At 65.9% G+C, this 56,480-nt stretch carries 48 protein-coding genes and 2 pseudogenes (1 of these 50 running past the window's edge); 28 read left to right on the forward strand and 22 right to left on the reverse strand.

The window, feature by feature from the left end:
* Positions 1-280: 280 nt before the first annotated feature.
* From ACFPU0_RS24110 to ACFPU0_RS24125, 4 genes are all read right to left on the reverse strand, one after another.
* Complete coding sequence (locus ACFPU0_RS24110) at positions 281-865, reverse strand: phosphoribosyltransferase family protein (protein WP_377695812.1); 585 nt, start codon at positions 863-865, stop codon at positions 281-283.
* On the reverse strand, positions 862-1,845 hold the full coding sequence (locus ACFPU0_RS24115) for a ribose-phosphate diphosphokinase (RefSeq protein WP_377695813.1): 984 nt from the start codon (positions 1,843-1,845) through the stop codon (positions 862-864). Before ACFPU0_RS24115 ends, ACFPU0_RS24110 begins: the two co-directional genes overlap by 4 nt.
* 82 nt (positions 1,846-1,927) lie before the next feature.
* Positions 1,928-2,470: an Hsp20/alpha crystallin family protein gene (locus tag ACFPU0_RS24120; RefSeq protein WP_377695814.1), complete on the reverse strand. Its 543-nt coding sequence runs from the start codon at positions 2,468-2,470 to the stop codon at positions 1,928-1,930.
* Positions 2,471-2,580: 110 nt separating this feature from the next.
* Positions 2,581-3,132 (reverse strand): GNAT family N-acetyltransferase, encoded by a 552-nt coding sequence (locus tag ACFPU0_RS24125; protein ID WP_377695815.1) that lies wholly within the window; start codon positions 3,130-3,132, stop codon positions 2,581-2,583.
* A 374-nt stretch (positions 3,133-3,506) separates the two neighbouring features.
* Here ACFPU0_RS24125 and ACFPU0_RS24130 point away from each other — a divergent pair, with 374 nt between their 5' ends.
* A complete protein-coding gene (locus ACFPU0_RS24130; RefSeq protein WP_377695816.1) occupies positions 3,507-4,406 on the forward strand; it encodes a universal stress protein in 900 nt (299 codons plus the stop codon).
* A gap of 19 nt (positions 4,407-4,425) precedes the next feature.
* Here the strand turns inward: ACFPU0_RS24130 and ACFPU0_RS24135 are convergent, their stop codons facing one another.
* The gene (locus tag ACFPU0_RS24135; protein ID WP_417715040.1) at positions 4,426-4,605 is read right to left on the reverse strand and encodes a helix-turn-helix domain-containing protein; all 180 of its coding nucleotides are present in this window, start codon (positions 4,603-4,605) and stop codon (positions 4,426-4,428) included.
* A 271-nt stretch (positions 4,606-4,876) separates the two neighbouring features.
* Between ACFPU0_RS24135 and ACFPU0_RS24140 the strand changes: the two genes are divergently transcribed.
* From ACFPU0_RS24140 to glsB, 11 genes and pseudogenes are all read left to right on the forward strand, one after another.
* Positions 4,877-5,365, forward strand: a complete 489-nt coding sequence (locus tag ACFPU0_RS24140; protein ID WP_377695818.1) for a hypothetical protein — start codon at positions 4,877-4,879, stop codon at positions 5,363-5,365.
* 190 nt (positions 5,366-5,555) lie between these two features.
* The gene (locus ACFPU0_RS24145) at positions 5,556-6,473 is read left to right on the forward strand and encodes a universal stress protein (protein ID WP_377695819.1); all 918 of its coding nucleotides are present in this window, start codon (positions 5,556-5,558) and stop codon (positions 6,471-6,473) included.
* 232 nt (positions 6,474-6,705) lie between these two features.
* Positions 6,706-6,942, forward strand: a pseudogene (locus ACFPU0_RS24150) (phosphoribosyltransferase); the annotation flags it as partial.
* Between the two features lie 10 nt (positions 6,943-6,952).
* Positions 6,953-7,624, forward strand: coding sequence for a dienelactone hydrolase family protein (locus tag ACFPU0_RS24155; RefSeq protein WP_377695820.1), 672 nt, complete (start codon positions 6,953-6,955; stop codon positions 7,622-7,624).
* A 289-nt stretch (positions 7,625-7,913) separates the two neighbouring features.
* Positions 7,914-8,003: a K(+)-transporting ATPase subunit F gene (kdpF, locus tag ACFPU0_RS24160; RefSeq protein ID WP_036996920.1), complete on the forward strand. Its 90-nt coding sequence runs from the start codon at positions 7,914-7,916 to the stop codon at positions 8,001-8,003.
* An 8-nt stretch (positions 8,004-8,011) separates the two neighbouring features.
* Positions 8,012-9,712 (forward strand): potassium-transporting ATPase subunit KdpA, encoded by a 1,701-nt coding sequence (kdpA, locus tag ACFPU0_RS24165; RefSeq protein ID WP_377695821.1) that lies wholly within the window; start codon positions 8,012-8,014, stop codon positions 9,710-9,712.
* A 12-nt stretch (positions 9,713-9,724) separates the two neighbouring features.
* Positions 9,725-11,776, forward strand: a complete 2,052-nt coding sequence (gene kdpB, locus ACFPU0_RS24170) for a potassium-transporting ATPase subunit KdpB (RefSeq protein WP_377695822.1) — start codon at positions 9,725-9,727, stop codon at positions 11,774-11,776.
* A 96-nt stretch (positions 11,777-11,872) separates the two neighbouring features.
* Positions 11,873-12,424, forward strand: coding sequence for a potassium-transporting ATPase subunit KdpC (gene kdpC / locus ACFPU0_RS24175; RefSeq protein WP_377695823.1), 552 nt, complete (start codon positions 11,873-11,875; stop codon positions 12,422-12,424).
* Positions 12,421-15,069, forward strand: coding sequence for an ATP-binding protein (locus ACFPU0_RS24180; protein WP_377695824.1), 2,649 nt, complete (start codon positions 12,421-12,423; stop codon positions 15,067-15,069). The genes kdpC and ACFPU0_RS24180 overlap by 4 nt, the downstream gene beginning before the upstream one ends.
* Before the next feature lie 162 nt (positions 15,070-15,231).
* Positions 15,232-15,924 (forward strand): response regulator, encoded by a 693-nt coding sequence (locus ACFPU0_RS24185; RefSeq protein WP_377695825.1) that lies wholly within the window; start codon positions 15,232-15,234, stop codon positions 15,922-15,924.
* A gap of 79 nt (positions 15,925-16,003) precedes the next feature.
* Entirely contained in the window at positions 16,004-16,912 is a 909-nt protein-coding gene (gene glsB / locus ACFPU0_RS24190) for a glutaminase B (RefSeq protein WP_377695826.1), read from the forward strand.
* Between the two features lie 146 nt (positions 16,913-17,058).
* Here the strand turns inward: glsB and ACFPU0_RS24195 are convergent, their stop codons facing one another.
* Positions 17,059-18,084: a patatin-like phospholipase family protein gene (locus tag ACFPU0_RS24195; protein WP_377695827.1), complete on the reverse strand. Its 1,026-nt coding sequence runs from the start codon at positions 18,082-18,084 to the stop codon at positions 17,059-17,061.
* A gap of 186 nt (positions 18,085-18,270) precedes the next feature.
* Here ACFPU0_RS24195 and ACFPU0_RS24200 point away from each other — a divergent pair, with 186 nt between their 5' ends.
* A complete protein-coding gene (locus ACFPU0_RS24200) occupies positions 18,271-18,549 on the forward strand; it encodes a hypothetical protein (protein WP_377695828.1) in 279 nt (92 codons plus the stop codon).
* A 20-nt stretch (positions 18,550-18,569) separates the two neighbouring features.
* Here ACFPU0_RS24200 and ACFPU0_RS24205 read toward each other — a convergent pair whose 3' ends face one another.
* Positions 18,570-19,598 carry an AraC family transcriptional regulator gene (locus tag ACFPU0_RS24205; protein ID WP_377695829.1) on the reverse strand — a complete coding sequence of 343 codons (1,029 nt, stop codon included), beginning with the start codon at positions 19,596-19,598 and terminating at the stop codon, positions 18,570-18,572.
* 138 nt (positions 19,599-19,736) lie between these two features.
* On the opposite strand from ACFPU0_RS24205, the gene ACFPU0_RS24210 reads away from it, so the two are divergent.
* The 5 genes and pseudogenes from ACFPU0_RS24210 (at position 19,737) to ACFPU0_RS24230 (ending at position 24,071) form a co-directional block, all read left to right on the forward strand.
* Positions 19,737-21,206 carry a flavin-containing monooxygenase gene (locus ACFPU0_RS24210; protein ID WP_377695830.1) on the forward strand — a complete coding sequence of 490 codons (1,470 nt, stop codon included), beginning with the start codon at positions 19,737-19,739 and terminating at the stop codon, positions 21,204-21,206.
* Positions 21,190-22,128: an alpha/beta hydrolase gene (locus ACFPU0_RS24215; protein ID WP_377695831.1), complete on the forward strand. Its 939-nt coding sequence runs from the start codon at positions 21,190-21,192 to the stop codon at positions 22,126-22,128. The genes ACFPU0_RS24210 and ACFPU0_RS24215 overlap by 17 nt, the downstream gene beginning before the upstream one ends.
* 24 nt (positions 22,129-22,152) lie before the next feature.
* Positions 22,153-22,416: pseudogene (locus ACFPU0_RS24220) on the forward strand (short-chain dehydrogenase); the annotation flags it as partial.
* Positions 22,417-22,850: 434 nt separating this feature from the next.
* Positions 22,851-23,192, forward strand: a complete 342-nt coding sequence (locus tag ACFPU0_RS24225) for a ribonuclease E inhibitor RraB (RefSeq protein ID WP_377695832.1) — start codon at positions 22,851-22,853, stop codon at positions 23,190-23,192.
* 171 nt (positions 23,193-23,363) lie between these two features.
* Entirely contained in the window at positions 23,364-24,071 is a 708-nt protein-coding gene (locus ACFPU0_RS24230; protein ID WP_377695833.1) for a type 1 glutamine amidotransferase, read from the forward strand.
* A gap of 123 nt (positions 24,072-24,194) precedes the next feature.
* Here the strand turns inward: ACFPU0_RS24230 and ACFPU0_RS24235 are convergent, their stop codons facing one another.
* The 11 genes from ACFPU0_RS24235 to ACFPU0_RS24285 form a co-directional block, all read right to left on the reverse strand.
* Positions 24,195-25,619 carry a gamma-aminobutyraldehyde dehydrogenase gene (locus ACFPU0_RS24235; RefSeq protein WP_377695834.1) on the reverse strand — a complete coding sequence of 475 codons (1,425 nt, stop codon included), beginning with the start codon at positions 25,617-25,619 and terminating at the stop codon, positions 24,195-24,197.
* Between the two features lie 62 nt (positions 25,620-25,681).
* Positions 25,682-26,488 carry an ABC transporter permease gene (locus ACFPU0_RS24240; protein ID WP_377695835.1) on the reverse strand — a complete coding sequence of 269 codons (807 nt, stop codon included), beginning with the start codon at positions 26,486-26,488 and terminating at the stop codon, positions 25,682-25,684.
* Positions 26,478-27,416 (reverse strand): ABC transporter permease, encoded by a 939-nt coding sequence (locus ACFPU0_RS24245; protein ID WP_377695836.1) that lies wholly within the window; start codon positions 27,414-27,416, stop codon positions 26,478-26,480. The genes ACFPU0_RS24240 and ACFPU0_RS24245 overlap by 11 nt, the downstream gene beginning before the upstream one ends.
* A gap of 3 nt (positions 27,417-27,419) precedes the next feature.
* Positions 27,420-28,430 (reverse strand): ABC transporter ATP-binding protein, encoded by a 1,011-nt coding sequence (locus ACFPU0_RS24250; RefSeq protein ID WP_377695837.1) that lies wholly within the window; start codon positions 28,428-28,430, stop codon positions 27,420-27,422.
* A 159-nt stretch (positions 28,431-28,589) separates the two neighbouring features.
* Positions 28,590-29,741, reverse strand: coding sequence for a putative ABC transporter substrate-binding protein YdcS (ydcS, locus tag ACFPU0_RS24255; protein WP_377695838.1), 1,152 nt, complete (start codon positions 29,739-29,741; stop codon positions 28,590-28,592).
* A gap of 195 nt (positions 29,742-29,936) precedes the next feature.
* On the reverse strand, positions 29,937-31,577 hold the full coding sequence (locus tag ACFPU0_RS24260) for a BatD family protein (protein WP_377695839.1): 1,641 nt from the start codon (positions 31,575-31,577) through the stop codon (positions 29,937-29,939).
* Positions 31,577-33,298 carry a VWA domain-containing protein gene (locus tag ACFPU0_RS24265; protein WP_377695840.1) on the reverse strand — a complete coding sequence of 574 codons (1,722 nt, stop codon included), beginning with the start codon at positions 33,296-33,298 and terminating at the stop codon, positions 31,577-31,579. Before ACFPU0_RS24265 ends, ACFPU0_RS24260 begins: the two co-directional genes overlap by 1 nt.
* Positions 33,295-34,314 (reverse strand): vWA domain-containing protein, encoded by a 1,020-nt coding sequence (locus ACFPU0_RS24270; protein WP_377695841.1) that lies wholly within the window; start codon positions 34,312-34,314, stop codon positions 33,295-33,297. The genes ACFPU0_RS24265 and ACFPU0_RS24270 overlap by 4 nt, the downstream gene beginning before the upstream one ends.
* Positions 34,307-34,798 carry a DUF4381 domain-containing protein gene (locus ACFPU0_RS24275; RefSeq protein ID WP_377695842.1) on the reverse strand — a complete coding sequence of 164 codons (492 nt, stop codon included), beginning with the start codon at positions 34,796-34,798 and terminating at the stop codon, positions 34,307-34,309. The genes ACFPU0_RS24270 and ACFPU0_RS24275 overlap by 8 nt, the downstream gene beginning before the upstream one ends.
* Positions 34,795-35,673, reverse strand: coding sequence for a DUF58 domain-containing protein (locus tag ACFPU0_RS24280; RefSeq protein WP_377695934.1), 879 nt, complete (start codon positions 35,671-35,673; stop codon positions 34,795-34,797). The genes ACFPU0_RS24275 and ACFPU0_RS24280 overlap by 4 nt, the downstream gene beginning before the upstream one ends.
* 122 nt (positions 35,674-35,795) lie before the next feature.
* Positions 35,796-36,755 carry an AAA family ATPase gene (locus ACFPU0_RS24285; protein WP_377695843.1) on the reverse strand — a complete coding sequence of 320 codons (960 nt, stop codon included), beginning with the start codon at positions 36,753-36,755 and terminating at the stop codon, positions 35,796-35,798.
* 598 nt (positions 36,756-37,353) lie between these two features.
* On the opposite strand from ACFPU0_RS24285, the gene ACFPU0_RS24290 reads away from it, so the two are divergent.
* A complete protein-coding gene (locus tag ACFPU0_RS24290) occupies positions 37,354-42,216 on the forward strand; it encodes an NAD-glutamate dehydrogenase (protein WP_377695844.1) in 4,863 nt (1,620 codons plus the stop codon).
* Positions 42,217-42,461: 245 nt separating this feature from the next.
* On the forward strand, positions 42,462-42,776 hold the full coding sequence (locus ACFPU0_RS24295) for a cupin domain-containing protein (protein ID WP_377695845.1): 315 nt from the start codon (positions 42,462-42,464) through the stop codon (positions 42,774-42,776).
* 196 nt (positions 42,777-42,972) lie between these two features.
* Here the strand turns inward: ACFPU0_RS24295 and ACFPU0_RS24300 are convergent, their stop codons facing one another.
* Both ACFPU0_RS24300 and ACFPU0_RS24305 read right to left on the reverse strand, forming a co-directional pair.
* Positions 42,973-43,230 carry a hypothetical protein gene (locus ACFPU0_RS24300; protein WP_377695846.1) on the reverse strand — a complete coding sequence of 86 codons (258 nt, stop codon included), beginning with the start codon at positions 43,228-43,230 and terminating at the stop codon, positions 42,973-42,975.
* A 373-nt stretch (positions 43,231-43,603) separates the two neighbouring features.
* Entirely contained in the window at positions 43,604-44,080 is a 477-nt protein-coding gene (locus ACFPU0_RS24305) for an Lrp/AsnC family transcriptional regulator (protein ID WP_377695847.1), read from the reverse strand.
* Between the two features lie 137 nt (positions 44,081-44,217).
* On the opposite strand from ACFPU0_RS24305, the gene kynB reads away from it, so the two are divergent.
* From kynB to ACFPU0_RS24325, 4 genes are all read left to right on the forward strand, one after another.
* The gene (gene kynB, locus ACFPU0_RS24310; protein WP_377695848.1) at positions 44,218-44,871 is read left to right on the forward strand and encodes an arylformamidase; all 654 of its coding nucleotides are present in this window, start codon (positions 44,218-44,220) and stop codon (positions 44,869-44,871) included.
* Positions 44,868-46,118: a kynureninase gene (gene kynU, locus ACFPU0_RS24315; RefSeq protein WP_377695849.1), complete on the forward strand. Its 1,251-nt coding sequence runs from the start codon at positions 44,868-44,870 to the stop codon at positions 46,116-46,118. The genes kynB and kynU overlap by 4 nt, the downstream gene beginning before the upstream one ends.
* An 82-nt stretch (positions 46,119-46,200) precedes the next feature.
* On the forward strand, positions 46,201-47,532 hold the full coding sequence (locus ACFPU0_RS24320) for an OprD family porin (protein ID WP_377695850.1): 1,332 nt from the start codon (positions 46,201-46,203) through the stop codon (positions 47,530-47,532).
* Positions 47,533-47,582: 50 nt separating this feature from the next.
* Positions 47,583-48,998, forward strand: coding sequence for an amino acid permease (locus tag ACFPU0_RS24325; RefSeq protein ID WP_377695851.1), 1,416 nt, complete (start codon positions 47,583-47,585; stop codon positions 48,996-48,998).
* A 68-nt stretch (positions 48,999-49,066) separates the two neighbouring features.
* On the opposite strand, the gene ACFPU0_RS24330 is transcribed toward ACFPU0_RS24325, so the two are convergent.
* Positions 49,067-49,936, reverse strand: a complete 870-nt coding sequence (locus ACFPU0_RS24330; protein WP_377695852.1) for a DUF6685 family protein — start codon at positions 49,934-49,936, stop codon at positions 49,067-49,069.
* Positions 49,937-50,083: 147 nt separating this feature from the next.
* On the opposite strand from ACFPU0_RS24330, the gene ACFPU0_RS24335 reads away from it, so the two are divergent.
* Both ACFPU0_RS24335 and ACFPU0_RS24340 read left to right on the forward strand, forming a co-directional pair.
* On the forward strand, positions 50,084-50,305 hold the full coding sequence (locus tag ACFPU0_RS24335) for a DUF2835 family protein (protein WP_377695853.1): 222 nt from the start codon (positions 50,084-50,086) through the stop codon (positions 50,303-50,305).
* Positions 50,306-50,342: 37 nt separating this feature from the next.
* Positions 50,343-51,368 (forward strand): quinone-dependent dihydroorotate dehydrogenase, encoded by a 1,026-nt coding sequence (locus tag ACFPU0_RS24340; RefSeq protein WP_377695854.1) that lies wholly within the window; start codon positions 50,343-50,345, stop codon positions 51,366-51,368.
* A gap of 93 nt (positions 51,369-51,461) precedes the next feature.
* Here ACFPU0_RS24340 and rmf read toward each other — a convergent pair whose 3' ends face one another.
* Positions 51,462-51,677, reverse strand: a complete 216-nt coding sequence (rmf, locus tag ACFPU0_RS24345) for a ribosome modulation factor (RefSeq protein WP_151132935.1) — start codon at positions 51,675-51,677, stop codon at positions 51,462-51,464.
* Positions 51,678-52,108: 431 nt separating this feature from the next.
* Here rmf and rlmKL point away from each other — a divergent pair, with 431 nt between their 5' ends.
* On the forward strand, positions 52,109-54,283 hold the full coding sequence (gene rlmKL, locus ACFPU0_RS24350) for a bifunctional 23S rRNA (guanine(2069)-N(7))-methyltransferase RlmK/23S rRNA (guanine(2445)-N(2))-methyltransferase RlmL (RefSeq protein ID WP_377695855.1): 2,175 nt from the start codon (positions 52,109-52,111) through the stop codon (positions 54,281-54,283).
* A 229-nt stretch (positions 54,284-54,512) separates the two neighbouring features.
* Positions 54,513-56,480: the 5' portion of a diguanylate cyclase gene (locus tag ACFPU0_RS24355; RefSeq protein WP_377695856.1), read on the forward strand. 810 nt of this gene lie beyond the right edge of the window; only the first 1,968 of its 2,778 coding nucleotides appear in the window; its start codon is at positions 54,513-54,515; the stop codon falls past the right edge of the window.

A 56,480-nucleotide genomic window follows, 5' to 3' on the forward strand; every position in this document is an offset into this window, starting at 1 on the left:
TCCAGAACTGATCTGCGCGATGCGATCGAAGCAGATCCGGTTCACCTGAGCATAGCCGAACCCCCTCCGGTATTCGTTTCACCGCCAGCCGGGAAGGGCGCCCGAGAGCGCTCCTCCTGAACAACCCGGGCCTTGCACGGTTTGAGGTAAGAGCTTCGTTGGGGCATGGAGATCCTGACGTCAAGGGCGATCACGTCCGCTTATGCATCGATTGCTGGAGATGAGGTTTCCAAACCCGATACGAAGGAATCTCAGCAGTCCGCGACAAGGTGCGCCAAACCTATGTCGGTTTCCTGACTGGGCGATGTTGACCGTGGCGGATGATTTCAATGCGGAAGTCCGTTTCATACGGAGGGACATGGCACTCGACGATGTCGTCCGGAGCGACCTGCAATCGGATACCCACGATGTCCGCGTGGATCGGCTGGGTACGAACGCAACGGTCAACCAACACTGCGGCGTGTACCCTGCGCGCACCCAGTTGTGCCAGGTAGGCGCAGGAACGCAGGAGTGAATGCCCTTCGTAGAGGACATCATCCACCACCAGCAGCGGGGTTTCGGCAAGGTTGAGTGCCGCCAGTTCCGGACTTTCGGTAAGGGCTGTGCCGGGATGCAGCAGACTGAGGTCGTCGGCATAGCGCTTGACCTTGAGCGTGTAGAGTGGCGGAGGCATTTCGCCTGTTTGGCTGCAGTAGTGCTTCTGCAGCAGGCCCGCCAACGGCGCGCCGCGGCGGAGGATTCCGACCAGGGCGAAAGGCTGGCCGTACAGTAGCGAAGCCAGCTGACGAGCCATGGACGCCAGGACGGCCTCGAGTTCCTGCGCGTCGTACAGGCAGAAAGGTTCGACCATGCCCGCATCGTTCATTCAGCAGCGTCCCTTTGAATATCGCCAATGCCGTACTGGACGGCGAGGGCCGAAGCGATACTGGCGGCAGTGTCCAGTACATCGAAGTGACCCGCCTTCAGGACCGACTCCAGTTTGGGCGGCGGAATGCTGTCACTGACTACGACTCTCTTGAACAATGGGCTTTCCAGCAACTCGTTACTGCGAGTGAATAGCCCGTGTGTGGCCATCGCATAGATGTCGCGGGCGCCGCCTGCATGGCAGGCATCCGCCGCACGCAGCAGGGTGGATCCGGTGCTGATGAGATCATCGACCAGGATGACGGTACACCCTTCGACTTTCCCCACCAGCATGCCGCCGCTCAGAGACTCGTCGTGGCGGTATTTTTCCACACACGCACGACCTATCGAATGTCCAAGCCGCTCTTCCAGAATCTGACGGAAGCGTTCGGCTCGCTTGATTCCACCTAGATCTGGAGATGTGACTACGAGGGGTTCGCCTTCGTACGAGCGGATAAAGTGCTCGGCGAAGAGTTGGGCGCTTTCCAGATGCCGGGTTGGGATGCGGAACGCATTGTCGAAGGCCGCCTGGTCGTGCACATCCATGGTCATCAGGCTATCGATGCGGCTCGCTTCCATCAGCGTGGCGAGGTAACGAGTGATGACCGGGTCCTGCGCCTGGATGCGTCGCTCCTTGCGCGTGTAGCAGAGGTAGGGGGAAACGATCTGAAGATGCCGGGCGCCCGCATCCTTGATTGCGGAACAGAGGAACAGCAGGCGGCACAGTTTGTCATGCACGCTCAGCCCGGGCTCCGGATAGAGTCCGGAAAATACGACGACATTTCTCCCTGCAACAGGATCCAGAGGGTGGCACTTGTACTCGCCGTCTTCATACCCGTGTTCCCCGATGCTGCCCAAGGTTAAAGCGAGGTGCCGGGCGACGCGGGTAGCGAAGGACTGGCTTTCATGAAGTGCGAAAAGCAGGGGAGCTTCATTGACCATGCATCACCTCCGCGGGTTCGTGGCGCCATCGAGGCGCTGGAGGACGCAGGCCCTACCGGATGCAGGGCCTGCGCAACGGCGATCAACTCGACTTGACCGGGATGACTTTCTCCGGCTTGACCTCCTCGGGGCGCTTGGGCAATGAAATCGTCAGGACTCCTTTGCTGAAGCTCGCTTCGATCTGCTCCGCATCGACGCCCTTCGGCAGGCTGAAAATGCGCTGGAACGAGCCATAGTGCCTTTCCGAGAGATAGTAATCCTTGCGCGACTCTTCTTTTTCGTCCTTCTTTTCACCGCTGATGACCAGGTTGCCATTGGCCAGTCTGATCTGAATGTCCTTCTCCTCCATGCCCGGCAGCTCGACCGTTACTTCGAAGGATTTGTCCTTTTCCGTGATATCGACGGCCGGCACGCTGTGGCCAGGAATGCTGCGCCTCCAGAATGGCTCGACGTCGAATGCGCTGCGGCTGAACGGGAAATGCAGGGGGGATCGACCAAAGTCCTCGAATAGACGGTCTACCTGCCGGCGCAAAGTATCCAGCGGTCGCCACGAGTCGCTCAGGGCAGGGCTTCTGCTTACTTGGGTTTCGGACTCTTCAGGAAGTTTCTTTGCCGAATCAGCCATTTTCATTCCCTCCTGTTCGGGGGTGTTTGGAATGTGACTCTTTGATTCTGTGGCACCTGCCGGGGAACTCATGATCGAAATCAAGGAAGCGCCTGGCAGCCGGCAGATACTTACAACTGCAAGCTGTGAATCAGCTGTGCGGCATCCTCCGGGTCGTGTGCACTCCGGAAGCCCAGATCGCGGGCCAAGGCTTGCAAGCGGGTATTGTCCACTGCATCCACCGAGTACATCTGCTTGAAACCGTTCTGCCGGGCGGTCTCAATGAGATGCCGCATCAGCGCGGTGCCCAGGCCCCGATGCTGCCAGGCATCCGCTACGGTCACGGCACATTCGCACTGACCGTTTTCTTCGGAAGCGGCGTAACGGCTGACCCCTACCTCGATCAGTTTTCCGTCCTGGTGGGCAAGCGCGACGAACGCCATCTTGTGGCGGTAATCGACTTGCATGAGTTGCTCGAGGAGCGCGGGGCTGACTTCCTTGACTGCGCCAAGGAAGCGGAAATGGCGGGCTTCCGGCGACAGATTACGAATGAACTCAATCTCGCGTTCCCGATCCTCCTCCCTGAGCGGTCGAATGAGGACGTGGCTGCCGTCGTTCAAATGCTCGATCCAATGCTCTTCGGCTTCGGAGAGCGCCCGGTGAGTGGTGTAGGGCGAGGGCATGTTGCGTACTCCATTGAAGAGGAAGCCGCTTCAGATTTACGCCCATGCCCGGGCGGCGGATTGACAGAGATCAATTCCGAGACAGACAGCGATTGCCTTGTGTCCGCATATCTCGATATGCCGGATAGGACGGGGCTTCGCGCGCTGGTTCGCCGCCGTGGAGAACTGACAGCGGCCCTTTTTGCCGAGCCTTATGGGGCCGTGCTGAACTATCGAGGGCCCTGCGGAGTCGGCTGGCCCTTGTTGGTCGGCGGATGCAGGACGGTCGGCAGCGGTTGCCTTGATGCACATCAATCCGTTGCGGGGTGACCAGGCGCAGGCTGACCGCACCGGGCTCCGGAGCAGCCCTGATCGGCAACTTGCGAGAGGTCATCATGAACGCACGACAACGCCTGTTAGTGATCAGCGATCCGGACCAACTTCAATCCCCAGCTCTCGATAGGGCGGCTGCACTGGCGGAGGCCATCGGGGCCACCCTCGATATACTGGTCTGTGGTGGGCCTTCGGAAACGCTCTGGATACTGGACGAGAGCATTCTGGAGCAAGTAAGGAAAGGTTTTCTCGAGCGCCAGCATGCCTATCTTCAGAAGTTGGGAGAGGAATTGCGTGCCAAGGGAATCGAGGCGAGTGCTGAAGTTTTCTGGGCCGACAAACCCGAAATGGAAGTGCTCCGCTACCTGAAAACCAAACCGGCTGACTTGGTGATCAAGCCGGCCAGGCACGAGTTCCCGCTCAAGCGCATGTTCATCACGCCGCTGGATTGGCAACTGCTCAGAAATTGCCCCCTTCCGCTGCATCTGGTCAGCACCGCCGAGCATCCGCTTCCACGCAAGGTGGCCGCAGCCGTGGATCTTTCGCGCACCGATACGGAAGGCATGGCACTGAACGAGAAAATCCTGTCAGTGGCGGAAGAGTTCGCACGGCAATGTGGTGCAAAGTTGCATCTGGTGATGGCCTACGAACAGTCACGATCTTTCTTTGCCTATGCGGCGGGACCTGTGGCTTGGACTGAGGAGCTTCAGCAGCAACTCAGTGGAAATCTGCACAGCGCTTTCAATCTGTTCGCCGAACGCCGCGGAGTTCCTCCACATCATCGGCATTTCCTTTCTGGCACGCCTGCGAAGACCATCGCCGAGTTCGCGGTTCACGAGCAGATGGATGTGGTGGTGATGGGAACCCTGACACACAAAGGGTTGGACAAGGTACTTGGTAGTACGGCGGAACAGATCCTCTACAGGGTGCCGGCAATTATCGCGGTACGCCCGGATGATTGAGCTTCAGGTCATTCAAGTATCAAAGGTTCCCTTCGTCTGAAGGGCGGCCCTGCTCGCACAGCGCCTGGATATTCAGAAGGTGTGAGTCTTGGCCAGAGCTGTCTACGAGGTTCATGTCACGAAAGCGGGCGAACAGGCGGCTTACCGTCTCCATCGACATGCCCAGGTAATTGCCGATGTCTCGACGGTTCATTGGCAAGATGAAGTGCGATGCCGAGAGCCCGCGCGGATCAGGAAGTCGTGCTTACGTAGCGGCCGGTTGCGCTTTGCAAAAGCAGGTCATTGTAAATAATCGATTTCTTAATGCTGGAAGCCTTTCTCAAGCTCGCTTGCGAGGGATCGTCAGGGCACTTCCGGGCAAACAGTTGATGCACATCAATTCGCTCTCCCTTTCCTTGCTTGAGGCTGTACTCCGGGCCAGCGTTTGAGATGGCAGTCCTGGTCTTTCACAAGCTGCGAGGATCTGAACCATGAAAGCTTCAAGACTCGCCGCCATCGCTTTGGCGGCTGCGCTTTTTCCCGCGCTGACCATTGCGCAGCAGGACTCCAGAGCCGCCAACCTGGCTCAACAGCAGCCGATGAGCATTGAGAAATTTGATCAAGAGATGGCTAAGGCTCAGGAAAACCTGCAAAGAATGCAGGAGCAAATGAGCCTGATTCAAAAAGCTGCCGATCCTGCGCAGCGCCAGAAACTGATGCAAGAGCACCAAGCCATGATGAAGCAAGGAATGCGGATGATGAATGGCATGTGGGGCGGAGGAGTGATGGGGTGCTGCGCGGGCGGCATGATGGGCGGCCGTATGATGGGTTGGGGCCAGATGGGCAGCCACTATTCCCAAATGACGCCCGAGCAGGTGAGGCAGCATCAGTACATGATGGACAGGTACATGGGCATGCAACAGATGATGATGGACCAGATGATGCAGCATCAGCAGCACATGGGCCCGCCGCTCCGCTAAGACTCACGGAGAAGCGCCTTGCTAACCAGGAAAAGTACCTGCGCAGGGGTGATGCTGCGTTGAAATCGACCTCAGACAGTTCATTTGCAGCCCGTAGACTGCACTTCTTCGGCCGACTTCATCTTGCCTGACCTTCGCTCGATGACTTTTCGTACAGCTCCTGCGCGACATCGTTCGACGGAGGTGGGCAATGAGCCAAAACCATAGAATTCTGTTGGTAGGTCATGCGGAACAGCGTCGGTCCGCGGCGTTCGAGAGAGCGGCAGCACTCGCGATGGCCAGCAGCGCTCCGCTCCATATCACGGTTCTGGTCGAACCTTTTATGACCTTTCCACTACTGGCGGCTGAACTCAGGGAGCAGATTCGCAAAAGCCTGCTCAACGAGCAGCAGAAAGGGTGGAGCAAGGAAGTCGAGAGGCTGAAAGAGAAGGGCATCGACGCCACGTTCTCTGTGGTGTGGACCGACGACCCGCACGAGGAGATCATTCGTCACGTGCAGGAGATGCAGCCAGATTTACTGGTAAAGGACATTCAGCGCGAGCCGGTCCTCAAACGTGCTTTTGTCACACCGCTGGACTGGTGTCTGTTGCGTGAATGCCCTGTGCCGCTTCACCTGGTGAACGATGCCCGTCATCCAAGGCCGCAGGTGGTCGTGGCAGCGGTCGACCCGACCGATCCCGAAGCACAGTACTCGGGCCTCAACGATCAGATCATCACGGCCGGCGCCGGTTTGGCCACGCAATGCAGCGCCGAGTTTCAATTGCTGTATGTCTACAGCAACATCCCGGCCTACATGACGAGCGCCGGCGACACGGTTGCCGGCTGGGCGGATGTTGTCGAGGAGTTGCGCAGCGCACTGCATCAGTCCTTCGTCGACTTGGCCGAACAGCACGGCGTCCCGCCAGAGCGACGTCACTTCATGGTTGGCCATCCAGTCACGGGAATCACCGAGTTCGCGGAAGAACAACAGGCTGATGTCGTGGTCATGGGGCGCGTTCACCGAAAGGTCCTGGACAACTTGATCGGCAGCACGACCGAAACGGTACTTTACCGGCTCTCTGGAAGTGTCCTGGCAATTCAACCCAAGGAGAGGTACGCAGGTCCGTGATTTGGGTTGCCTGCGCTATTTCCATCACTCGGTAACGCGCGGTAAGCGACCCGGCCGCAGTGCTGCAGGGAGAAGCGGTCGCGGCTGGAAACTGGTTAGGGACTGGAAGGTAGAGCCGGTTTCGAGGACGGGCATTTTTAGAGCAGGCAGGCTGCGGATGAGCTGCCGCGCTTGCTACATCCCAGGGCTGGTTTCGTGGGTGGCAGGATGACGCATTACGGTTCAATCCAAGCAAGCCGTGCGTGCCCAAGGGGCGGCGCGAGTGATAGTCGCTGTACCTGTGGCGCCGGATGACACCCTGGAGAAACTGCGAGAGGAAGTGGACGAGGTGGTCTGTCCCTTCGTACCTGAATGGTTCACGGCTATCGGCCGCTGGTACATGGATTTCTCGCAAGTCGCGGATCGCGAGGTGGTTGATCTGCTGCAACATGCCTGGCACCGCGGATTGTATGGGCAAGCTGAGCCTTAGGAGGTGACCAATGCTTCAACCTCGGCAAAGCATTGAGCTGCCGGATGCGCGTTTAGCCGGTGACCTGTTGATGCCGGACGGGGCACGGGGCCTTGTGGTGTTCGTGCACGGCAGCGGCAGCAGCCGCTCGAGCCCCCGCAATCAACATGTAGCGCGTTACCTTTGCGAGCGCGGCTTGGCAACCCTGCTGTTTGACCTCCTCACCGAAGCAGAGGATCGCGTCGACCGGGTCACCTGTGAAATGCGCTTCGACATTTCAATGCTGACGCATCGGCTTGTCGGGGTCCTCGACTGGCTTGCCGCCAAGTCCGAGCTGAAGCACCTGCCGATCGGGCTGTTCGGCGCCAGCACTGGCGCAGCCGCAGCGATCCTGGCTGCCATCCAGAGGCCGGATCGGGTCGATGCAATCGTCAGCCGCGGAGGCCGGACCGACCTGGCCGGCAGCGAACTATGCCGGTTGAGTGCACCGATCCTGCAAATCGTCGGCGCTCGCGACCGGGTCACGCTCGGGCTGAACCGGAAGGCCAGTCGCGCACTGGTGTGCGAGCAAGGCCTGGAGGTGATTCCTGGCGCGACGCACCTGTTCGAAGAGCCGGGCGCGCTGGAGGAAGTCGCGAGACTGGCCGGCCAATGGTTCGAGACGCACTTGGGCGACCCCGTGCAAGGGCCCACCAGGTTCTGACCAACGCTGGTGGCTGCATCGCGCTGGGCGACAAGGGCACGCGGATGAAGATTCAAGCGCTGTAACCGGCGGAGGCCTTGCCCAGCCTCCAATGGAGCGACCCGGACAAGGGCATGGCCACCCTGGGGGTGGCCATCGTCTGCGTCATCCTGAATCTGGCGCGGCATTCCCCATCACTCTTCTTTACGCATTCTTGATGCCCCACCACCTCCCCGGGACTCGTTCCTTTACGCCCCTCGTTCCGACAATGGCTCCACGGCGGCAAAGACCGCATCAAGGAGCAAACGCAATGAGCATTCTCGACGGGGTGTCCCTGGTCCTGGCCATGGGGCTTTTCATCTATCTGCTGGTGGCGCTGCTGCGCGCCGAGCGCGGCTAGGAGGCTCCATGCAACTTCAGGACATCGGCCTGATCCTGGCCTTTTTCGTACTGGTGCTGGTGCCGGCACCTTTCCTGGGGCGCTTCTACTACCGGGTGATGGAGGGGCAACGCACTTTCCTGACCCCGGTGTTCGCGCCGGTGGAGGGCTTCTGCTACCGCATCTCCGGCGTCGACATCGAGCATGAGCAGGACTGGAAGGGCTATTGCGCGGCCCTGCTGGCCTTCAACCTGGCGGGCCTGGTGCTGCTGTTCGCCATCCTCATGCTGCAGGGCGCGTTGCCGCTGAATCCGCAGAAGCTGCCAGGCCTGGAATGGAGCCTGGCGTTCAACACCGCGGTCAGCTTCGTCACCAACACCAACTGGCAGGCGTATAGCGGAGAAGCCACCCTGAGCTACTTCAGCCAGATGGTGGGCCTGGGCGTGCAGAACTTCGTCAGCGCCGCCGTCGGCCTCTGCGTGCTGGTGGCCTTGGCCCGTGGCATCAGCCGCCGCAGCACCGACCGCCTGGGCAATTTCTGGGTCGACCTGACTCGCGGCACCCTCTACGGCCTGCTGCCGCTGTGCCTGCTGCTGGCGCTGTTCCTGGTCTGGCAGGGTGTGCCGCAGACACTGACGGACTACGCCCACGCGGTGACCCTGCAGGGTGCCGAGCAGAGCATCCCGCTCGGCCCGGCGGCCAGCCAGATCGCCATCAAGCAGCTGGGCACCAACGGCGGCGGCTTCTTCGGTGTCAACTCGGCGCATCCCTTCGAGAACCCCACGGCCTGGAGCAACCTGCTGGAGATGGCCTCCATCATCCTGGTCCCGGCGGCCCTGGTGTTCACTTTCGGACACTACGTCAAGGACCTGCGCCAGAGCCGTGCGCTGCTGGCCTGCATGCTGGTGCTGTTCATCATCGGCCTGGGCGTGACCCTGTACAGCGAATACCAGCCGAACCCGGCCCTGGCCGCGTTGCCCATCGAGCAGAGCGGTTCCCTGGAGGGCAAGGAAAGCCGTTTCGGCATCGCCGCCTCGGCACTCTGGGCGGTGACCACCACCGCCGCCTCCAACGGCTCGGTCAACGCCATGCACGACAGCTTCAGCGCCATCGGCGGGATGATCCCGATGTTCAACATGATGCTCGGCGAGGTCATCTTCGGCGGCGTCGGCGCCGGTCTCTACGGCATGCTGTTGTTCGTGCTGATCGCCGTGTTCCTCGCCGGCCTGATGATCGGCCGCACCCCGGAATACCTCGGCAAGAAGCTGGAGGCCCGCGAAGTGCGCCTGCTGGTGGCGACCCTGCTGGTGATGCCGGTGGGCGTGCTGGTGTTCTGCGGCCTGGCTATCAGCCTCGAAGGCCCTGCGGCGTCCATCACCAACCCGGGCGCCCACGGCTTCAGCCAGGCCCTCTACGCCTACACCTCGGGCACCGCCAACAATGGTTCGGCCTTTGCTGGCCTCCAAGCCAACACGCCGTTCCACAACGTGCTGATCGGTCTCGCCATGCTCCTCGGCCGCTTCGGCTACATCCTCCCGGTGCTGGCCATCGCCGGCAGCCTGGCGATGAAGAAGCGCGCGCCGCTGGGCGCCAACAGCTTCCCCACCCACGGCCCGCTGTTCGTCACCCTGTTGACCCTGACCATCCTGCTGGTGGGCGGCCTGACCTTCCTCCCGGCGCTGGCCCTCGGGCCCATCGCCGAACACCTGGCGCTGGCCCAGGGCTTCTGACGGAGAACTTTAATGAATGCCCCGATAAAGGCGCTCAAGGGCGCCAAGCAGCAACCCGGGACCTCCTTCGCCGCGCTGTGGAAGCCGGCGCTGCGCCAGGCCTTCGTCAAACTCGACCCGCGCCAGCTGGTGCGCTCGCCGGTGATCCTGGTGGTCGAGTTGACCGCGCTGCTGACCACTGTGCTCTGCTTCATCCCCAACCCGGCGGTGAGCACCGCTCTCGCCGTGCAGATCGCCCTCTGGCTGTGGTTCACCGTGCTCTTCGCCAACTTCGCCGAGGCCCTGGCCGAGGGCCGTGGCAAGGCCCGCGCCGACAGCCTGCGGGCCGGCAGCCAGGGCCTGACCGCGCGGCGGCGCAAGGGCAATGGCCAGTTCGAGACCATTTCGGCCGCCAGCCTGCGTCGTGGCGACATCGTACGTGTCCAGGCCGGTGAGCTGATTCCGGGCGACGGCGAAGTGATCGAAGGGATCGCCGCGGTCAACGAAGCGGCTATCACGGGCGAATCGGCACCGGTGATCCGTGAGTCAGGCGGCGACCGTTCCGCCGTCACCGGCAACACCCGCATCGTCTCCGACTGGCTGCTGGTCAGAATCACCGCCAACCCCGGCGAATCCACCCTGGACCGGATGATCGCCCTGGTGGAGGGCGCCAAGCGCCAGAAGACCCCCAACGAGGTGGCGCTGGACATCCTGCTGATCGGCCTGACCCTGATCTTCCTGCTGGTGGTGGCCACCCTGCAGCCCTTCGCCCGCTTCGCCGGCGGCGACCTGCCGCTGGTCTACTTGGTAGCGCTGCTGGTGACCTTGATCCCCACCACCATCGGCGGTCTGCTCTCGGCCATCGGTATCGCCGGCATGGACCGCCTGGTGCGCCTGAACGTGATCGCCAAGTCCGGCCGCGCGGTGGAAGCCGCCGGTGACGTGCACGTGCTGCTGCTGGACAAGACCGGCACCATCACCTTCGGCAACCGCCGCTGCAGCGCGATGATCAAGGCCCCCGGCGTGGCCGGCAAGGAGCTCTCCGATGCCGCGTTGCTGGCCTCCCTGGCCGACGAGACCCCGGAAGGCAAGTCCATAGTCGAGTACTTGCGTGCGCTGCATTCGATGCAGGAACCGGCCCGCGAGGAAATCCAGGTGATCCCCTTCACCGCCGAGACCCGCCTCTCCGGCGCCGACTGGGCGGGCCGCAGCTACCGCAAGGGCGCGGTGGACGCTGTACTGGCCTGGGTCGGCATGGGCCGCGAAGACGTACCGGCGCCGCTGGCCCGCGAGGTCGAGAAGATCGCCCAGAGCGGCGGCACCCCGCTGCTGGTGGCGGCCGACGGCAAGCTGCTGGGCGCCATCCACCTCAAGGACGTGGTCAAGCCCGGTATCCGCGACCGCTTCGCCGAATTGCGGCAGATGGGCATCCGTACCGTGATGGTGACCGGCGACAACCCCCTGACCGCTGCCGCGATCGCCGCCGAAGCCGGGGTGGATGACGTGATCGCCGAAGCCACGCCGGAGAAGAAGCTGGCGCGCATTCGCCTTGATCAGGGTGAGGGCAAGATGGTCGCCATGTGCGGCGACGGCGCCAACGACGCCCCGGCGCTGGCCCAGGCCGACGTCGGCCTGGCGATGAACGACGGCACCCAGGCCGCCCGCGAGGCCGCCAACCTGGTGGACCTGGACAGCGACCCGACCAAGCTGCTGGACGTGGTGCAGGTGGGCAAGGAGTTGCTGGTGACCCGTGGTGCGCTGACCACCTTCTCGGTGGCCAACGACGTGGCCAAGTACTTCGCCATCCTCCCCGCGCTGTTCGCCGGCATCCATCCGCAACTCGGCGTGCTCAACGTCATGGGGCTGGCCAGCCCGCAGAGCGCGATCCTCTCGGCCATCGTGTTCAACGCGCTGATCATCGTCGCGCTGATCCCCCTGGCCCTGCGCGGGGTACGGGTGCAGGCGACGGACGCCGCCCATCTGCTGCGGCGCAACCTGCTGATCTACGGCCTGGGCGGCATAGTCGCGCCCTTTATCGGCATCAAGCTGATCGACCTGCTGCTCAACGCGGTGGGATTGGTCTGAACCCGGTTTTTTCTCCCCTCTCCCGCTTGCGGGAGAGGGGCCGGGGGAGAGGGAACCGCCCCTGCTCTGACTTAGATTTCCAACGAGGAACTGAATATGCTTAGCCAACTCCGTCCAGCCTTGAGCCTCCTGGCCCTGATGACCCTGATCACTGGTGTCGCCTACCCGCTGACCGTCACCGGCATCGCCCAGCTGGCCTTCCCCGAACAGGCCAATGGCAGCCTGGTGCATGACGCCAAGGGCGAGGTGCGCGGCAGCGCGCTGCTGGCGCAGAACTTCGAGGGCGCCGGTTGGTTCCAGCCGCGCCCGTCGGCCGCCGGCTACGCTACCCTGTCCAGCGGCGCCAGCAACCTGGCGCCGAGCAATCCGGCCCTGGCCGAACGCATCAACCAGGATGCGCACCGCCTGGCCACTGAAGGCCGTGGCAAGGTGCCCATGGCCCTGGTGACCACCTCCGGCAGCGGCCTGGACCCGCACCTGCCGCCGGCCGCCGCGCGCTTCCAGATCCCGCGCATCGCCGCTGAACGCGGCTTGCCCGTCGAGACCCTGGAGCGCCTGGTGGAGCAGAACACCGCACGGCCCCTGGTGGGCCCGGCGGTGGTCAATGTGCTGACCCTGAATACGGCGCTGAACGAGATGACGCGATGAGCGATGCCCTGCGCGCCGACGCGCTGCTGGCCGACACGCCCCGCGATGGGCGCGGCCGGCTGAAGGTCTTCCTCGGTGCGGCCCCTGGCGTGGGCAAGACCTACGCCATGCTCCAGGCCGCCCAGGCGCAATTGCGCCAGGGCGTGGACCTGCGGGCCGGGGTGGTCGAGACCCATGGCCGTGCGGAAACCGAAGCCATGCTCGCCGGGCTGCCGCAGCAACCGCTGCGGCGTTTCGAATACCGGGGGATGAATCTTGCCGAGATGGATCTCGACGGCATCCTCGCCCATCCGCCGAAGCTGGTGCTGGTGGACGAGCTGGCCCACACCAACGCCCCCGGCAGCCGCCATGCCAAGCGCTGGCAGGACGTGCAGGAACTGATCGATGCCGGCATCGACGTCTACACCACGGTCAACGTCCAGCACCTGGAAGCCCTCAACGACCAGGTGCGCGACATCACCGGCGTGCAGGTGCGCGAGACCCTGCCGGACTGGGTGCTGCAGGAGGCCGACGAGATCCTGCTGGTCGACCTGCCGCCGCGCGAACTGCTGGAGCGCCTGCGCGAGGGCAAGGTCTATGTGCCCGAGCAGGCGCGCGCGGCCATCGACGCCTTCTTCTCCCAGACCAACCTCACCGCCTTGCGCGAGCTGGCCATGCAGACCGCCGCCGCGCGGGTGGACGCCGACCTCAACCGGCGATACCGCCAGCGCGGCCTGGAAGCCCCCGCCGTGCGCGGCCGGCTGCTGGTGGGCATCGACGGCGACCATCAGGCCGAGCGCCTGGTGCGCCATGCCAGCCGGGTAGCCGAACGGCGCCACCTGCCCTGGTCGGCGGTGCATGTGGACACCGGCCGGGACCGTTCCGAAGAGGGGCGCGCGCGGCTGCAGGGCGCCCAGCAGTTGGCCGAGCGCCTGGGCGGCGAAGTGGTGACACTGCGCGCCGAATCCGTGGCCAAGGCCCTGGTACAGCACGCCGAGGAGCGCCGCGCCAGCCTGCTGCTGGTGGGGCGCAGCCGCTTGCGCCTGCGTCGCCGCCTGTTGGGCCGGGGCCTGGCGGAACGCCTGCTGCGCCTGGCCGAAGGGCTGGAAGTCAGCGTGCTGGACACCGAGGCCGACAGCCGCCCGCCCAGCTCACGCGTAAGTTACCCCACGAGCCTGCTGGACTACGGCCTGGCGGTGCTGGCAGCCGTCGCCGCCAGCGCCCTGGCCTGGGCGGTGTCCCATACCCTGGCATTGCCCAACATCTCCCTGGTGTTCCTCGCCGCGGTGCTGCTGGTGGCGGTGCGCAGCACCCTGGGGCCGGCGCTGCTCTGCGCCGGCCTGTCGTTCCTCGCCTACGATTTCCTGTTCATTCCGCCGACCTTCTCCCTGACCATCGCCCGCCAGGAAGATGTGCTGACCCTGTTGTTCTTCCTGCTGATGGCCGGGCTCACCGGCAACCTGGCCTCGCGCCAGCGCCGCCAGCTCGACGCCCTGCGCGATACCCAATCGGAAACCACGGCGCTGCTCGACCTGTCGCGCAAGCTCACCGCCGCCACCGACCGCCAGGCGGTGTTGAACGTGGCGACGCAGCAGTTCGGTGCCTGGACGGATCTGGAGGTCTGCCTGCTGTCTCGGGGCCGCGATGGCGTCTGGAAGGTGGAGGCCGGTGCCCAGCGCCTGCTGGGCGATCAGGAACGGGCGGCGGCGGAGTGGTCCTGGCAGCATGACCAGCCGGCGGGACGGAGCACCGATACGCTGCCGGGCGGCCGTTGGTGGTGGCTGCCGCTGTCGGTGGAGGAGGGACCGCTGGCGCTGCTGGGCGTGAGCCGCCGCGATGATGCGCCGTTGCCCGCCGACCGGCGCCGGCTGATCGCCGCCCTCGGCCAGCCCCTGGCCCAGGCTCTGGCCCGCGCCCAGTTGGCCGAGGAACTCGAAGCGGCGCGCCTGCATGGTGAAACCGAACAGCTGCGCAGCGCCTTGCTGGCCTCGGTCTCCCACGACCTGCGCACGCCGCTCACCGCCATGCGCGGTTCCATCGACAGCCTGCTGGCCCTGGGCGAGGCCATTCCCGTGGCCGATCGCCGCGAGCTGCTGGAAGGCACCCGTGACGAAGCCGAACGCCTGGACCGCTACATTCAGAATCTGCTGGACATGACCCGCCTCGGCCACGGCACCCTCAAGCTGGCCCGCGACTGGGTGGCGCCGGTGGACATCGTCGCCAGCGCCCTGCAACGCCTGCGTCCGGTGCTGGCGCCGCTGCAGGTGGAAACCCTTGTGCCGGAGACCTTGCCGCTGCTCTATGTGCATGCCGCCCTGATCGAGCAGGCGCTGGTCAATGTGCTGGAAAACGCGGCACGCTTCTCCCCCGGCGAGGGGCGCCTGCGGATTGCGCTGGAGGCCGACGAGGCCGAGCTGCGCTTCGCCGTCAGCGACCAGGGGCCGGGCATTCCGCCGGAAGAGCGCGACAGGATCTTCGACATGTTCTATACCGCTGCCCGTGGCGACCGCGGCGGGCAGGGCACCGGCCTCGGCCTGGCGATCTGCCAGGGCATGGTAGGCGCCCACGGCGGCCGCGTGACAGTCGGCGATGGCCTGGACGGCCGCGGCGCCACCCTGACCCTGCACCTGCCGCTGCATCCGCAACCACGGTTGGAGGAAGAATGAGAGCTACAGGTGGGGGGATGTTGTAGGGGCGAATTCATTCGCCAAGGGCGGCGCAGCTGCCCCCGTCGGGCTACCAGGGCAGACCTGCGGTCGGCTTGGCGAATGAATTCGCCCCTACAGAGAATGGCGCCCCAACCGCAAATGGATTCGATGAAGGACCCCATGACAACCAACCAACCGACCATCCTGGTCATCGACGACGAAGTGCAGATCCGCAAGTTCCTGCGCATCAGCCTGGCTGCCCAGGGCTACCGGGTACTGGAAGGTGCCAATGGCCGCGAGGGACTGGCCCAGGCCGCGCTGGCCCTGCCCGACCTGGTGGTGCTCGACCTCGGCCTACCGGACCTGGACGGCAAGGACGTGCTGCGCGAATTGCGCGAGTGGTCCCAGGTGCCGGTGCTGGTGCTCTCGGTGCGTGCCAGCGAGGGTGAGAAGGTGCTGGCCCTGGACGGCGGCGCCAACGACTACGTGACCAAGCCCTTCAGCATTCAAGAGTTCCTCGCCCGGGTGCGGGTGCTGCTGCGCCAGGGCGGTGCCGGCGAACAGCAGCAGGCCAGCATCGTCAGCGGCCCGCTTTCGCTGGACTTCGCCTACCGCCGGGTGACCCTGGACGGCGAGGAGGTCGCGCTCACCCGCAAGGAGTACGCGGTGCTCGCCCAGCTGGCCCGTCACCTGGGCCGGGTGGTGACCCAGCAGCAATTGCTCAAGGACATCTGGGGGCCCACCCATGTCGAGGACAGCCATTACCTGCGCGTGGTGGTCGGTCACCTGCGGCAGAAGCTCGGCGACGACCCGGCCAACCCGCGTTTCATTGTCACCGAGGCCGGGGTCGGTTATCGCCTGAAGGAAGCCTGACCGCAGCTGTGCCGCCAGGGGCGCGGCGCGCGTCAGGTGCTCCATGAGCGCGGTGGCGCTCCCCATTGGAAGGACCAGCATGCAGCAGCTGTTGAACGAAATCCTCGAAGACGTCCGTCCCCTGATCGGTCAGGGCAAGGTCGCCAGTTACATTCCCGCGCTTTCCTGCATCAGCCCGGACCAGCTCGGCATCGCCGTCTACAGCAACGACGGCGAGTTGTCCTACGCGGGCGATGGCCTGACGCAGTTTTCCATCCAGAGCATCTCCAAGGTGTTCAGCCTGGTGCAGGCGATCCAGCATTCCGGCGAGTCCATCTGGCAGCGCCTGGGGCACGAACCCTCGGGCCAGCCGTTCAACTCGCTGGTGCAGCTGGAGTTCGAACGCGGCGTGCCCCGCAATCCCTTCATCAACGCCGGTGCCCTGGTGATCTGCGACATCAACGAATCGCGCTTCGCCGCGCCGCCGCTGTCCATGCGCGATTTCGTCCGGCGCCTGTCGGGCAACCCCCACGTGGTGTCGGACGAGGTAGTGGCCCGTTCCGAGTACCAGCATCGCGCCCGCAACGCTGCCATGGCCTACCTGATGCAGTCCTTCGGCAACTTCCACAACGACGTGGAGGCCGTGCTGCACAGCTATTTCCACCATTGCGCCATTCGCATGAGCTGCGCCGACCTGGCCCTGGCCTTCAGCTTCCTCGCCAACAACGGCGTCAGCCCCCACAGCGGCGAACAGGTGCTCACCCCGCGCCAGGCCAAGCAGGTCAATGCCATCATGGCCACCAGCGGCCTCTATGACGAGGCCGGCAACTTCGCCTATCGCGTCGGCCTGCCGGGCAAGAGCGGGGTAGGGGGCGGGATAGTCGCGGTGGTGCCCGGCCGCTTCACCGTCTGCGTGTGGTCCCCGGAGCTGAATCCGGCCGGCAATTCCCTGGCCGGCATGGCGGCGCTGGAAATGCTGTCCGAGCGGATCGGCTGGTCGATTTTCTAGGGGATGAATGCTGGACCTGCCAGGAGCGACCTGTGGGGGCGAATTCATTCGCTGAGGGCAGCGAAGCTGCCCCATGAGGCCTCGCCGGCCGAACCTTCGGTCCGGTTAGCGAATGAATTCGCCCCCACAACGATCTGTACCGCCCCTCAATTCCCCTGCTCGTAGCGCTCCAGGGTCTCGTGGGCGATCTGCCGGCCCAGTTGGATCAGCTCCGGAGCCTTGTAGAACTCGAAGAAGCGGCACACGCGCTTGGGCACGTTGATCAGGATGTCCGGCGGATAACCGGCGATCTTGTATTGGGCGAGGGAGGTCTGCATCACCTCGAAGCTCTGGTTCACCAGGTCCAGCAGGGACGCCGGGCCGACGCTGGCGATCACCTGCGAGCCGCTGGCGGACCTGGGGGCGCCATCGGTTTCCGGGGCGGCCGCCAGCTGTTGAGTCTGCGGTGCCGCGGCTTCCAGCCAGGGGTTGCCGCCGGGCAGGCTTTCCGGGTCGAGCAGGCCGTGGGGCTCGTCGCCGCCACGCTTGAGGAAGGGCAGGCGCGAGCCGAGGGAGGCCATCAACAGGTCGATGCGGCCCTTGATCGCCGGCGGGCGTTCGATCACCGGCAACTGGTACTCGCGCTGGGTGGTGGCGTTGAGGTTGACGGCGATGATCAGGTCGCAGTGGCTGGACACCACCGGAATGATCGGCAACGGGTTGAGCAGGCCGCCATCCACCAGCATGCGGCTGCCCTGGACCACCGGGGTGAAGAGGCTGGGAATGGCCGCCGAGGCGCGCATGGCCTGGTGCAGGCAGCCCTCCTGGAACCAGATTTCCTGCTGGTTGGTGAGGTCGGTGGCGACCGCCGTGTAGGGGATGGGCAAGTCTTCGATGTTCACCTCGCCGACGATGTCGCGAATGCGCCCGAAGACCTTCTCGCCACGAATCGCGCCGAGGCGAAAGCTCACGTCCAACAGGCGCAGCACATCGAGATAGTCGAGGCTTTCGGTCCAGTCCCGGTAGTGACGCAGCTTGCCGGCGGCATAGATGCCGCCCACCACGGCGCCCATGGAACAACCGGCGATACAGGCGATGTCATAGCCGCGCGCCTCGATTTCCTCGATCACGCCGATGTGCGCGTAGCCCCGCGCGCCTCCCGAACCCAGCACTAAAGCCACACGCTTGCCCATTCGGAATTCCCCCGCCAACGATGTTTCGACGATACGCCCGTGGCGGGAGCCGCGCCAAGCCGAGTGGCCCAGCGCCTGCACCGGTCGTCGGCAGTGCCGACCAGTCCGCGGAGTTGGAGCCTCCGGGTACCGGACCGTCCATCGACACACTAGACTTTGTCGATCTTCAGCAAAGGAGCCTTATTGATGAAAGCCTGGATCAACCTGCCCCTGATTACCCTGTTGCTCGTCGGTTGCGCTGGCAAGACCGCCTATCGCGACAGTTGCGCCACGGAACTCGATGCCGCCTGGCAGGAACTGGACCTGGCCAAGGCCGAAGGATTCTCCGGCACCGTCAGCTACTCCAAGGCCCTCAGCCTGCTCACGGCTGCCAAGACGCAACAGCAGTTCGAAGCCTTCGAGGGCTGCACCAAGAAGGCCGAAAAGGCCCGTTTCTACATCCGCGAGTCCCGCGCCGGGCGCTGATGTCCGTGCCCGCGAGGCCATCAGGCTTCTCGGGTGGTCAGCCGATACTGATGGGGTGTCATGCCTTTCCAGCGCTTGAAGGCATGGATGAAGTTCGACACTTCGCCATAGCCCAGGCGCTCGGCGATCTCCTCCAGGCGCAGGCCGGTGGAACCCAGCAGTTCCTCGGCCAGCGCCCCCAGCACTTCTTCCTGTAACTGTCGAAAGCTCGTGCCTTCGGCGTCCAGCCGGCGGCGCAGGGTGCGCGAGGTCATGTGCAGTGCCTGCGCCAGCCGTTCCATGTCAGGCAATTGCCCCGGTCGTGCCAGCAGCAGGTCGCGGACGCGCCCGGCGAAACCGACACGTTCCCGGCGACGGGCGAGGATGGTCCGGCATTGTTCCTCGCAGTGCAGCGCCACCTGCGGATTGGCACCGGGCAGGGGCATGTCGAGCAGGGCGCGGGCGAAGGCGATGCGGTTGTCACTGGCGCCGAAGTCCGGCGTCACGCCCAGCAGCTCGCGCCAGGGCGTGACGTCGGCAGGCTCGGCGATGCGGAAGCGCGCCTGGCGCACGGGCATTTCGGTGTTCAGCAGGTCGCGATGCACGCTGAGGGCACCGGCGACATCCCGTTCCAGCAGGAACACGCGCAGGTCCTCGGGCAGGTCCCGGCCCTCGAGGGTCAGCCAGGCCTCGTCGCCCTGTTCCTCCAGGCGCATGCTGTGGAAGGCGTAGGTCAGGTCCAGGTAGCGCAACCCCAGTTGCACCGCGCTACGGTAGGTGGCGCTGCTGAGCAGGGCGAAGCCCCAGATGCCATAGGTGTGGAGGCGGTAACACCGGCCGACCTGCAAGCCCATGCCGGGGCGCTGGCCAAGATGCCGGGCGAGGTTGCGCAGCAGCCCCAGTTCCTGGCCGGCGTCCACTTCCGCGCCGGGGTCGCCGAGCAGGCGCCAGTCCAGCCCGGTACCGGCCAGGCATTGCTCCAGGCCAAGACCCTGTTCGAGGCCGAACTGGGTCATCAATTGCACGCTGATGGCGCTGCGCCGGGGCGGGCGGGGTTCGAGGCCGGGCATGGGGGAGCCTGCGCTGGGTTGTCCGAAACTCACAATTTGCTGTCCGACTATGCCATAACGCGCGGCTATCGGCAGAACTAGCATTCTCCCATCCGCACAGGCCGCGAGCCCGCGCGGCATCACCAATGGGAGACAACAATGATCGACAATTCCCAGCCCGGCGCGACCCAGCACGTGCTGATCATCGGCGCCGGCTTTGGCGGCCTGGGCCTGGCCATCCAGTTGCAGAAGGCCGGCATCCACGACTTCCTGATCCTGGAGAAGGGCTGCGAAGTAGGCGGCACCTGGCGCGACAACAGCTATCCGGGCGCAGCCTGCGATGTGCCTTCGCACCTGTATTCCTTTTCCTTCGAACCCAAGACCGACTGGTCGCGCAAGTACGCGCCCCAGGCGGAGATCTTCGCCTATCAGCGCCACTGTGCCGACAAGTACGGCCTGCGCCGGCATATCCGTTTCGGCTGCGAGGTGGCGGGAGCCGAGTTCGATGAGTCCAGTGGTACCTGGCAGGTTCGGACCCGCAGCGGTGAGTGCATTCGGGCCCGGGCCCTGGTCAGTGCCTGCGGCCAGCTGAACCGTCCGGCCTGGCCGCGCATTCCCGGCCTGGACGGATTCCGGGGCGAGCTGTTCCATTCGGCTCGCTGGAACCACGACTACCCCTTGGAGGGCAAGCGGGTGGCGGTCATCGGCACCGGCGCCAGCGCTATCCAGTTCGTCCCGCAGATCGCCCCCAAGGTGGCGCGGCTGTCCCTGTTCCAGCGTTCGGCCGCCTACGTGATCCCCAAGCCGGATCGCGCCTACCGTGCCTGGGAGCTGGCGCTGATGCGACGCCTGCCGGGGCTGCAGAAGGCCGACCGCTTGCTCAAGTACATCCAGCACGAGTCAAGGGTGCTGGCCTTCTCGGTGTTCCCGCCGCTGATGAAGCTGATGCGCCTGCGCTTCCACCGGCACCTGGCGCGCGGCATCGCCGACCCGGACCTGCGCCGGCGCCTGCTGCCGGACTACCCGTTGGGCTGCAAGCGCATCCTGATTTCCAATGACTTCTATCCGGCGCTGGCGCGGCCCAATGTGGAGGTGATCGACCGTGGCATACGGGAGGTCACCGCAGACGCGGTGGTGACCCATGACGGCCAGCGCCACGAGGTGGACGCCATCATTCTCGGCACCGGCTTCGCCGCCACCGACTTCCTCGCCCCCATGAGCATCCGCGGGCTCGGCGGGCGCGACCTGAACCAGGCCTGGCGCGAAGGCGCCGAGGCGTATCTCGGGGTCAGCGTCAGCGGCTTTCCCAACCTCTTCATCCTCTACGGACCCAATACCAACCTGGGGCACAGCTCCATCATCTACATGCTGGAAAGCCAGTACCCCTATGTGCTGGACGGCATCCGCGCGCTCGGCGGTCTACGCTTGCTCGACCTGAAACCCGAGGTGCAGCGCAGTTTCAACCAGCGGCTGCAGCAGGACGTGCGCCACACCATCTGGGAGCAGGGTTGCACCAGTTGGTACAAGACCGCTGACGGCCGCAATACCAACAACTGGCCGGGATTCACCTTCAGCTACCGTCAACAGACCCGTCGCCTGGAACTGGATCACTATGAATGCACCCCTTGAGTTCACTGCGCCCGAGCCTGGCCAGCCGTGGTTGCGCGCGACCCTGCGCGGCGCCCTGCGCCTGCTGTTCCGTGGTCTGATGCGCCCGCCGATGCCGGTCACGCTGCAGCGGTTGGTGTTGCGTCTCCTCACTGCCGGCACCCTGGCGCCCCGTGGCCTGCTGCGGGAAGACGGGCAACTGGCCGGCCGCCCCTGCGAGTGGCACCGGCCCCGGGGTGGCAGCCATGTGGTGCTGCTCTACCTGCATGGTGGTGCCTTCATCACCGGTTCGCCGGCCACCCATCGGGCCATCACCGCCGGCCTGGCCAAGCGTGCCGGTGTGGCGGTGTGCGCGCTGGACTACCGGCTGGCGCCGGAGCACCCCTTTCCCGCCGCGCGGGATGATGCCGCCGCGGCCTACCGCGAGCTGTTGGAGGCGGGTTACCCGGCCTCGCGCATCGTCATTGGCGGCGACTCGGCGGGGGGTAACCTGACGCTCCTTGCCGCATTGGAAATCAAGCGCCAGGACCTGCCCCGGCCGGCGGGGCTGATCTGCTTCTCGCCGGTAACCGACCTCAGTGGCACGGCGCAGCACTGCCCGCCGGCGGGCGACCCGCTGATCCACCCGGCCTGGGTGGATCAGGCGATGGCGCTTTATTGCCCTCCCGGCCTGGATCGGCGCGATCCGGCGTTGTCGCCACTGTTCGCCGACCTTGCCGGTCTCGCCCCCATGCTGGTGCAGGTGGCCGAGGACGAGGTGCTGCGCGACGACAGCCTGCGCCTGGCCGCACGGGTGCGCGCGGCGGGTGGCTGGGTGCGGCTGGAACGTTATCCGGGACTCTGGCATGTGTTCCAGGCCCACACCGGGGTACTGCGCACGGCCGACCAGGCCCTGGCCAGCGCGGCGGACTTCATCTGTCGGCACGTGGAGGAGGAAGCCTGAGGTGGACAACATCCTGATTACCGGCGCCGCCACGGCATCCGCGTCGGCGACCTGATGCCGCCCTTCGTGCGCATGCCCATGGTCAGCGGCCAGCGCTTCGAAACGCCGGTATTGCACCGCCTCGGGATGAAGCTGGATGCCGAGGACATCGCCCGTGCGGCCTGGCAACAGGCCCAGGGCGCGGTGCATCGGCCGGTGAGCTGGCTGTTCCGCCTGATGTACGGCGCGGGGCAGGTTTCGCCGGCCTGGGGGAACCGGGGGATCATGAAACTGTTGAGCGGGGCTTGACCCTCGGTCATTGCCCAGCCTTGTAGGGTGAAAATCCCTTTGGGGATTTCCACCATGGGCGTCTCGGCCGGCCTCGCTGGTGGATAGAAAAGCGCTATCCCCCTACAGGGCTGGAGGCGGTCTGGCCGGGCGCAAGGCCAATATTTTGGCGGATCAGGCCTGAGAGCCGCCTGTCGCCACTTTTGCGACAATTTGTCCAGCTTTCCGGCAGACCCGCCGTGGTGGCGCTACCCTGCAAAATGAAAGCTGAAAAAGGTCACTTGACGAGTGAGTCAATGGCCGGGTCCGCGCGGGGCCCGGCCAGGGCTTGGCGCTGTGTCTGCAGGGTCGGCCCGGGGGCGGCACCGCATGGTGTCGCGGAGCCGACTCCATCGGCTTCTCGGAAAAGCGGAAAAACGCGGAACTCTCATCCATCGCTAAGAGGAGGTCGTTTCATGAGCACAGCCTTCCACGATGATGTCAGCAGCAATCTGTTGCGCCGCATGAAAGAGGGCGGTTTCGATTTTGCCCGTGTCCATCCGATCGAGTTCTATGCCATTTTTCCCGACGAGGACCGGGCACGAATGGCAGCGAAGAATTTTCGTGGTGAGTCCTTGAACGCACAGGTGTCGGTCCGCGCCGATGGGGCCTGGCACCTGCAGGTGAGCAAGGTGATGTACGCCACCCACGCGGGAATCGGTGATTTCGAGCATGACCTGGAAGCCCTGGTGGTGCCGCTTGGCGGCGTGCTCGATGGTTGGGGCGTGACCCAGGAAGTGTCTGTCACGCGACCTTGAGACAGGCTCGGTTCGTGGCGGCAGATCCGCCGCGAACCGGGCATTCCGGACAATTCCCCGGCTGGTTTTTCCTCCTCCTTCCGCAGTCCGCATTCCCCGCAAGAATCTGCACTTCCTTTACTCGACCTCGGCATGGGCTTTGCCGCAGACTCCGCCAACGGAGGGGACCCCATGACCGATATCCTGATTCTTACCCACGCCGACTTCTGCTCGCCCGGCTACCTGGCGAGCGTCCTGGATCGCGAGCAGCGCGACTTCACCGTGCTGCGCGCGGATCTGGGCGAACTGGCGGGCTACGACCTGGAGCGGCCCAGGGCCGTGGCCATCATGGGCGGGCCCATGAGCGTCAATGATCCGTTGCCGTGGATCGGCGCGGAGCTGGATGCCTTGCGACATTTCCTGGCCCGCGATGTGCCCATGATCGGCCATTGCCTGGGCGGCCAGCTGTTGGCCCGCGCCCTTGGCGCCGCGGTGCACCGCATGCCCTACACCGAGATCGGCTGGCAGCCGCTGGAGAAACGCGCCCTGGCCACCGACAACCCCTGGCTGGCGCATCTGCCGCAGGAATTCGCCATCTACCAGTGGCACAGCGATACCTTCGACCTGCCGGAAGGCGCGCAATGGCTGATGAACAGCCCCTGGTGCCCCAACCAGGGCTTCTCCTGGGGCGACAAGGTGCTGGCCCTGCAAGGCCATCCGGAAATGACCGAGGACCTGGTGCGCCTCTGGTTGACCGACTGGGCCCACCTGCTGGACGAGACCCAGCCCAGCCAGCAGGCCAGGGCGCGCATGCTCGAGGACCTGCCGGCCCGGGTGGCGGCGCTGAACCAGGTGGCCGAGGGGTTCTATCGCCGCTGGCTGGCGCTGGCGTTTGGTTGAGGATTTGTAGGGGCGAATTCATTCGCCAAGGGCAGCGCAGCTGCCCCCTCGGACGTCCAGAGGCAGACCTGCGGCCTGCCTGGCGAATGAATTCGCCCCTACAGGATTTGTCTCCGCTGGCGGTCAATGCCGGATCATCACATGCCGTACCACGGTGTAGTCCTCCAGGCCGTACATGGACAGGTCCTTGCCGTAGCCGGACTGCTTGAAACCGCCATGGGGCATCTCGTTGGTCAGCATGAAGTGGGTATTGATCCAGGTGCAGCCGTACTGCAGGCGCGACGCGACGGCGGCGGCGCGGCCGACGTCGCGGGTCCAGACCGATGAGGCCAGGCCGTAGTCGGAGTCGTTGGCCCAGTGCACCGCCTCGTCCACGTCGCTGAAGGGCGTGACCGTCACCACCGGGCCGAACACTTCCCGCCGCACTATCTCGTCATCCTGTTTCGCATGGGCCACTACCGTGGGCTCGTAGAAGAAGCCGCTGCCGGCCACCGGCTTGCCACCGGTGGCGATCTGGATATGCGGCAGGCCACGGGCGCGTTCGACGAAGCCGGCCACCCGTTCGCGCTGGCTCTGGCTGATCAGCGGGCCGAGCTCGGTGGCCGGGTCGTTCTGCAGGCCGGTCTTGAGGCTGGAGACCGCGCTGGCCAGGTCGGCCACGAAGTTGTCGTAGATCTTCTTGCCGGCGTAGATTCGGCAGGCCGCCGTGCAGTCCTGCCCGGCATTGTAGAAGCCGAAGGTGCGGATGCCGGCCACCACGTCGGCCAGGTCGGCGTCGTCGAAGACGATCACCGGCGCCTTGCCGCCCAGCTCCATGTGGGTGCGTTTCACACTCTCGGCGGCACTGCGGATGATGGCCTTGCCGGTGCCCACCGAACCGGTCAGGGACACCATGCGCACCAACGGGTGCGACACCAGCGGGCTGCCCACGGTCGGGCCGCGGCCGAGGACGACGTTGACCACCCCGGGCGGTAGAAGCTCGGCGATGAATTCAGCCAGGCGCAAGGCGGTCAGCGGGGTCTGCTCGGAGGGCTTGAGCACCACGGTGTTGCCGGCGGCGAGCGCCGGGCCGAGCTTCCAGGCCGCCATCATCAGCGGGTAGTTCCAGGGCGCGATGGAGGCGATCACCCCCACCGGGTCGCGGCGGATCATCGAGGTGAAGCCCGGCAGGTACTCCCCGGCGGCCGAGCCGGTGAGGCAGCGGCTGGCGCCGGCGAAGAAGCGGAACACGTCGGCGACGGCCGGCAGCTCGTCGTTGAGGGCGGCGGCGTAGGGCTTGCCGCAGTTGTCCGATTCCAGTTTCGCCAGCTCTTCGGCATGGCCTTCGATCCTGTCCGCCAGCTTCAGCAGCAGGGTGGCGCGGTCCCTCGGCGAGGTCCGTGCCCAGCCTTCGAAGGCCGCATCGGCGGCGCGCACGGCGGCGTCCACCTGGGCTTCGCTGGCCTCGGGGATGCTCACCAGCACCCCGCCTGTGGCCGGGTTGAGCACGTCCAGAGCTTCGCCTTCGCCGGCGGTGAACTGGCCATTGATCAGTAGTTTGGTTTGCATGGTGGGGGCCTCGCTTTTGTTCCCTCTCCCTCTGGGAGAGGGTTAGGGAGAGGGGAGAAGGGCTACTTCCCACCCCCCGCCACCGACTCGGTGCCCCGTGTCAGGTAGTAGGCGCCGAGGATGGGCAGCATGGTGGCGAGCATTACCAGCAGGGCCACCACGTTGGTCACCGGGACGTCGCGCGGGCGGCTGAGTTGGCTGAGCAGCCAGAGGGGCAGGGTCTGTTCGTGGCCGGCGGTGAAGGTGGTGACGATGATCTCGTCGAAGGACAGCGCGAAGGCCAGCATGCCGCCGGCCAGGAGGGCGGTGGCGATGTTCGGCAGGATGATGTAGCGGAAGGTCTGCCAGCCGTCGGCGCCCAGGTCCATGGAGGCTTCGATCAGGTTGTGGGAGGTGCGGCGGAAGCGCGCGATCACGTTGTTGTAGACGATCACCACGCAGAAGGTGGCGTGGCCCACCACTATGGTGAAGATGCCGGGCTCGATGCCGAGGGTCTTGAAGGCCGAGAGCAGGGCGATGCCGGTGATGATGCCGGGCAGCGCGATGGGCAGGATCAGCATCAGGGTGATGCTCTCCTTGCCGAAGAAATCGCGCCGGTACAGCGCGGCGGCGGCCAGGGTGCCAAGCACCATGGCCAGGGCGGTGGCCAGGCAGGCGACCTTCAGCGACAGGACGATGGCCTGCAGCACGTCCGCTCGGCTGCCCACCACGGCGAACCACTCCAGGGTGAAGCCCCTGAGCGGGAAGCTGTAGGCCGACTCCTCGGTATTGAAGGCGTAGAGCAGGATCACCAGGATCGGGAAGTGCAGGAACAGCAGCCCGCTCCAGGCGGCCAGGCGCAGGCTCCATGAGGCTCGTTCAAAGCGCATCGAAGGCCCCCAGCCGCTTGGCGATGGACAGGTAGATGGCGATCAGCACGATGGGCACCAGGGTGAAGGCCGCCGCCAGCGGGATATTGCCCACCGAGCCCTGCTGCACGTAGACCATGGTGCCGATGAACAGACCGCTGGGCCCCACCAGCTGCGGGATGATGAAGTCCCCCAGGGTCAGGCTGAAGGTGAAGATGGAGCCGGCCACCACGCCGGGAAAGGCCAGCGGCAGGATGACCTGGGCGAAGGTTTGCCGTGGTCTGGCGCCGAGGTCCGCCGAGGCCTGCAACAGCGAGGGCGGCAGGCGCTCCAGGGAAGCCTGGATCGGCAGGATCATGAAGGGCAGCCAGATGTAGGTGAACACCAGGAAGCGCCCCAGGTGCGAGGTGGACAGGGTGTTGCCGCCCAGCCCGGGCAGGGTCAGCAGGCTGCCCAGCAGGCCCTCCAGGTGTAGCTGCTGGATCAGCCAGTAGAAGATTCCGCCCTTGGCCAGGATCACCGTCCAGGCGTAGGCCTTGACGATGTAGCTGGCCCACATGGGTAGCATCACGGCGATATAGAAGAAGGCCTTTTCCCGCGGCGAGGCATAGCGCGCCATGTAGTAGGCGATGGGGAAGGCCAGCACCGCACTGGCCAGGCTCACGGCTATGGCCATGGTCAGGGTGCGCAGGATGATGTCGTAGTTGGCCGGGTTGAACAGGGCGGCGTAGTTGGCCAGGGTCAGCTCCGGCGTTACCGCCATGGTGAAGTCGTCGAAGGTGTAGAAGCTCTGCCAGAGCAGGGCGAACAGGGAGCCCACGTAGACCACGCCGAACCAGAGCAGGGGCGGGGTCAGCAGCAGCGCCAGATAGAGCGTGGAGCGACGGTAGAGCAGGTTGGAGAGCCCGCGCAGGGGGCCGCTCTGCTGGCTGGCGAGGACGGTGTTCATGGCCTACTCGCTGAGCGCGATCATCGCGCTGCGGGCCCAGCAGGCCTGCACCTGCTGGCCGGGTTGCGGGCGCGCGCTGTCCGCCTGCTCGCCGTTGGGCAGGCTCACCGCCAGGCGGCCGCCGCCGTCGAGATTGAGTTCGTAACGGCTGCTGGCGCCCAGGTACTGCACGTCATGCACCGTGCCGCTGACCTGCAGCTCACCATCGCTCGCGCTGCCGAAACGTACGTGTTCCGGGCGCAGGGAGAAGGCGCCGGCGTTGCCGGTGAGGCGCTGGGCCAGGTCGCCGTGGAGCACGTTGGCGGTGCCGACGAATTCGGCGACGAAACGGGTACGCGGCTGGCGGTAGAGGTTCTGCGGGCTGTCCACCTGCTCGATGCGGCCCTTGTTGAATACCGCCACCCGGTCGGACATGGACAGCGCCTCGCCCTGGTCGTGGGTGACGAAGATGAAGGTGATGCCCAGCTGGCGCTGCAGCTTCTTCAGTTCCACCTGCATCTGCTCGCGCAGCTTGAGGTCGAGGGCGCCCAGGGGCTCGTCCAGCAGCAGCACGCGCGGGCGGTTGATCAGCGCGCGGGCCAGGGCCACGCGCTGGCGCTGGCCGCCGGAGAGCTGGGCCGGCTTGCGCTCGCCGTAGCCGGGCAGGGCGACCATCCCTAAGGCATCCTCGGCGCGGTTGAGGCGCTCGGCTTTCGCCACGCCCTTGACCTTCAGCCCGTAGGCGACGTTGTCGCGCACGTTCATGTGCGGGAACAGGGCGTAGTCCTGGAACACCGTATTCACGTCGCGCTCGTAGGGTGGCAGGCCGGCGGCTTCCTCGCCGTGGATGCGGATGGAGCCCGAGGTGGGTTGCTCGAAACCGGCGATCAGCCGCAGGCAGGTGGTCTTGCCCGAGCCCGAGGGGCCGAGCATGGAGAAGAACTCGCCGTCGCGGATTTCGATGGACACCCGGTCCACCGCCTTCACGTCGCCGTAGTGGCGGCAGACATCGGTGAACTGGACGGCTGTGGTCATGCGTGGCTCCGGGTTTGCGGCTCCCTCTCCCTCCGGGGGAGGGCTGGGCGGGCCGCGTTCGGGTGAGGGCAACTTCAGCCGCTCGGTGTTTCAGGGTGATTCGGACCAGCCCCCTCTCCCTTCAGGGAGAGGGGTGATGTCTGGGGAGAGATCGGTGCGCTACCTGCCACCCATGATCGCGATGTAGTCCTGGGTCCAGCGGCTGTAGGGCACGAACTTGCCGCCCTCGGCCTGCGGGGTCTTCCAGAAGGCGATCTTGTCGAACTGGTCGTAGCCGTTGGTGGCGCAACCGCCGGGGCCGAGGAGTTCGCTGCTGGTGCAAGCCTTGGCCACCACCGGCAGGGAACCGAACCAGGCGGCCAGGTCACCCTGAACCTTGGGTTCCAGGGACCAGTTCATCCACTTGTAGGCGCAGTTCGGGTGTTTGGCGTCCACGTGCAGCATGGTGGTGTCGGCCCAGCCGGTGACCCCTTCCTTCGGGAACACGGTTTCCACCGGCTGCTTTTCCGCCTTCAGGGTGTTGGCCATGTAGCCCCAGGTGCTGGAGGCGGCCACGCCCTCGTTCTTGAAGTCGCTCATCTGCACGGTCGCGTCATGCCAGTAGCGGTGCACCAGGCTGTGCTGCTTGCGCAGCAGGTCGAGCGCGGCGGCGTACTGCTCCTCGGTCAGCTGGTAGGGGTCGTCGATACCCAGCTCCGGCTTGGCGGACTTCAGGTACAGCGCGGCATCGGCGATATAGATGGGGCCGTCGTAGGCCTGGACACGTCCCTTGTTGGACTTGCCGTCAGCCAGGTCCTGCTGCTCGAAGACCACCGCCCAGCTATCCGGCGCCTGCTTGTACAGCTTGGTGTTGTACATCAGCAGGTTCGGGCCCCACTGGTAGGGGGTGCCATAGTGCTGGCCGTTCACCGTGTGCCAGGGGGCGTCCTGCAGGCGCTCGTCGAGGGTATTCCACTTCGGCACGAGGGCCGTGTTGATCGGCTGCACCCGCTTGCCGAAGATCAGCCGCAGGGAGGCGTCGCCGGAGGCGGTGACCAGGTCGTAGCCACCCTTGGCCATCAGGCTGACCATCTCGTCGGAGGTGGCGGCGGTCTTCACGTTGACCTTGCAGCCGGTGTCTTTCTCGAACTGGGTGACCCAGTCGTAGTTCTTGTCCGACTCGCCGCGCTCGATATAGCCGGGCCAGGCGATGATATCGAGCTGGCCTTCGCCGTCACCGATCTGCTTCAGCGGTTCGGCGGCCTCGGCGGAGGCGATGAGGCAGGCGCAACTGACGGCGAACGAGAGGAATGCGGGTTTGAGCGAAGGCATTGTCGACTCCTGTTGTACATGACGGGCGGAGCCTGTTCGGCGGAACTGCAAGCCGTTGGCAGTGCGGTCAAAGCGAGCCGAAATGTACGGCCGCTGCTCGCATTGAGCAGCGTAGTTCGGGGCCTTGGGGCTGACAAGGAAGGGGGCCGTGGCCCCCGCCGGAGTCCGGCGGGAATCAGCGAGGGCGCTGCAACCTCAACGCGGATACAGCGGAGGCAGCTGGCTCGGCTCGGTTGCCGTCTGCTGCTGCGCCTGGGGCGCGGGCAGAGCGCGGATGGCCTTCCACAGGTCCTCGCCCTGCCACTGCTGGCCGGTTTCGCTGTACAGCGCGCCATTGAGTCCATCCATGGCGTCGGACAGGGGCACGAAGCGGGCGGCCATGTCGGCGAGGGTTTCCGGCTGTTGGCGCGCCCAGTTGTCCAGGGCCTGGCGGGTGGCGTGGGGGTCATTGGATTGGCAGGCGCGGCGCAGGTCGTCCAGCAGCGTGCGTGGGCTCGGCCCGGCCTGGACGGTGGGCAGGATCGCCGGTTGGCGCCGGGCGCGCCACCAGAGGCCGAAGCCCAGCAGCGTGGTGCAGGCGAGCAGGGCGCTGGCCAGCTGCCAGGGCCAGAGCCGGGCCTGGTTGGTGGCAGCGCCGACCGGTGCGCCATCGGCCGGCCTGGTGCTGGCTTCCAGCTCCGGATTGCTTGCCACTTCCAGGCTGCGTGCCGGAATTTCGCTGCGTTCCAGGCGATCGTCGCGGGTGTTCCACCAGACGATGCTCACCGTCGGCAATTCCAGGCGGCCGCTGCTGGTGGGCACCAGGGCCTCGCGCTCTTCCCGGCTGCCGATCAGGCCGCGCTCGTCGATCTTGTTGTCCAGCTGCGGCTGGTCGGGATAGCGCCGCAGGCCGTTGGACCGGGTCGCCGGCAGGGGCGGGATCTGCGTACTGGACAGGCCCTCCACCTGGAGCAGCAGGCTGCGGGTCAGCGAGTCGCCGCTTTGCACCGCCTCGGGGTCGGGGCTCCAGGATTCGGTCAGGGTCAGGTTGCGCGCCGGTAGCCAGGGCGCGTCGGCCGGGTAGTCGGCGGGTTTGGGTTTGACCCTCAGGGGAATGCGCGGCGAATTGACCCGCGTCAGCTTGCCCGGCCTGGGGCCGAAGGGCTGGTAGCCGTTCTGGTTGCCGGGGTCGACCAGGGTCGCGCTGAAGACTTGCGGCGGGATGTTCAGCACGCCGCTCTTCTGCGGGAAGAGGGCGTAGCGCACTTCGATCACGCCGTGGCGCACCCCGTTGATTTCCTTTTCGTAGGTGCGTGGATCGCCCAGTTGCTGGACCACGGCATCATCCATCTGCAACGGGCTGAGGCTGCTGTCGTCGTAGAGCGAGACGGAGTGGTAGATGCGCAGGGTGAGGATGGCCTGGGCCTGCACGTAGACGCTGTCCTGGTCGAGGCTGGCGTCGATGAACACCGGCGCCAGGTTGCCGCTGCCGGACTTTTCCGCCTTCTGCACATGCAGGGTGATGGGGGCGCTGTGCACATCGCCCAGCTTCAGCGCCGGAATGGTGACGAAGCCGATCTGCTTCGGCTGCAGGGTGATGATCCAGCGGGTGGCACGGTCGTTGTGGCCGTTGAAGGTGCCGAGCTGGTTGATCTGACGCGTCCCGAGCACTTCGAACTGCGCATTCAGCGGCGTCAGGTCGGGCTTGCCGAACAAGGTCGGGTCGGAGGACTCGAGGGTCAGCTCGACCGTCTCGCCCTCGCTCAGGCGGGTACGGTCGACGGCGGCGGTGAAACCGGCGGCCTGGGCGGCCAGTGCCAGCAGGCTGAGGAGGAGGGTGCATAGCAGGCGCGTCATCATTGTTCTTCCTGGCGCTGTTGCTGTTCGTACCAGAACTTGCGGCGCAGCAGCTCGGCGGGGTCGTCCGGTATCCGCCGGAGCCATTGCTCCAGGGCCTGGCGACGCTCGTCGCCCAGGGGCTCGGTGCTGGCGGTGCGGGTTTGCGTGGCGTCCCGGGGCGTGGCCTCTTCGGCCGTGCCGCCGGTGCCGGGCTGGGTCGAGCCATTCTGCCCGGCCTCGCCATTGCCCTGTTGCATGGCCTCTTCGCTGGCGTTCTGCTCGCCGGCCCGTTGTTGCGCCGATTTCTGTTCGCCGCCCTCGGCCGACCCTTGCTGGTCGTCGCCGCGCTGATCCGGATCGCCGGCTTGCGCCTCGGCCGCCCGCTGGCGCAGCAGGGCTTCCAGCAGCGCCTTGTTCTTCTTCGCCGCCTCCAGGTCGGGCTGGCGTGCCAGGGCCGAGTCGTAGGCGTCGATGGCCGCTTCCAGCTCACCGGCCCGAGCCAGGGCGTTACCCCGGTTGTAGTGGTCCGCCGCGCTGTCGCCCTGGGCGAAGCGGGCGGCGGCTTCGGCGTAGTCGCCGGCCTGGTAGAGCGCCATGCCCTGCCAGCGCGGGTCGCTGAATTTCCTCGCGGCTTCGGCCGGGCGCTGGGCCTCCAGCAGGCGCTGGCCCTGCTGGTCCGGCCGCAGCCAGAGGTCTTCGAATTCCAGGGCGAGGCTGGGGCGCGGCAGTATCAGCAGCAGCGGCAGGCAGAACAGCCAGCCGCGGCGGCCGGCGCAGGCGGCGATCAGCAGCAGTGGTAGCAATAGCCAGTGGCCCTGGTCGGCCCAGGCGGCCAGGCGGGCGATTTCGCCGCCCTCTCGCAGGGTGCGCGGACCATCGAGCAGGCCAAGGCGGAGGAGGTCGCCTTCGTCCAGCTGGACGCTGGCATAGCGCCCGCCAAGGTCGGCGGTGAAGCGGCGCAGCTGGGCGCTGTCGAGCTTGGGCAGGAGGATGGCGCCCTGGTCGTCCTTGAGGAAGCCGCCGTCTTCCTGGGCGATGGGGGCACCGGCGGCGGTACCGACGCCGAGGATGACCAGGCGTTCGCTGCGCGAGCCGAGGGCCTGGCGGATACCGGCCTGTTCCTGCGCGTCGAGGCCGCTGGTGACCAGCAGCAGGCGCCCCTGGCCCTGGGCACCCTGCTCCAGCAGGCCCAGGGCCTTGGCCACCGCGAGGTCGGCGCGCTGGCCGGTCTGCGGCATGATCGAGGGCTTGAGGGAGTCGATCAGGTTGAGGCTGGTCATCAGGTCATCGGACAGTGGCACCAGGCTGTGGGCGCTGCCGGCATAGACCACTATCGCCGTCTGTGCGTCGCGGCGGGCTTCCAGCAGGTCACGGAGCTTGCGCTTGGCCTGTTCCAGGCGGCTCGGGGCGATATCGGTGGCGAGCATCGAGGGCGTCAGCTCCAGCATCACCACCAGCGGGTCGGCTCGCTTCTGGGTGCTCTGTTCCATCTGCTGCCAACTGGGGCCGAGCAGGGCCAGCAGGCCAAGCAGCCAGGCCAGGCCCAGGGCGAGCAGGGGCAGGCGGGTACCGCGGCGCCTACCGCCGATCAGCAGCCAGGGCTGGAATGCACGGGGCAGCAACTGCTCCCAGCGGCCGCTGCGGCGTTCGCGGTGCCAGAGCTGCCAGAGCAGCCAGCCCAGCAGCGGCAGCAGCAGTAGCCAGGTGGGGCGAAGCCAGTGGGGCCAGAGATCGATCATGGGCGCCTCCGCAGCCATTGTGGACGCTGCTGCAAGGCGTTGGGCCAGAGCACGCGGCACACCAGGACGAGGCTCAGCAGCAGGGCGCCGGCCAGGGGCCAGCTATAGAGGGCGTAGGCCGGACGCGCCTGGCTGGCGCGCTGGGTCACCGGCTCCAGGCTGTCGAGGGTATCCTCGATCGCCGCCAGCTCCTTGCTGCTGCGGGCGCGGAAATAGCGGCCGCCGGTCTGCTCGGCGATGGCGGTGAGGGTGGGTTCGTCCAGGTCCATGCTCGGGTTGAGGCCGAGGATGCCCAGCACGTCGCCTTGCTGCGGGTCGGCGCCGATGCCGATGGTGTAGATCTTCACCTTCTCCTCGGCGGCGAGGCGAGCGGCCGTCAGCGGGTCGATCTCGCCGCCGGTGTTGGCGCCGTCGGTGACCAGCACCAGCACGCGGCTGTTGGCCGGACGCTGGCGCAGGCGTTTCACCGCCAGGCCGATGGCGTCACCGATGGCGGTGTTCTTGCCGGCGATGCCGATCAGCGCCTCGTCCAGCCAGGTGCGCACGGTCTGGCGGTCGAAGGTCAGCGGCGCCTGCACGTAGGCCTGGCTGCCGAAGAGGATCAGGCCGATGCGATCGCCCTGGCGGCCTTCGATGAAGTCGCCCATCAGGTGCTTGACCAGGGTCAGGCGGCTGACGTCCTCGTCTTCCCACTGCATGTCGGCGTAATCCATGGAGCCGGATACATCCACCGCCAGCAGCAGGTCACGGCCGCTGGTGGGCATGGGCTGCGGCTCGCCGACCCACTCCGGCCGCGCGGCGGCGCAGAGCAGCAGCAGCCAGAGCAGGGCGAAGGGGGCCTGCTGGCGCCAGGCCGGCAAGTTGGCACGGGCGCGGCGGCCCACCAGGCCTTCGAGGTCGGCGAGGAAGCTCACGTTCAGGGCCGCCTCGCCGCTGTCCGCCGGCGGTAGCAGCAAGCGCAGCACCCAGGGCAGCGGGACGAGGACGAAGACCCAGGGCCAGGTGAACTCAAACATGCTTGCGAATCCAGGTCTCGACGGACTGGTAGAGGCTGCTGATGGCCTTGTCGTCCAGCTTGCATTGCGGGCGGTAGGCGCCCTCCACCAGGATCATCCAGCGCGTCAGGCCTGCGGCCGGGCAGCGGTTGTCGAGGTAGGCGAGCCAGGCGCGGCCGCTCAGGGTATGGCTCCGGTCGTCGGGGTAGTGCATGCGGCACAGGCGCTTGAGCAGGCCGTTGAGTTCCTGCAGCCAGGGGCCGGCCGGTGCACCGTCGTAGGGTTTGGGCAGGCGCGCCAGTTCCTCGAGGGCGGCCTGGCGCAACGGGTCGAGCGGCTGTTCGGGCTCGGCCGTGACCCGGCCCGTGCGGCGGCGCCAGCCGTACCACGACGCCCAGGCCAGCAGCCCGAGGAGCGGCGGCAGGCACCACCAGCCGGGGGCGGGTGGCCACCAGGCGATGGCCGCCGGGGCGATCAGCGGTTCCAGGCCGTCCAGCGGAGTCATCGTGTGCCGCCCTTGTGCTGCAGGTAGTCGCGCAATTGCTCGATCATGCCCTCCTGGGTGGAGAGCGGCAGCAGCAATACGCCGAGCCGTTGGGCCAGGCGTTCCCAGCGCGCGCTGCGGGCTTCGCCCATCTCGCGGTAGGCCTGGCGCAGGTCGCTGGCGTGGGTGTCCAGCTCCAGCTGCGCACCTTGCTCGGCGAAGCGCAGCAGGCCGGCGGCGGGCAGGGCATGGTCCAGGGGATCGGAGACCGGCAACAGGATCAGGTCGGTGTGGCGGGCCAGCAGGGCGATCTGTTGTTCAGCGGTATCGGAAAGCGTGCGTTCGTCGCAGAGGATCACCACCAGGCTGCCCGGGCGCAGCACCTCGCGGGCGCGGCGCAGGGCCAGGCTGAAGCCTTCCCGATGGGCCGCCACCGGGCTGCCGAGGGCCTGGTTGGCGCGGGCCAGCCGGCTGAGCAGCTGGAGCAGGCTCTGCTTGCTGCGCCGGGGCTTGATCTCGTGGTGGTCCTGGTCGCTGAACACCAGGCCGCCGACGCGGTCGTTGTGGGCCAGAGCGGCCCAGCCGATCAGGCTGGCGGCCTGGGCGGCGAGCACCGACTTGAACACCAGCCCGGTGCCGAAGAACAGCCGCTGACTCTGCTCGACCATGATGAACACCGGCCGTTCGCGCTCCTCGTGGAACAGCTTGGTGTGAGGCTCCTGGGTCCGTGCCGTGACGCGCCAGTCGATGGTGCGCACGTCGTCGCCGGCCTGGTAGACCCGCACCTGGTCGAAGTCCACGCCGCGTCCGCGCAGCTTGGAATGGTGCAGGCCGATCAGCGGGCTGCGCCGGGCCGGGCTGGAGAAGATCTGCACCTCGCGCACCCGGTGGCGCATGTCGATCAGCTCGGCGAGGTCCACATGAACCCCTTCCGCACTGGCCACGGGCGGGGTGGAACCGGGCGTCGCCGGACGGCGTTTCCGGACCCGGAACTTCCAGGCCGCCGCTTTCAGGCGCATCAGGCCACCGCCACCACATCCAGGATGCGCTGGATCACCCGGTCCTGGTCGATGCCGGCGGCTTCCGCCTCGAAGGAGAGGATCAGGCGATGGCGCAGCACGTCGAAGAGCACCGCCTGGATGTCCTCGGGGCTGACGAAGTCGCGGCCGGCCATCCAGGCGTGGGCGCGGGCGCAGCGGTCCAGGGCGATGGAACCGCGGGGGCTGGCGCCCCAGGCCAGCCAGTCGGCCAGCTCGTTGTCGAACTTGGCGGGGGTGCGGGTGGCCATGACCAGGTGCACCAGGTATTCCTCCACGGCTTCGGCCATATAGAGGCCGAGGATTTCCTTGCGCGCGGCGAAGATCGCCTGCTGGCTGACCTGGTGTTCGGCGCGGGTCTCGCCGTGCAGCGCCTCGCCGCGGGCCTGCTGGAGGATCTTGCGCTCCACGGAGGCGTCCGGGTAGCCGATGCGCACGTGCATGAGGAAACGGTCGAGCTGGGCTTCGGGCAGGGGGTAGGTGCCCTCCTGCTCGATGGGGTTCTGGGTCGCCATGACCAGGAACAGCGGCGGCAGGGCGTAGGTGGAGCGCCCGATCGACACCTGGCGCTCGGCCATGGCCTCCAGCAGCGCGGACTGCACCTTGGCCGGCGCGCGATTGATCTCGTCCGCCAGCACCAGGTTGTGGAAGATCGGCCCCTGCTGGAAGACGAAACTGCCGTTCTCCGGACGATAGATCTCGGTGCCGGTGATGTCCGCTGGCAGCAGGTCAGGAGTGAACTGGATGCGATGGAATTGCGCCTCCACCCCGTCCGCCAGGTCCTTGATGGCCTTGGTCTTGGCAAGGCCCGGCGCGCCCTCCACCAGCAGGTGGCCGTCGGCGAGCAGGGCGACCAGCAAGCGGTCGATGAGCTTTTCCTGGCCGAGAATCTGGGTGGATAGGAAGTTTCGCAGGGCGACTAGCGCGTCACGGTGTTCCATCGATGGACTCGTTGAACTATTGAGGAGAGAGCCATAAGCCCTCCGGTGATGGGGCATAACTTTAATCCAGACCAGGGGAAGCGGCCTAGAAGAGCCTGAATCCGGGCATTGGTTCCGTGACGGGGGCAGGGTTTACACGGGGCTTACACAGCGCTTGTGGCAGCGGATTCGTTTGAACTTGGGAAACCACGTCCTTGGGACGTGGTCATGAGTCAGCGGCTCTGCCTGTGACGATTCGAATACCCAGGCTGGCAGGATGAAGCCGATCCGGTAGGGTGCGCCGTGCGCACCGGCGGTTTGACGTGGTGCCGAAGCTGATCCCGGAATCGGTGCGCGCAGCGCACCCTACAAACGAGCCCGCACGCGCGCTCGCCAGCCTGACAGGGCGCTGCTTGAACGAATATGTCGCAGCGCCGTAAGCGCATCGCCTTTCTCCCTCGTTAAGCTTTCGCGGCAATGGTGACCGCCGGGTCGCAGTTGTCCCCCCGGCGTTCGCCCGGAGCGGGGCCACACTGCCCGGAACGACCTGTGGCCCTTTCTCCGCTTATTAGGCGTTCTACGCTTAACCCCAACAAAACGAGCCTAGCGGAGCACAACCATGACGTCCTTCACCGCAGCCAGCAAAGCCGACTTCCAGCACCAACTGCAAGCGGCCCTGGCGCAGCACGTCAGCGAAAAGGCATTGCCACAAGTAGCCCTGTTCGCCGAACAATTCTTCGGCATCATCGCGCTCGACGAACTGACCCAGCGCCGGCTGTCCGACCTGGTCGGTTGCACCCTGTCGTCCTGGCGTCTGGTGGAGCGCTTCGACGCCGCCAACCCGGAAGTCCGGGTGTTCAACCCCGATTACGAGAAGCACGGCTGGCAGTCCACCCACACCGCGGTGGAAGTGCTGCACCCGGACATCCCCTTCCTGGTGGACTCGGTGCGCATGGAGCTGAATCGCCGCGGCTACAGCATCCACACCCTGCAGAACAACGTGATCAGTGTGCGCCGCAACGCCAAGGGCGATCTGGTGGAAGTCCTGCCCAAGGGTACCCAGGGCAAGGACGTGCACCATGAGTCCCTGATGTTCCTGGAGATCGACCGCTGCGCCAACGTCGGCGCCATGAAGACCCTGGAGAAGGCCCTGCTGGAAGTGCTGGGCGATGTCCGCGTGGCCGTGGCCGACTTCAAGCCGATGAAGGCCAAGGCCCAGGAACTGCTGGCCTGGCTGGACAAGGCCAAGCTCAAGGTCGATGTCGAGGAGCTGGCCGAGGTGAAGGTGTTCATGGAGTGGCTGCTGGATGACCACTTCACCTTCCTCGGCTATGAAGAGTTCACCGTGGCCGAAGAGAAGAGCGGCGGCCACATGGTCTACGACGAGAAATCCCTGCTGGGCATTTCCAGGCTGCGCCGTGCCGGGCTGAAGAAGGAAGACCTGCACATCGAGTCGGAGGCCGTGACCTACCTGCGCGAGCCGATGCTGCTGTCCTTCGCCAAGGCCGCCGAGCCGAGCCGTGTGCACCGTCCGGCCTACCCGGACTTCGTGTCGATCCGCGAGCTGGACGCCAAGGGCAAGGTGATCAGGGAGTGCCGCTTCATGGGCCTCTACACCTCCGCCGTGTACGCCGAAAGCGTGGTGCGGATTCCCTACATCCGTCGCAAGGTGGCGGAGATCCAGCGCCGTTCCGGATTCGATGCCAAGGCCCACCTCGGCAAGGAACTGGCCCAGGTCCTGGAAGTGCTGCCGCGCGACGACCTGTTCCAGACCCCGGTGGACGACCTGTTCTCCACGGCCATGGCCATCGTGCAGATGCAGGAACGCAACAAGATCCGCCTGTTCCTGCGCCGCGACCCCTACGGCCGCTTCGCCTATGCCCTGGCCTACGTGCCGCGTGACGTCTATTCCACCGAGACGCGCCTGAAGATCCAGCAGATCCTGATGGAGCGCCTGCAGGCCAGCGACTGCGAATTCTGGACCTTCTTCTCCGAATCGGTGCTGGCGCGCGTGCAGTTCATCCTGCGCCTGGACCCGAAGAACAAGCTGTCAGTCGATATCGCGTTGCTGGAGAAAGAGGTCATCCAGGCCTGCCGCTCCTGGAAGGACGACTATGCCGCCCTGATCAACGAAAGCTTCGGCGAAGGCCAGGGCACCCGCGTGCTGGCCGACTTCCCGAAAGGCTTCCCGGCCGGCTACCGCGAGCGCTTCGCCCCGCACTCGGCGGTGGTGGACATGCAGCATCTGTACAGCCTGTCCGACGAGCGCCCGCTGGTGATGAGCTTCTACCAGCCGCTGGCCCAGGGCGAGCAGCAGCTGCACTGCAAGCTGTACCACGCCGATACCCCGCTGGCCCTGTCCGACGTGCTACCGATCCTGGAAAACCTCGGCCTGCGCGTGCTGGGTGAGTTCCCCTACCGCCTGGTGCGCCAGGACGGCCGCCAGTACTGGATCCACGATTTCGCCTTCACCAGCGCCCTGGGCCAGGAAGTCGACATCCAGCAGCTGAACGACACCCTGCAGGACGCCTTCGTCCACATCGTCGACGGCCATGCCGAGAACGACGCCTTCAACCGCCTGGTGCTGACCGCCGCCATGCCCTGGCGCGACGTCGCCCTGCTGCGCGCCTACGCCCGCTACCTGAAGCAGATCCGCCTGGGCTTCGACCTGTCCTACATCGCCAGCACCCTGCTGAACCACGCCAATATCGCCAAGGAGCTGGTGCGCCTGTTCAAGACCCGCTTCTACCTGGCGCGCAAGCTGGCGGGGGATGACCTGGAAGACAAGCAGCAGAAGCTGGAGCAGGCCATCCTCGGCGAACTGGACAACGTCGCCGTGCTCAACGAAGACCGCATCCTGCGGCGCTACCTGGACCTGATCAAGGCGACCCTGCGCACCAACTTCTACCAGACGGACGCCGCTGGCCAGAGCAAGTCCTACTTCAGCTTCAAGCTGAGCCCGCGCCTGATCCCCGAGATCCCGCGGCCGGTACCCAAGTTCGAGATCTTCGTCTATTGCCCGCGAGTGGAAGGCGTGCACCTGCGCTTCGGCGACGTGGCCCGCGGCGGCCTGCGCTGGTCGGACCGCGAGGAAGACTTCCGCACCGAAGTGCTGGGCCTGGTCAAGGCGCAGCAGGTGAAGAACGCGGTGATCGTGCCCATGGGCGCCAAGGGTGGTTTCATCCCGCGTCGCCTGCCGGTGGGCGGCAGCCGTGACGAGGTCCAGGCCGAGGCCATCGCCTGCTACCGCCTGTTCATTTCGGGCCTGCTGGACGTCACCGACAACCTCAAGGAAGGCAAGGTGGTGCCGCCGGCCAACGTGGTGCGCCACGACCCCGACGATCCCTACCTGGTGGTGGCGGCCGACAAGGGCACCGCGACCTTCTCCGATATCGCCAACGGCATTGCCCAGGAGTACGGCTTCTGGCTGGGCGACGCCTTCGCCTCCGGCGGTTCGGCCGGCTACGACCACAAGGGCATGGGCATCACCGCCAAGGGCGGCTGGGTATCGGTGCAGCGTCACTTCCGTGAGCGCGGCATCGATGTGCAGAAGGACCACTTCACCGTGATCGGCATCGGCGACATGGCCGGCGACGTGTTCGGCAACGGCATGCTGCTGTCGGACAAGCTGCAGCTAGTGGCCGCCTTCAACCACATGCACATCTTCATCGACCCGAATCCGGACGCGGCCTCCAGCTTCCATGAGCGCCAGCGCCTGTTCAACCTGCCGCGCTCTTCCTGGGCCGACTACGACGCCAAGCTGATCTCCGAGGGCGGCGGCATCTTCCTGCGCAGCGCCAAGAGCATCACCATCAGCCCGCAGATGCAGCAGCGCTTCGAGATCGAAGCCGACAAGCTGACCCCCACCGAACTGCTCCATGCCCTGCTGAAAGCGCCGGTGGACCTGCTCTGGAACGGCGGCATCGGCACCTACGTCAAGGCCAGCAGCGAAAGCCACGCCGACGTCGGCGACAAGGCCAACGACGCCCTGCGCGTGGACGGCCGCGAACTGCGCGCCAAGGTGGTGGGCGAGGGCGGCAACCTCGGCATGACCCAGCTGGGCCGTGTGGAGTACTGCCTCAATGGCGGCGCCAGCAACACCGACTTCATCGACAACGCCGGCGGCGTGGACTGCTCGGACCATGAGGTCAACATCAAGATCCTGCTCAACGAGATCGTGGGCGCCGGCGACATGACCGGCAAACAGCGCAACAAGCTGCTCGCCGAGATGACCGACGACGTCGGCAACCTGGTGTTGGGCAACAACTACAAGCAGACCCAGGCGCTGTCCCTGGCGCAACGCCGCGCCCGGGAGAAGATCGGCGAATACAAGCGCCTGATCGCCGCCCTGGAAGCGGCCGGCAAGCTGGACCGTGGCCTGGAGTTCCTGCCGTCCGACGAGGAGCTGAACGAGCGCATCGCCGGCGGCCAGGGCCTGACCCGTCCGGAGCTGTCGGTACTGATCTCCTACAGCAAGATCGATCTCAAGGAATCGCTGCTCAAATCCCTGGTGCCGGACGACGACTACCTCGCCCAGGAGATGGAAACCGCCTTCCCGGCGCGGCTGGCCGAGACTTTCGGCGAGTCCATGCGCCGCCACCGCCTGAAGCGCGAGATCATCAGCACCCAGATCGCCAACGACCTGGTCAACCACATGGGCATCACCTTCGTGCAGCGCCTGAAGGAGTCCACCGGCATGAGCGCGGCCAATGTGGCCGGCGCCTATGTCGTGGTGCGTGACGTATTCCGCCTGCCGCACTGGTGGCAGCAGATCGAGGCACTGGACTACAAGGTGCCGGCCGAACTGCAGCTGACCCTGATGGACGAGCTGATGCGCCTGGGCCGCCGTGCCACCCGCTGGTTCCTGCGCAGCCGCCGCGAAGACCAGAACGCCGCCCGTGACGTGAACCACTTCGGTCCGCGCGTGGAGGCCCTGGCCGGCCGCCTCGACGAGTTGCTGGAGGGCCCGTCTCGCGAGCAGTGGCTGGCGCGCTACCAGTCCTACGTGGAAACCGGCGCGCCGGAAGACCTGGCTCGCGTGGTGGCGGGGACCACCCACCTCTATACGCTGTTGCCGATCATCGAAGCCTCGGACGTCACCGGCAAGGACACCACGGAAGTCGCTACCGCCTATTTCGCCGTCGGCGGTGCGCTGGACCTGTCCTGGTACCTGCAGCAGATCACCAGCCTGCCGGTGGAGAACAACTGGCAGGCCCTGGCGCGGGAGGCCTTCCGCGACGACCTGGACTGGCAACAGCGGGCGATCACCATCTCCGTCCTGCAGATGAACGAAGGCCCGGCGGACATCGAGGAACGCGTGGCCTACTGGCTCGACCAGCACCGTGCCCTGGTGGAGCGCTGGAAGGCCATGCTGGTGGAACTGCGCGCCACCACCACCACCGACTACGCCATGTACGCCGTGGCCAACCGCGAACTCATGGACCTGGCCCAGAGCGGCCAGCACGGGGTGTGCATTCCCTGATGCTTCTGGCCATGTAAGTGTTTAGTGCTCTCAGCCCCGCCTTGTGCGGGGCTTTTTTTGTGATTGCCTGGGGACAACCCGGCTTCCAACCGGGACGCTTTACCTGCCCGCCTTTCTAGCAGCCCGACAAGCGGCGAAATCACCCTGTTGACATCACCTGGGTCCGGGATCAATATCTCGCCATCGCATGCGATTACAGCGTATACGATTAAAGTGAAGATCAGCCACCTCGTGAGGAATTCGCCATGATCCACTTCCCCAATGCTGCCCGCCAATTCGTCGAGTCCGGCATCCCGGGCATCCGTGTGGCTTCCATCTGGAACGAAAACGGCGACGGCTCGGACTTCATCGAATTCAAGGCCGGCGCCGTCTTCCCGAACCACGACCACGAAGGCCCGGAGGAAATCCTCGTGCTGTCCGGCCGCATCCGCTTCGGCGACCTGGTCCTTTCGGCCGGCGACTACATGCGGATCGGCCCGGACGAGCAGCATGACGCCGAAGCCTTGGAGGATTCGGTGTTCTTCCTCGCCCACCTGGGCGGCGCGATCATCAAGGAGTGACGGGCCGGAAGAAGGGAGCAGGCTGAACGCCTGCCCCCTTCTTGCTGCCCATTCCAGCCTCGCTGGTGGATAGAAAAGCGTTATCCACCCTACACGGCTGGCCAGAGCGACGGAGCTGACCAGGTAGGGTGCGCCGTGTGTTCAGCCGGGATACATGGGTAACGCCTGTCGGGGGACATGGGTAACGTGTGGATGGTCATGTTGTCCGCTGCCTCAGGTCGACCTGGCGGATGGTTCGGTGAATGAATACCACCTCGTAGACGCCATCCACCGCGGTGGGACGGATGGCGACCCGCTCCCCATACAACCTGCCGCCGACGAACAGGCTCTTGCCGCGAAACGAGACCTGACCGATACGCCCGACCTTGAGCACCTGATCGCCCGGCTCGTACTCGATCTCCGGCAGCTGCTCCGGGTAGCAGCACCGGCTCGGTTGGTAGCTTCGTCCAGCCACCAGACGTCGTCTTTGCTGCGCATTGGACGTACCAGGCTGCGCAAGCGGCGCACATTGGTGCGCAGGTCATGCAGGGCGTCGTTGTCGGTATCGGCGGCCAGCCGGGCAACGGCATGGCGAAGGGTGACTTCGAGGTGGAGGACCCGGGATACCACTTTGTCAACGAAGGACATGGCGACCCTCATGGGCGGAGCTGACCTGGTTGCGATCGGAGAGGGAGCCGGGTCGTTCAACCTTTCCGCCGAAGGGCTGCCGAGCCGCCTGTCCTGGCCTTCAGCCCCACGGCCTCGTCTTTGCCTGAACTTTTCGCCTCCTGCCATGGCCCTCAGGAAGACAGGGGAGGACAAGCGATGGCCAGACCCGTGGTCTCCGGCTATTTCCTGGCCACCAGCAGATCCAGCACGCCACCGCCTTCCTTGATTTTCTGCAGGATGATCTCGGAGCGGATATCGGTGACCCCGGTCGTCCGGTTCAGGTTGTTGACGATGAAGTCGGAGTACTGCTTCAGGTTGCGCGCCTGCACTCGCAGCACGTAGTTGCTGGCACCGGTGATGACGTAGGCGCTGACCACCTCGGGCCAGGACTGCACCTTCTGGATAAAGGCCTCGTGCCAGTTCTCGTCGTCCTGGCGCATGGAGATGTGCACGATGGCTTCCAGCTCCACTCCCAGCCGCTCGGCGTTGAATACCGCGCGATAGCTTTCGATGACGCCGTTGTCTTCCAGGATGCGCAGCCGCCGCAGGCAGGCGGAAGGGGAGAGCGCGACCTTTTCCGCCAGTTCCTGGTTGCTGATGCGGCCGTTCTGCTGCAGGCAGAGGAGGATACGGATATCGGTGGAGTCGAGTGTCATGGCGTTCGAATAAAATTGCGTAGATTTGTTTGATAGTCGAATCATATTCGAGAAATTGACCATTCGGCACGCTACTTTGCACGAAAATGCGAAAGGGGTTCGTTCATCATATTTCCAGCAGAAACTGGAGAACGAGCATGTCGCGATCCCCTTCGTGGTGGGACGTCAGTCCCTGGATCGACCCGGGCATCCCCACCTGGCCCGGCGATACGCCTTACACCGAAGAGGCGGTCTGGCGCATGGGGCCGGACTGCCCGGTGAATGTCGGTCGCATCAGCCTGTCGCCGCACACCGGTGCCCACGCGGATGCGCCCCGGCATTACGACCCGGCCGGCGCAGCCATCGGCGCGGTGTCCCTGGAGCCTTACCTGGGGCCCTGCCGGGTCATCCATTGCATGGACGGCGGGCCGCTGGTACGTCCGCAGGATATCGTCGCGTCGCTGCGGGACGTTCCGCCACGGGTGCTGCTGCGCGCCTGCCGGCAGGCCGCCCAACGTCACTGGGATGAGCGCTTCCGCGCCGTGCAGGCCGAGGCCATCGAGCTGCTTGGCGCTCACGGCGTGCGCCTGATCGGCATCGATACCCCTTCGCTCGACCCGCAACAGTCGAAAACCATGGATGCCCATCGGGCCGTCGCCCGGCATGGCATGGCCATTCTCGAAGGCCTGGTGCTCGATGAGGTTCCTGCCGGCGACTACGAACTGATCGCCCTCCCACTCAAGTTCACTCACCTCGATGCCAGCCCGGTCCGCGCGGTGCTGCGTCCCCTTTCGAACCAGGAAAGACCATGACAACGAAAGACCACTGCCTGGCGCTCGACGCCCAGGACCCCCTTGCCCATTTGCGTGCGGATTTCGCCCTGCCCGAGGGGGTGATCTACCTGGATGGCAACTCGCTGGGTGCACGCCCGGTCGCCGCGCTGGAGCGTGCCCGTGAAGTGGTGGGGCTGGAGTGGGGCGAAGGCCTCATCCGCAGCTGGAACGCCGCAGGCTGGCGCGCCCTGTCCGAGCGCCTGGGCAACAAGCTGGCGCGGCTGATCGGCGCCGACGAGGATGAAGTGGTGGTCACCGACACCACCTCGATCAACCTGTTCAAGGTGCTGGTGGCGGCGCTGCGCATCCAGGCCATGCGCGACCCCGCGCGCAAGGTGATCGTCTCCGAGGCGAGCAACTTCCCCACCGACCTCTACATGGCCGAGGGTCTCGCCGACATGCTCCAGCAGGGCTATTCCCTGCGCCTGGTGCAAAGCCCCGAGGAGCTTCCCGAAGCCATCGGCACGGACACGGCCGTGGTGATGATCACCCACGTCAACTACAAGACCGGCTATCAGCACGACATGGCCGGCCTGACCGCCCTGGCCCACGAGTGCGGCGCGCTGGCCATCTGGGACCTCGCCCATTCGGCGGGCGCGGTGCCGGTGGACCTGAAGGCGGCGAACGCCGACTACGCCATCGGCTGCACCTACAAGTACCTCAACGGCGGTCCGGGCTCTCCGGCCTTCGTCTGGGTATCGCCGGCGCTGCGCGACCAGGTCTGGCAGCCGCTGTCCGGCTGGTGGGGCCACGCCCGCCAGTTCGGCATGGAGTCCCGTTACGAGCCGGCGCCGGGTATCGGCCGCTACCTCTGCGGCACCCAGCCGATTACCTCCATGGCGCTGGTGGAATGTGGCCTGGATATCTTCGCCAGGACCGATATGCAGGCCTTGCGGCGCAAGTCCCTGGCGCTGACCGACCTGTTCATCGAACTGGTCCGGCAACGCTGCGCCGCCCACCCGCTGACCCTGGTGACGCCGCTGGAGCATGCCCGTCGTGGCAGCCACGTCAGCTTCGAACATCCGGAGGGCTATGCCGTGATCCAGGCGCTGATCGAGCGCGGCGTGATCGGCGACTACCGCGAGCCGCGGATCATGCGCTTCGGCTTCACCCCGCTCTACACCAGCTTCAGCGACGTCTGGCAGGCGGTCGAGACACTCGGCGAGATTCTCGATTCCGGAACCTGGCAGCAGGAGCGCTTCCGGGTTCGAAACCGGGTGACCTGAGGATCCGACCGCAACTCGAAGGCGCCTCGAAAGGGGCGCCAAGCAATGACGTGCCACACCTAAAACAAGAAAGGAAAACCCTGTGAAACTGAATCTGTCTTCAGTGTGCCCGCTGCTGTTCGTTGGCGCCGCCAGCCCTGTTCTCATGGCCGGGGAGGGGCCTGCCGAGGGCTTTCTCTCCGCTGGCACCCTGACGCTGAACCAGCGCAACTTCTATTTCCACCGCAACCTGCTCAACAATCCGGGCGGGCAGAATTACAGGGAAGAATGGGCCCACGGCTTCATGCTCGACTTCGTCTCGGGCTATACGCCCGGGCCGGTCAGGTTCGGTGTGGATGCCTATGCCCAGCTGGGCCTGAAGCTGGATAGCGGCCGTGGTCGATCGGGCACCAATCTGATGCCGGTCGATTCGGATGGCCGCGCCGAGGACGATTTCTCCGAGGCGGGCGCGGCGATCAAGGCCAAGGTGTCGGAAACCGAGTTGAAGTACGGCAGCCTGACGCCGATGAATCCCGTGTTCGGCACCGGGAACGCGCGCCTGTTCACCTCGACCGCGACGGGTTTCCAGCTGACCAGCCAGGAAATCGATGACCTGACGCTCGATGCCGGCCACTTCACCGCCGGCAGCGCGGGTTCTTCCACCAGCGCCGACGGCCCGCTCACCGCGCTTTACACCTATGGCGTCGAGACCCGCGCAGCGGACTACGTCGGTGCCGCCTATGCCGCCGAGAACGGCACCAACCTCGCCCTCTACGCGTCGCGTTTCGAGGATGTCTGGAAGCAGTACTACGCCAACCTGGGGCACACCTTCACCCTGAGCCGGCAGGATAGGTTGGGCTTCGACCTCAACCTCTACCGCACCACGGATGAGGGCGGGCAGAAGGCCGGCGAGATCGACAACACCACCTGGTCGCTGTCCAGCCGCTACAGCCACGGCCCGCACAGCCTGACCCTGGCCTACCAGCGGGTGAATGGTGACGAGCCCTTCGACTACCTGGGCTTCGGCTTCGAGCCCGGCACCTCGATCTGGCTGGCCAACTCGGTGCAGGTGGTCGACTTCAACGCCCCCAACGAGCGCTCCTGGCAACTGCGCTACGACCTGGACATGGCGGCCTTTGGCGTGCCGGGCCTGAGCTTCATGGGCCGTTATGTCAGCGGCGACCATATCGACGACAGCCACTATGACGGTGGCCCGAACGGCGGCCAGGGCGCCTATGGCAACTACGGAACCGGTGGCAAGCGCTGGGAGCGCGATATCGAGCTGCGCTACGTGGTCCAGGGCGGCCCCGCCAAGGACCTCTCCGTGCGCCTGCGCCAGGCGACCCTGCGTTCGTCCGCCCAGGTGGCCGCGATCGACACGGCGGACAACGACGAGATCCGCGTCATCCTCGATTACCCCTTGAGCCTGCTGTAGCCCGGCGGCACGCGTCTTCCTTCGATAAACACAAGACTCCGAGAGACGAAATGAACGAATCCAACGGTTTCCAGGCGATCGCCGGGCGCGAGAAGGGGCTGCGGCAGCAGCTGACCAGCGCCCAGATGAGCATGATCGCGATCGGCGGTGCCATCGGCACCGGCCTCTTCATGGGCAGCACCTTCGCCATCGGCTTCGCCGGCCCCGGCGTGCTGGTCAGCTATGCCATCGGCGCCCTGATCACCCTGTTGCTGATGGGCTGCCTGGCGGAAATGACGGTCGCCCACCCGACGTCGGGCTCCTTCGGTGCCTACGCCGAGTTCTATATCAGCCCGCTGGCGGGCTTCCTGGTGCGCTACGCCTACTGGGCCTGCATCGTGCTGGCCGTCGGCACCGAGGTGACGGCGATCGCCAAGTACATGAAGTTCTGGTTCCCGCAGGTGGCGGAGTGGGTGTGGATTCTCTCGTTCTCCGCGGCCCTGGTGCTGATCAACGCGACCAGCGTGAAGGCCTTCGGCAACTTCGAGTACTGGTTCTCCGCGATCAAGATCACCGCGATCGTCGGTTTCATCCTGCTGGGGGCCTATGTGGTGTTCGGCAGCGGCGTCGCCGGGTACGGCCTGCACAACTACACGGCCAACGGCGGCTTCCTGCCCAATGGCCTGGAAGGCATGTGGGTGGCGGTGATCATCGCCATCTTCAGCTACCTGTCGGTGGAGATGATCGCGGTGGCCGCCGGCGAAGCGGAGGACCCGCAACGCGCGGTCAAGCAGGCCTTCCGCGCGACGCTGATCCGGCTGGTGGTGTTCTACCTGCTGACCCTGGCGCTGATCCTGGCGATCGTGCCCTGGAACCAGGCGGGGCAGGGCGCCCAGAGCCCGTTCGTCACGGTGATGGAGGAGATCGGCATCCCGGGGGCCACCGGCCTGCTCAACTTCGTGATCCTGATCGCCGCCGTTTCCGCGATGAACAGCCAGCTCTACACCACCACCCGCATGATGTTCAGCCTCTCCCGCGCCGGCCATGCGCCCAGGTCCATGGGCCGACTCACGCACAGCGGCGTACCGCTGAACGCGCTGCTGCTGTCATCCGTGGGCATTGCCCTGGCGACCGTGGTGAGCCTGGTCTATCCGGAGCAGTCCTTCACCCTGATGATGGCCATCTCCATGTTCGGGGCGCTGTTCACCTGGATGATGATCTTCCTGACCCACTACTGCTTTCGGCGCTATCACCAGCGCAATGGCGGCATCGAGCTGTCCTTCCGCATGCGCCTGTTCCCCTGGAGCACCCTGCTGGGGCTGGTGCTGATGGCGACCATCCTGGTGACCACGGCCTTCACCGAGGTGTTCCGGATGACGCTGGTGTTCGGCGCGCCCTTCCTCCTGGTGCTGGTGCTGGCCTATCGCTTCGGCCTGCGCAAGGGTTCGAAGCCCGTGCAGGCGGTGCTGGAGCCTTCGTCGCGCTGAGGGGGCGGGTCCCGGGAAAAGCCATGGCCAGCAATGCGGCCATGGCTTTTTTACTGGTGGCGGGGGCCTCAGGCCAGCGCCTGCAGATACCTCACCACATCCGCCGCGCCGGCCAGGCGCAGGCCTTCGCCCAGGGCGGTGGCTTCGGCGTGCTTCTTTGGCAGGAGGATGAATTCCGGGGCGCCGGCCTGGCGCAGGAAAGTCAGGCGCGAATAGGGAATGCCGCCGTCCAGCAGCAGGCCCATGAAGGCCGGGTTGCTCCAGGCCTGAACCGGCATGGCCAGGACGTGGTAACGGTCGTGCAGCAGGCCCAGCCCGTCGGGATCGAGGCGGTACTCGGTGATGTCGGCGGGGAGCGTGGCTTCCAGTTCGCGCAGGCGTGCATAGGCGATGGAGGCCGCGAAGGCTTCCACGTGCTGGTCGCCGTTCCAGAACAGCCGTTTGCCGTGCCAGTCGGCCCGGCACAGGCTGATGGGCTCGCCGGCGAGGAAACGCGGCAGTGGCAGGCTGATGGCCTTGATGAAGTCCTTGTAGCTGATGATCCGCACCTTGCGGCTATGCAGTCCGGCCAGGTATTCCTCGAAGCAGGGGGAGGGGAGAGGTTCGTGGTCGCTGCCGCAGAAGCCGTCCACCTGGCGCAGGTCGAAGCTGGCAAGCTGCTGTTCGCTGCGCTTCACCACGCCCACCAGTACCGCGTGGGCTTCAGCCTTGTCTTCCTGCACCGGGCCGGACAATGCACTGCGCGGCAGCTCCACCAGGCGCTGCAGGGGCGGGCCCGCCTGCCACCAGATGGTGTTCTGGAACGGCGGCAAGGGCTGGAAGGGAAGGCTTATCTGGCTGGCCTGCTCCAGTATCCGCCGCGGCGACTTGCCGATGCCGAATCGCTGGGCGATTGCAGCCAGGCGGGCGCTCAAGGGGGGTGACTGCATCTGACTCATGGCCTGAATACTCCCGGGGCACGAGGGGCAGTGTGGCAGAGGGCTGCCGGCCGCGCACGCCGGGCGGCGCGCAAATCCGCTTGGCGGGGACTGGGAGTGAATGGACGGTGTGGCAGAGTCCTGCTGTTCATTGCCGAGGGTGCCTCCATGCCCAGCCCGGTGCTGGATATTTCCCTGACTGCCGACGAAATCCCGGCAGTCTATCAAGGTCGAGCCAATCGCGTGCCATTGCGTAGCCGCGACGGCCGCAGGGTCAGCCTGCCGGCCCGCCACCTGCGTCCCCATCCGGGCCATTCCGGGGTGCGAGGCACCTTCGAACTGGCTGCTCAGCCCGCGTCGCCTCGCGTGACGAGGGCGGCGCAGCTATAATCGCCGGCCCATATCGCCGATCGATACCCGACCGACCATGTACAGACTGGCCCGCGAGCTGCTCTTTTCCCTGTCCCCGGAAACCTCCCACGAACTCTCCATCGACCTGATCGGAGCCGGCGGCCGCCTCGGCCTCAACCGCCTGTTGACCAAGGCACCGGCGAGCCTGCCGGTAAAGGTGATGGGGCTGGAGTTCCCCAACCCGGTGGGCCTGGCGGCCGGCCTGGACAAGAACGGCGACGCCATCGACGGCTTTGCCCAGCTCGGCTTCGGCTTCGTCGAAATCGGCACCGTGACCCCGCGCCCGCAGCCGGGCAACCCCAAGCCGCGCCTGTTCCGCCTGCCGGAGGCCGAAGCCATCATCAATCGCATGGGCTTCAACAACCAGGGCGTCGACCACCTGCTGGCGCGGGTTCGCGCGGCCAGGTTCGACGGCGTGCTGGGCATCAATATCGGCAAGAACTTCGACACGCCGGTCGAGCGTGCGGTGGACGACTACCTGATCTGCCTGGACAAGGTCTATGCCCATGCCAGCTACGTGACGGTGAACGTCAGCTCGCCCAATACCCCCGGCCTGCGCAGCCTGCAGTTCGGCGATTCGCTGAAGCAGCTGCTGGAAGCCCTGCGCGCTCGTCAGGAAAGCCTGGCCGCCCAGCACGGCAAGCATGTGCCGCTGGCGATCAAGATCGCCCCTGACATGAGCGACGAGGAAACCGCCATGGTGGCCAAGGCGCTGCTGGAGTCCGGCATGGACGGGGTGATCGCCACCAACACCACCCTTGGCCGCGAAGGCGTCGAGCACCTGCCCTTCGGTGACGAGGCGGGTGGTCTTTCCGGCGCACCGGTGCGCGACAAGAGCACTCACACGGTGAAGGTGCTGGCGGGGGAACTGGGTGGGCGCCTGCCGATCATCGCGGTCGGCGGCATCACCGAGGGCCGTCATGCGGCGGAGAAGATCGCCGCCGGCGCGAGCCTGGTGCAGATCTACTCGGGCTTCATCTATAAAGGACCGGCACTGATACGCGAGGCGGTGGATGCCATCGCCGGCCTGCCGAGATTCTGAGGGCAAATAAAAAGGGCTCCCTCTCAGGGAGCCCCTGGGCTCGCGCCCGCCGCCCGGATGGGGCGTGCTTGGTGAAGTCGGTGTGATCCTGTGTCAGCCGACGGCGTGGAGTTCGTTCAGACGATGAATACCGGCGGCGCCGGTGTAGCCATCCCAGTTGTCGCCACGGCCCTCGCGCCAACCGTTGATCCAGGCTTGCCGTGTGGTGGGATGGGTGAAAGGACAAAGATCGCGGGATTTGCCATTGATGCCGTGCTGATAGCCGCGCAAGAATGCTCGCTCCATCGGATCACGCTTAAGTCTTCTCATAGGGTGTAGCCCTCATTTGTTGACTGTTATGTCCATTGGCCCCAAGTCGGGGCCTGGCAGAAAATGTTCTGCCCTCGAAGTCCCGTTGCCGGCGTGACGGGCCTTCATCCATCGCCATTGCGGCGGCGGTTAAGCTGAGTTCTAACCAATGCCCCCAGGCATGTGAATGATCGTTTTGTCATAAGGACGTAACTTGTAGGTGGCAACGGCCATAAGCTGACGGAAACGATTTTTGCCAGTTTTCGGTCTAACCCCCGTGGTTTAAGGGCCGGCGAAAGTCATGATGTCGTAGTGCCATTTCGTTTTTTGCACGATTCAGTAACTTTTCCATTCCGACGAAGGGCCCGTTCCGCGACCTTACGTCACACATTCTGTTACCGCACAGCTCAGATTCTGTGCCGCTGATCGCCTTTGAAGGCCTGGATTTTCCCATGTCGGACCGCTACGAACTTTTCCTCACCTGCCCGAAGAGCCTCGAGGGCCTGCTGGCCGAAGAGGCCGTGCGCCTCGGCCTGGAGGACGTGCGCGAGCAGGTGGCCGCCGTGCGTGGCCAGGGCGACCTGGAAACCGCCTACCGCCTGTGCCTCTGGTCCCGTCTGGCCAACCGCGTGCTGCTGGTGCTCAAACGCTTCCCGGTGCACAACGCCGAGGATCTCTACCAGGGCGTGCTGGCGGTGGACTGGCATGACCACCTGCTGCCCAGCGGCAGCCTGGCGGTGGAGTTCAGCGGGCATGGCTCCGGCATCGACAACACCCATTTCGGCGCCCTCAAGGTCAAGGACGCGGTGGTGGACAAGCTGCGCGGCGCCGACGGCGTGCGCCCCTCCATCGACAAGGTCAACCCGGACCTGCGCATCCACCTGCGCCTGGAGAAGGGCGAGGCCATCCTCTCCCTCGACCTCGCCGGCCACAGCCTGCATCAGCGCGGTTACCGCCTGCAGCAGGGCGCCGCGCCGCTGAAGGAGAACCTGGCCGCCGCCATCCTGATCCGCGCCGGCTGGCCGCGCATCGCCGCCGAGGGCGGGGCGCTGGCGGACCCCATGTGCGGTGTCGGCACCTTCCTGGTGGAGGCGGCCATGATGGCCGCCGACATGGCGCCCAACCTCAAGCGCGAACGCTGGGGCTTCTCCAACTGGCTGGGCCATGTGCCGGCGCTGTGGAAGAAGCTCCACGAAGAAGCTCGTGCCCGCGCCGAAGCCGGCCTGGCTCGCCCGCCGCTGTGGATTCGCGGCTACGAGGCCGATCCGCGCCTGATCCAGCCCGGCCGCAACAACATCGAGCGCGCCGGCCTCGGCGACTGGGTGAAGATCTACCAGGGTGAACTGGCCACCTTCGAACCGCGCCCGGACCAGAACCAGAAAGGCCTGGTCATCAGCAACCCGCCCTATGGCGAGCGCCTGGGTGACGAAGCCAGCCTGCTCTATCTCTACCAGAACCTCGGCGAACGCCTGCGCCAGTCCTGCCTGGGCTGGGAGGCGGCGGTGTTCACCGGTGCGCCGGAACTGGGCAAGCGCATGGGCATCCGCAGCCACAAGCAGTATGCGTTCTGGAACGGCGCCCTGGCGTGCAAGCTGCTGCTGCTGAAGGTGCTGCCGGAGCAGTTCGTGACCGGCGAGCGGCGCGCCGAGCAGGGCGAGCGCTCCGCGCCGCGCAGCGAGCCGGCGCGACTGTCCGAAGGCGGCCAGATGTTCGCCAACCGCCTGCAGAAGAACCTCAAGCAACTCGGCAAGTGGGCGCGCAAGGATGGCATCCAGTGCTACCGCCTGTATGACGCCGACATGCCCGAGTACGCCCTGGCCGTCGACCTCTATGGCGACTGGGTGCACGTGCAGGAATACGCGCCGCCCCGTTCCATCGACCCGGAGAAGGCCCAGGCCCGCCTGCTGGATGCCCTGGCGGCGATTCCCCAGGCACTGGATGTGGACCCGGCGAAGGTGGTGGTCAAGCGCCGCGAGCGCCAGAGCGGCACGCGCCAGTACGAACGCCAGGGCAGCGAAGGCCGTTTCATGGAGGTCAGCGAAGGTGGCGTGAAACTGCTGGTGAACCTCACCGACTATCTGGACACCGGCCTGTTCCTCGACCACCGTCCGATGCGCTTGCGCATCCAGCGCGAGGCTGCCGGCAAGCGCTTCCTCAACCTCTTCTGCTACACCGCCACCGCCAGCGTGCATGCGGCCAAGGGCGGCGCCCGCAGCACCACCAGCGTCGACCTGTCGAAAACCTACCTGGACTGGGCACGGCGCAACCTGTCGCTGAACGGTTTTTCCGACAAGCACAGGTTGCAGCAGGGCGACGTCATGGCCTGGCTGGCCGAGGATCGCGGCGAGTACGACCTGATCTTCATCGACCCGCCGACCTTCTCCAACTCCAAGCGCATGGAAGGGGTGTTCGACGTGCAGCGCGACCACGTCCAGCTGCTGGACCTGGCCATGGCGCGCCTGGCGCCGGGCGGGGTGCTGTATTTCTCCAACAACTTCCGCAAGTTCCAGCTGGATGAAGGCCTGGCGGCCCGCTACGCGGTCTCCGAGATCAGCGCGCAATCCCTGGACCCGGACTTCGCCCGCAACACGAAGATCCACCGCGCCTGGCGCCTGACCACCCGCTGAGGCGTGGTCGGCGATCCGCCAAGCGGATTTCCACGCCGCGAAAGCCCCGCCCGCGGGGCTGCGCAGCCCTCCTTGCAGGCCCCGGGGACCTGGCGTCGGCAGCTCCGGCTGTCCGACGATTGCCGTGGGCGGTCGGTTGCCCGCCGCTGCTTCTAGGCGAAGTGCCACTATCTGACTATGTTGATGCTCACAGGGACGGTAATTCCAAACCCAGACTCGAGTAGTGAGCATGCGGTCGCTTGCGACGGAAAAACTGAACCTGTCGGCGTTCCTGTCCGGCCGCCCCCTGGTGTGGCTGGTCTGCCTATTGACCCTGTTCGGCGGCGCGGGGCTTACCCTCCTGCTCAGCGAAGCGGTGCGCAACGCCGAACAGACCCAGCTGCGTGAACGCTTCTACCTGGCCGCCAGCGAACGCATCAGCCGCATTCAGGAGCGGCTGGACCACCAGCTCGAGGAGCTGGACGCCGTCCAGCGCTTCTTCAGCAATTCCCATGAAGTCACCCTGGGCGAATTCCAGGGCTTCGTCGGCCCGCTGCTGGGCGACACCCTGGTTTACTCCTGGGTGCCGCGCATCGCGGGGAGCGAGCGGGAGAAATTCGAATCCCGTGCCCGCGCCGAGGGCATGGCCGGTTTCGCCATCCGTGACCTGAAGGGCGACAGCCTGGTGCCCAGCCCGCCACGGGACGAGTACTTCCCCGTCTATTACAGCGTGACCTCGCGGATAGACGAGGTCCCCCTGGGCATGGACATGAACTCCAATCCGGCGCGACGCGCGGCCATCGCCAAGGCGCGGCGGACCTTCGGTGTCACTGTCACCGAGCGGGTGCGGGTGATAGGTGTGGCCGAGCGCGAGGCCAGCGGGGTGGTGATAGTCGCCCCTGTCTATGACGGCAACCGGCCAGGCGATGCCGGCCTGCGCGGCTTCGTGGTCTCGGTGCTCAGCCTGCACCTGGAGATGGAGGCGGCCATCGCGCCGCGCAACCTGGCCAGCCTGGTGATGCGGGTCAGCGATGTCAGCGAGGATGGTCGGGAGCAACTGATCTACCAGAGCGCCGAGGCACCCGAGAGCGAGCTGCGGCAGCGCCGCGTGGTGCCCTTCGCCGACCGCCGGTACCTGCTGGAAATCCTGCCGAGTGCAGCCTTCCTCGCCGAACCGGCGCTGTCCACGGCCGATCTGGTGGCCTTCAGCGGTCTGGCTTTCTCCCTGCTGCTGGCGGGCTACCTGCTGCTGCTGATCAATCAGCGGCAGCACGCGCTGGCACTGGTGGCCGAGCGTACGGTGGCATTGCGCGAGCGCGAAATCGAACTGCAGCTCAGCGAGGAGCGCTGGAGCTTCGCCCTGGATGGTGCCGGGCATGGCGTCTGGGACTGGGAGCCGCAGTCCGGGCGGATATTCCTCTCTCGTGGCTGGAAAACCATGCTCGGCTACACGGAGGACGAGGTGGCCGACAGCCTGGAGGCCCGCGCCCGCCTCATCCATCCCCAGGATATGCCGCTGGCCCGCGCGGAACTCGAACGCCACCTGCGCGGTGCCAGCGCCGCCTACCAGAGCCAGCATCGCATGCTGCACAAGGATGGCCGCTGGATCTGGGTGCTGGACCGCGGCAAGGTGGTGGAGCGGGGGCCTGACGGCGCGCCCATGCGGATGATCGGCACGCAGACCGACATCAGTTCCAGCAAGGCGGTGGAGTTGCAGCTGGCCATGGCCCACGGCCAGTTGCGCAGCCTGCTCAACGCGGCGACCCAGGTAGCCATAGTCGGCATGGACCTGCGGGGGGCCATCCTCCAGTTCAATGTCGGCGCCGAGCGCATGTTCGGCTACCGCGCGCTGGAGATGATCGGCCGCCACCCGGTGGTGCTGCACCTGGAGAGCGAGGTGCAGGAGCGCTGCCGGGAACTCGGGCGGAACCTGGGCAGGCTGGTGCCGGATTTCCAGGCCTATGTCGAGGAAGTCACGGCCGGTGACCGCTTCGATGAGCGCGAGTGGACCTTCCAGCGCCGCGACGGCAGCCAGTTGATCGGCAGCCTGATCCTCACCGGCGTGCGCGACGAGCGCGACGTGCTGGTGGGCTACCTGGGCGTGGCCATCGACATCACCGAGCGCAAGCACGTGCAGCAGGCCCTGGAGGAACGCGACCGGCTGCTGGAGAAGCTCAGCGCCCGGGTCCCCGGAGTCCTGTACCAGTGCCGCATGGAG

It is taken from the genome of Pseudomonas sp. GCM10022186 (genome assembly GCF_042656385.1).
In the GTDB taxonomy this organism is placed as follows: Bacteria; Pseudomonadota; Gammaproteobacteria; order Pseudomonadales; family Pseudomonadaceae; genus Metapseudomonas.

Excerpts from the sequence above, each read along its gene's own strand:
- ACFPU0_RS24110 (WP_377695812.1), bottom strand. The coding sequence starts at position 865 with ATGAACGATGCGGGCATGGTCGAACCTTTCTGCCTGTACGACGCGCAG.
- ACFPU0_RS24115 (WP_377695813.1), bottom strand. The coding sequence starts at position 1,845 with ATGGTCAATGAAGCTCCCCTGCTTTTCGCACTTCATGAAAGCCAGTCC.
- ACFPU0_RS24120 (WP_377695814.1), bottom strand. The coding sequence starts at position 2,470 with ATGGCTGATTCGGCAAAGAAACTTCCTGAAGAGTCCGAAACCCAAGTA.
- ACFPU0_RS24125 (WP_377695815.1), bottom strand. The coding sequence starts at position 3,132 with ATGCCCTCGCCCTACACCACTCACCGGGCGCTCTCCGAAGCCGAAGAG.
- ACFPU0_RS24130 (WP_377695816.1), top strand. The coding sequence starts at position 3,507 with ATGAACGCACGACAACGCCTGTTAGTGATCAGCGATCCGGACCAACTT.
- ACFPU0_RS24140 (WP_377695818.1), top strand. The coding sequence starts at position 4,877 with ATGAAAGCTTCAAGACTCGCCGCCATCGCTTTGGCGGCTGCGCTTTTT.
- ACFPU0_RS24145 (WP_377695819.1), top strand. The coding sequence starts at position 5,556 with ATGAGCCAAAACCATAGAATTCTGTTGGTAGGTCATGCGGAACAGCGT.
- ACFPU0_RS24155 (WP_377695820.1), top strand. The coding sequence starts at position 6,953 with ATGCTTCAACCTCGGCAAAGCATTGAGCTGCCGGATGCGCGTTTAGCC.
- kdpF (WP_036996920.1), top strand. The coding sequence starts at position 7,914 with ATGAGCATTCTCGACGGGGTGTCCCTGGTCCTGGCCATGGGGCTTTTC.
- kdpA (WP_377695821.1), top strand. The coding sequence starts at position 8,012 with ATGCAACTTCAGGACATCGGCCTGATCCTGGCCTTTTTCGTACTGGTG.
- kdpB (WP_377695822.1), top strand. The coding sequence starts at position 9,725 with ATGAATGCCCCGATAAAGGCGCTCAAGGGCGCCAAGCAGCAACCCGGG.
- kdpC (WP_377695823.1), top strand. The coding sequence starts at position 11,873 with ATGCTTAGCCAACTCCGTCCAGCCTTGAGCCTCCTGGCCCTGATGACC.
- ACFPU0_RS24180 (WP_377695824.1), top strand. The coding sequence starts at position 12,421 with ATGAGCGATGCCCTGCGCGCCGACGCGCTGCTGGCCGACACGCCCCGC.
- ACFPU0_RS24185 (WP_377695825.1), top strand. The coding sequence starts at position 15,232 with ATGACAACCAACCAACCGACCATCCTGGTCATCGACGACGAAGTGCAG.
- glsB (WP_377695826.1), top strand. The coding sequence starts at position 16,004 with ATGCAGCAGCTGTTGAACGAAATCCTCGAAGACGTCCGTCCCCTGATC.
- ACFPU0_RS24195 (WP_377695827.1), bottom strand. The coding sequence starts at position 18,084 with ATGGGCAAGCGTGTGGCTTTAGTGCTGGGTTCGGGAGGCGCGCGGGGC.
- ACFPU0_RS24200 (WP_377695828.1), top strand. The coding sequence starts at position 18,271 with ATGAAAGCCTGGATCAACCTGCCCCTGATTACCCTGTTGCTCGTCGGT.
- ACFPU0_RS24205 (WP_377695829.1), bottom strand. The coding sequence starts at position 19,598 with ATGCCCGGCCTCGAACCCCGCCCGCCCCGGCGCAGCGCCATCAGCGTG.
- ACFPU0_RS24210 (WP_377695830.1), top strand. The coding sequence starts at position 19,737 with ATGATCGACAATTCCCAGCCCGGCGCGACCCAGCACGTGCTGATCATC.
- ACFPU0_RS24215 (WP_377695831.1), top strand. The coding sequence starts at position 21,190 with ATGAATGCACCCCTTGAGTTCACTGCGCCCGAGCCTGGCCAGCCGTGG.
- ACFPU0_RS24225 (WP_377695832.1), top strand. The coding sequence starts at position 22,851 with ATGAGCACAGCCTTCCACGATGATGTCAGCAGCAATCTGTTGCGCCGC.
- ACFPU0_RS24230 (WP_377695833.1), top strand. The coding sequence starts at position 23,364 with ATGACCGATATCCTGATTCTTACCCACGCCGACTTCTGCTCGCCCGGC.
- ACFPU0_RS24235 (WP_377695834.1), bottom strand. The coding sequence starts at position 25,619 with ATGCAAACCAAACTACTGATCAATGGCCAGTTCACCGCCGGCGAAGGC.
- ACFPU0_RS24240 (WP_377695835.1), bottom strand. The coding sequence starts at position 26,488 with ATGCGCTTTGAACGAGCCTCATGGAGCCTGCGCCTGGCCGCCTGGAGC.
- ACFPU0_RS24245 (WP_377695836.1), bottom strand. The coding sequence starts at position 27,416 with ATGAACACCGTCCTCGCCAGCCAGCAGAGCGGCCCCCTGCGCGGGCTC.
- ACFPU0_RS24250 (WP_377695837.1), bottom strand. The coding sequence starts at position 28,430 with ATGACCACAGCCGTCCAGTTCACCGATGTCTGCCGCCACTACGGCGAC.
- ydcS (WP_377695838.1), bottom strand. The coding sequence starts at position 29,741 with ATGCCTTCGCTCAAACCCGCATTCCTCTCGTTCGCCGTCAGTTGCGCC.
- ACFPU0_RS24260 (WP_377695839.1), bottom strand. The coding sequence starts at position 31,577 with ATGACGCGCCTGCTATGCACCCTCCTCCTCAGCCTGCTGGCACTGGCC.
- ACFPU0_RS24265 (WP_377695840.1), bottom strand. The coding sequence starts at position 33,298 with ATGATCGATCTCTGGCCCCACTGGCTTCGCCCCACCTGGCTACTGCTG.
- ACFPU0_RS24270 (WP_377695841.1), bottom strand. The coding sequence starts at position 34,314 with ATGTTTGAGTTCACCTGGCCCTGGGTCTTCGTCCTCGTCCCGCTGCCC.
- ACFPU0_RS24275 (WP_377695842.1), bottom strand. The coding sequence starts at position 34,798 with ATGACTCCGCTGGACGGCCTGGAACCGCTGATCGCCCCGGCGGCCATC.
- ACFPU0_RS24280 (WP_377695934.1), bottom strand. The coding sequence starts at position 35,673 with ATGCGCCACCGGGTGCGCGAGGTGCAGATCTTCTCCAGCCCGGCCCGG.
- ACFPU0_RS24285 (WP_377695843.1), bottom strand. The coding sequence starts at position 36,755 with ATGGAACACCGTGACGCGCTAGTCGCCCTGCGAAACTTCCTATCCACC.
- ACFPU0_RS24290 (WP_377695844.1), top strand. The coding sequence starts at position 37,354 with ATGACGTCCTTCACCGCAGCCAGCAAAGCCGACTTCCAGCACCAACTG.
- ACFPU0_RS24295 (WP_377695845.1), top strand. The coding sequence starts at position 42,462 with ATGATCCACTTCCCCAATGCTGCCCGCCAATTCGTCGAGTCCGGCATC.
- ACFPU0_RS24305 (WP_377695847.1), bottom strand. The coding sequence starts at position 44,080 with ATGACACTCGACTCCACCGATATCCGTATCCTCCTCTGCCTGCAGCAG.
- kynB (WP_377695848.1), top strand. The coding sequence starts at position 44,218 with ATGTCGCGATCCCCTTCGTGGTGGGACGTCAGTCCCTGGATCGACCCG.
- kynU (WP_377695849.1), top strand. The coding sequence starts at position 44,868 with ATGACAACGAAAGACCACTGCCTGGCGCTCGACGCCCAGGACCCCCTT.
- ACFPU0_RS24325 (WP_377695851.1), top strand. The coding sequence starts at position 47,583 with ATGAACGAATCCAACGGTTTCCAGGCGATCGCCGGGCGCGAGAAGGGG.
- ACFPU0_RS24330 (WP_377695852.1), bottom strand. The coding sequence starts at position 49,936 with ATGAGTCAGATGCAGTCACCCCCCTTGAGCGCCCGCCTGGCTGCAATC.
- ACFPU0_RS24335 (WP_377695853.1), top strand. The coding sequence starts at position 50,084 with ATGCCCAGCCCGGTGCTGGATATTTCCCTGACTGCCGACGAAATCCCG.
- ACFPU0_RS24340 (WP_377695854.1), top strand. The coding sequence starts at position 50,343 with ATGTACAGACTGGCCCGCGAGCTGCTCTTTTCCCTGTCCCCGGAAACC.
- rmf (WP_151132935.1), bottom strand. The coding sequence starts at position 51,677 with ATGAGAAGACTTAAGCGTGATCCGATGGAGCGAGCATTCTTGCGCGGC.
- rlmKL (WP_377695855.1), top strand. The coding sequence starts at position 52,109 with ATGTCGGACCGCTACGAACTTTTCCTCACCTGCCCGAAGAGCCTCGAG.